General features: G+C 64.3%; 49 protein-coding genes, 1 tRNA gene and 5 pseudogenes (1 of these 55 running past the window's edge). 10 read left to right on the plus strand and 45 right to left on the minus strand.

Going from position 1 to position 57,671, the window contains the following annotated elements; translation table 11 throughout:
* Window positions 1-48: 48 nt before the first annotated feature.
* Window positions 49-125: transfer RNA gene (locus tag CRO07_RS13360), tRNA-Met, on the plus strand.
* Window positions 126-258: 133 nt separating this feature from the next.
* Here CRO07_RS13360 and CRO07_RS13365 read toward each other — a convergent pair.
* Window positions 259-1,359, minus strand: a complete 1,101-nt coding sequence (locus CRO07_RS13365; protein ID WP_176504572.1) for a Fic family protein — start codon at window positions 1,357-1,359, stop codon at window positions 259-261.
* A gap of 426 nt (window positions 1,360-1,785) precedes the next feature.
* Between CRO07_RS13365 and CRO07_RS13370 the strand changes: the two genes are divergently transcribed.
* Window positions 1,786-4,665, plus strand: a complete 2,880-nt coding sequence (locus CRO07_RS13370; RefSeq protein WP_204840018.1) for a UvrD-helicase domain-containing protein — start codon at window positions 1,786-1,788, stop codon at window positions 4,663-4,665.
* Window positions 4,666-4,872: 207 nt separating this feature from the next.
* Here the strand turns inward: CRO07_RS13370 and CRO07_RS13375 are convergent, their stop codons facing one another.
* From CRO07_RS13375 to CRO07_RS13475, 24 genes are all read right to left on the minus strand, one after another.
* Entirely contained in the window at window positions 4,873-6,795 is a 1,923-nt protein-coding gene (locus CRO07_RS13375; protein ID WP_097031192.1) for a DUF2793 domain-containing protein, read from the minus strand.
* 11 nt (window positions 6,796-6,806) lie between these two features.
* Window positions 6,807-10,805, minus strand: a complete 3,999-nt coding sequence (locus CRO07_RS13380; RefSeq protein ID WP_097031193.1) for a baseplate multidomain protein megatron — start codon at window positions 10,803-10,805, stop codon at window positions 6,807-6,809.
* A gap of 24 nt (window positions 10,806-10,829) precedes the next feature.
* Entirely contained in the window at window positions 10,830-11,276 is a 447-nt protein-coding gene (locus CRO07_RS13385; protein WP_176504573.1) for a C40 family peptidase, read from the minus strand.
* The gene (locus CRO07_RS13390; protein ID WP_097031194.1) at window positions 11,273-12,157 is read right to left on the minus strand and encodes a DUF2163 domain-containing protein; all 885 of its coding nucleotides are present in this window, start codon (window positions 12,155-12,157) and stop codon (window positions 11,273-11,275) included. Before CRO07_RS13390 ends, CRO07_RS13385 begins: the two co-directional genes overlap by 4 nt.
* Window positions 12,154-12,363: a hypothetical protein gene (locus CRO07_RS13395; RefSeq protein ID WP_068766065.1), complete on the minus strand. Its 210-nt coding sequence runs from the start codon at window positions 12,361-12,363 to the stop codon at window positions 12,154-12,156. Before CRO07_RS13395 ends, CRO07_RS13390 begins: the two co-directional genes overlap by 4 nt.
* 2 nt (window positions 12,364-12,365) lie before the next feature.
* Complete coding sequence (locus CRO07_RS13400; protein ID WP_235841005.1) at window positions 12,366-13,028, minus strand: lysozyme; 663 nt, start codon at window positions 13,026-13,028, stop codon at window positions 12,366-12,368.
* A gap of 28 nt (window positions 13,029-13,056) precedes the next feature.
* Window positions 13,057-13,188, minus strand: a complete 132-nt coding sequence (locus CRO07_RS19345) for a hypothetical protein (protein WP_268876256.1) — start codon at window positions 13,186-13,188, stop codon at window positions 13,057-13,059.
* Window positions 13,181-13,528 (minus strand): hypothetical protein, encoded by a 348-nt coding sequence (locus CRO07_RS13405; RefSeq protein ID WP_097031196.1) that lies wholly within the window; start codon window positions 13,526-13,528, stop codon window positions 13,181-13,183. Before CRO07_RS13405 ends, CRO07_RS19345 begins: the two co-directional genes overlap by 8 nt.
* Complete coding sequence (locus tag CRO07_RS13410; RefSeq protein ID WP_097031197.1) at window positions 13,525-14,151, minus strand: DUF2460 domain-containing protein; 627 nt, start codon at window positions 14,149-14,151, stop codon at window positions 13,525-13,527. Before CRO07_RS13410 ends, CRO07_RS13405 begins: the two co-directional genes overlap by 4 nt.
* A 9-nt stretch (window positions 14,152-14,160) precedes the next feature.
* Window positions 14,161-16,623, minus strand: a complete 2,463-nt coding sequence (locus tag CRO07_RS13415) for a phage tail tape measure C-terminal domain-containing protein (protein WP_097031198.1) — start codon at window positions 16,621-16,623, stop codon at window positions 14,161-14,163.
* The gene (locus CRO07_RS19575) at window positions 16,616-16,849 is read right to left on the minus strand and encodes a DUF7697 family protein (protein WP_456236509.1); all 234 of its coding nucleotides are present in this window, start codon (window positions 16,847-16,849) and stop codon (window positions 16,616-16,618) included. The genes CRO07_RS13415 and CRO07_RS19575 overlap by 8 nt, the downstream gene beginning before the upstream one ends.
* Window positions 16,846-17,283 (minus strand): hypothetical protein, encoded by a 438-nt coding sequence (locus CRO07_RS13420; protein WP_097031199.1) that lies wholly within the window; start codon window positions 17,281-17,283, stop codon window positions 16,846-16,848. Before CRO07_RS13420 ends, CRO07_RS19575 begins: the two co-directional genes overlap by 4 nt.
* Window positions 17,284-17,285: 2 nt before the next feature.
* A complete protein-coding gene (locus tag CRO07_RS13425; protein WP_097031200.1) occupies window positions 17,286-18,224 on the minus strand; it encodes a phage tail tube protein in 939 nt (312 codons plus the stop codon).
* Between the two features lie 27 nt (window positions 18,225-18,251).
* Complete coding sequence (locus CRO07_RS13430; protein ID WP_097031201.1) at window positions 18,252-18,674, minus strand: acyl-CoA transferase; 423 nt, start codon at window positions 18,672-18,674, stop codon at window positions 18,252-18,254.
* A 47-nt stretch (window positions 18,675-18,721) separates the two neighbouring features.
* A complete protein-coding gene (locus CRO07_RS18440; RefSeq protein ID WP_204840016.1) occupies window positions 18,722-19,426 on the minus strand; it encodes a hypothetical protein in 705 nt (234 codons plus the stop codon).
* Between the two features lie 219 nt (window positions 19,427-19,645).
* On the minus strand, window positions 19,646-20,284 hold the full coding sequence (locus CRO07_RS13435; RefSeq protein ID WP_097031202.1) for a DUF6441 family protein: 639 nt from the start codon (window positions 20,282-20,284) through the stop codon (window positions 19,646-19,648).
* On the minus strand, window positions 20,281-20,595 hold the full coding sequence (locus CRO07_RS13440; protein WP_097031203.1) for a head-tail joining protein: 315 nt from the start codon (window positions 20,593-20,595) through the stop codon (window positions 20,281-20,283). Before CRO07_RS13440 ends, CRO07_RS13435 begins: the two co-directional genes overlap by 4 nt.
* Before the next feature lie 11 nt (window positions 20,596-20,606).
* Entirely contained in the window at window positions 20,607-21,632 is a 1,026-nt protein-coding gene (locus CRO07_RS13445) for a major capsid protein (protein WP_097031204.1), read from the minus strand.
* 47 nt (window positions 21,633-21,679) lie between these two features.
* Window positions 21,680-22,060: a head decoration protein gene (locus tag CRO07_RS13450; protein ID WP_036731554.1), complete on the minus strand. Its 381-nt coding sequence runs from the start codon at window positions 22,058-22,060 to the stop codon at window positions 21,680-21,682.
* A gap of 73 nt (window positions 22,061-22,133) precedes the next feature.
* Window positions 22,134-23,444, minus strand: coding sequence for a S49 family peptidase (locus CRO07_RS13455; RefSeq protein WP_097031205.1), 1,311 nt, complete (start codon window positions 23,442-23,444; stop codon window positions 22,134-22,136).
* On the minus strand, window positions 23,444-24,952 hold the full coding sequence (locus CRO07_RS13460) for a phage portal protein (protein ID WP_097031206.1): 1,509 nt from the start codon (window positions 24,950-24,952) through the stop codon (window positions 23,444-23,446). The genes CRO07_RS13455 and CRO07_RS13460 overlap by 1 nt, the downstream gene beginning before the upstream one ends.
* A 2-nt stretch (window positions 24,953-24,954) precedes the next feature.
* On the minus strand, window positions 24,955-25,167 hold the full coding sequence (locus CRO07_RS13465) for a phage head-tail joining protein (protein WP_097031207.1): 213 nt from the start codon (window positions 25,165-25,167) through the stop codon (window positions 24,955-24,957).
* Window positions 25,167-27,218 (minus strand): phage terminase large subunit family protein, encoded by a 2,052-nt coding sequence (locus tag CRO07_RS13470; protein WP_097031208.1) that lies wholly within the window; start codon window positions 27,216-27,218, stop codon window positions 25,167-25,169. Before CRO07_RS13470 ends, CRO07_RS13465 begins: the two co-directional genes overlap by 1 nt.
* The gene (locus CRO07_RS13475) at window positions 27,166-27,702 is read right to left on the minus strand and encodes a hypothetical protein (protein WP_097031209.1); all 537 of its coding nucleotides are present in this window, start codon (window positions 27,700-27,702) and stop codon (window positions 27,166-27,168) included. The genes CRO07_RS13470 and CRO07_RS13475 overlap by 53 nt, the downstream gene beginning before the upstream one ends.
* A gap of 116 nt (window positions 27,703-27,818) precedes the next feature.
* Between CRO07_RS13475 and CRO07_RS13480 the strand changes: the two genes are divergently transcribed.
* Both CRO07_RS13480 and CRO07_RS13485 read left to right on the plus strand, forming a co-directional pair.
* Complete coding sequence (locus CRO07_RS13480; RefSeq protein ID WP_097031210.1) at window positions 27,819-28,046, plus strand: hypothetical protein; 228 nt, start codon at window positions 27,819-27,821, stop codon at window positions 28,044-28,046.
* Window positions 28,047-28,183: 137 nt separating this feature from the next.
* On the plus strand, window positions 28,184-28,747 hold the full coding sequence (locus CRO07_RS13485; protein WP_097031211.1) for a DUF3489 domain-containing protein: 564 nt from the start codon (window positions 28,184-28,186) through the stop codon (window positions 28,745-28,747).
* 44 nt (window positions 28,748-28,791) lie between these two features.
* Here CRO07_RS13485 and CRO07_RS13490 read toward each other — a convergent pair whose 3' ends face one another.
* From CRO07_RS13490 to CRO07_RS13570, 18 genes and pseudogenes are all read right to left on the minus strand, one after another.
* On the minus strand, window positions 28,792-29,412 hold the full coding sequence (locus tag CRO07_RS13490) for a hypothetical protein (protein ID WP_141400069.1): 621 nt from the start codon (window positions 29,410-29,412) through the stop codon (window positions 28,792-28,794).
* Window positions 29,413-29,502: 90 nt separating this feature from the next.
* Entirely contained in the window at window positions 29,503-30,831 is a 1,329-nt protein-coding gene (locus tag CRO07_RS13495; RefSeq protein WP_097031213.1) for a site-specific DNA-methyltransferase, read from the minus strand.
* Window positions 30,828-31,334, minus strand: a pseudogene (locus CRO07_RS13500) (DNA-methyltransferase); the annotation flags it as partial. The pseudogene CRO07_RS13500 and the gene CRO07_RS13495, both read right to left, overlap by 4 nt.
* 138 nt (window positions 31,335-31,472) lie before the next feature.
* A pseudogene (locus tag CRO07_RS13505) lies at window positions 31,473-32,956 on the minus strand (IS3 family transposase); the annotation flags it as partial.
* Between the two features lie 117 nt (window positions 32,957-33,073).
* Window positions 33,074-33,832 (minus strand): annotated as a pseudogene (locus CRO07_RS13510) (ParB/Srx family N-terminal domain-containing protein); the annotation flags it as partial.
* 425 nt (window positions 33,833-34,257) lie between these two features.
* A complete protein-coding gene (locus CRO07_RS13515) occupies window positions 34,258-35,280 on the minus strand; it encodes a sensor histidine kinase (protein WP_097031214.1) in 1,023 nt (340 codons plus the stop codon).
* A complete protein-coding gene (locus tag CRO07_RS18445; protein WP_141400070.1) occupies window positions 35,280-35,972 on the minus strand; it encodes a hypothetical protein in 693 nt (230 codons plus the stop codon). The genes CRO07_RS13515 and CRO07_RS18445 overlap by 1 nt, the downstream gene beginning before the upstream one ends.
* Before the next feature lie 123 nt (window positions 35,973-36,095).
* The gene (locus tag CRO07_RS13525) at window positions 36,096-38,606 is read right to left on the minus strand and encodes a DEAD/DEAH box helicase (RefSeq protein ID WP_097031216.1); all 2,511 of its coding nucleotides are present in this window, start codon (window positions 38,604-38,606) and stop codon (window positions 36,096-36,098) included.
* Window positions 38,603-41,134: a site-specific DNA-methyltransferase gene (locus CRO07_RS13530; RefSeq protein WP_204840017.1), complete on the minus strand. Its 2,532-nt coding sequence runs from the start codon at window positions 41,132-41,134 to the stop codon at window positions 38,603-38,605. Before CRO07_RS13530 ends, CRO07_RS13525 begins: the two co-directional genes overlap by 4 nt.
* Before the next feature lie 285 nt (window positions 41,135-41,419).
* Window positions 41,420-42,109, minus strand: a complete 690-nt coding sequence (locus tag CRO07_RS13535; RefSeq protein ID WP_407919633.1) for an RES family NAD+ phosphorylase — start codon at window positions 42,107-42,109, stop codon at window positions 41,420-41,422.
* Window positions 42,106-42,519, minus strand: a complete 414-nt coding sequence (locus CRO07_RS13540) for an MbcA/ParS/Xre antitoxin family protein (RefSeq protein ID WP_097031218.1) — start codon at window positions 42,517-42,519, stop codon at window positions 42,106-42,108. The genes CRO07_RS13535 and CRO07_RS13540 overlap by 4 nt, the downstream gene beginning before the upstream one ends.
* A 58-nt stretch (window positions 42,520-42,577) precedes the next feature.
* Complete coding sequence (locus CRO07_RS13545; protein WP_097031219.1) at window positions 42,578-43,255, minus strand: hypothetical protein; 678 nt, start codon at window positions 43,253-43,255, stop codon at window positions 42,578-42,580.
* Window positions 43,252-43,824, minus strand: a complete 573-nt coding sequence (locus CRO07_RS19115) for a DNA methyltransferase (protein ID WP_235841006.1) — start codon at window positions 43,822-43,824, stop codon at window positions 43,252-43,254. The genes CRO07_RS13545 and CRO07_RS19115 overlap by 4 nt, the downstream gene beginning before the upstream one ends.
* A 49-nt stretch (window positions 43,825-43,873) precedes the next feature.
* Window positions 43,874-44,335, minus strand: a pseudogene (locus CRO07_RS19120) (DNA cytosine methyltransferase); the annotation flags it as partial.
* A 5-nt stretch (window positions 44,336-44,340) separates the two neighbouring features.
* The gene (locus tag CRO07_RS13555; protein ID WP_097031221.1) at window positions 44,341-45,348 is read right to left on the minus strand and encodes a helix-turn-helix domain-containing protein; all 1,008 of its coding nucleotides are present in this window, start codon (window positions 45,346-45,348) and stop codon (window positions 44,341-44,343) included.
* On the minus strand, window positions 45,345-45,740 hold the full coding sequence (locus CRO07_RS13560; protein ID WP_097031222.1) for a VRR-NUC domain-containing protein: 396 nt from the start codon (window positions 45,738-45,740) through the stop codon (window positions 45,345-45,347). The genes CRO07_RS13555 and CRO07_RS13560 overlap by 4 nt, the downstream gene beginning before the upstream one ends.
* Entirely contained in the window at window positions 45,737-45,976 is a 240-nt protein-coding gene (locus tag CRO07_RS13565; protein WP_097031223.1) for a hypothetical protein, read from the minus strand. The genes CRO07_RS13560 and CRO07_RS13565 overlap by 4 nt, the downstream gene beginning before the upstream one ends.
* The gene (locus tag CRO07_RS13570) at window positions 45,973-46,221 is read right to left on the minus strand and encodes a helix-turn-helix transcriptional regulator (protein WP_097031224.1); all 249 of its coding nucleotides are present in this window, start codon (window positions 46,219-46,221) and stop codon (window positions 45,973-45,975) included. Before CRO07_RS13570 ends, CRO07_RS13565 begins: the two co-directional genes overlap by 4 nt.
* A 622-nt stretch (window positions 46,222-46,843) precedes the next feature.
* On the opposite strand from CRO07_RS13570, the gene CRO07_RS13575 reads away from it, so the two are divergent.
* Complete coding sequence (locus tag CRO07_RS13575; protein ID WP_097031225.1) at window positions 46,844-47,446, plus strand: hypothetical protein; 603 nt, start codon at window positions 46,844-46,846, stop codon at window positions 47,444-47,446.
* Window positions 47,447-47,449: 3 nt separating this feature from the next.
* On the opposite strand, the gene CRO07_RS13580 is transcribed toward CRO07_RS13575, so the two are convergent.
* Window positions 47,450-48,721: a tyrosine-type recombinase/integrase gene (locus CRO07_RS13580; RefSeq protein ID WP_097031226.1), complete on the minus strand. Its 1,272-nt coding sequence runs from the start codon at window positions 48,719-48,721 to the stop codon at window positions 47,450-47,452.
* Window positions 48,722-48,984: 263 nt separating this feature from the next.
* On the opposite strand from CRO07_RS13580, the gene CRO07_RS13585 reads away from it, so the two are divergent.
* The 3 genes from CRO07_RS13585 to CRO07_RS19125 all read left to right on the plus strand — a co-directional run bounded on the left by CRO07_RS13585 (window position 48,985) and on the right by CRO07_RS19125 (window position 53,705).
* Window positions 48,985-49,434 carry a hypothetical protein gene (locus CRO07_RS13585; RefSeq protein ID WP_097031227.1) on the plus strand — a complete coding sequence of 150 codons (450 nt, stop codon included), beginning with the start codon at window positions 48,985-48,987 and terminating at the stop codon, window positions 49,432-49,434.
* Between the two features lie 258 nt (window positions 49,435-49,692).
* Window positions 49,693-50,745, plus strand: coding sequence for a hypothetical protein (locus CRO07_RS13590; RefSeq protein WP_176504574.1), 1,053 nt, complete (start codon window positions 49,693-49,695; stop codon window positions 50,743-50,745).
* Complete coding sequence (locus CRO07_RS19125; protein WP_097031228.1) at window positions 50,742-53,705, plus strand: TrlF family AAA-like ATPase; 2,964 nt, start codon at window positions 50,742-50,744, stop codon at window positions 53,703-53,705. Before CRO07_RS13590 ends, CRO07_RS19125 begins: the two co-directional genes overlap by 4 nt.
* 634 nt (window positions 53,706-54,339) lie before the next feature.
* Here CRO07_RS19125 and CRO07_RS13600 read toward each other — a convergent pair.
* The gene (locus CRO07_RS13600) at window positions 54,340-56,175 is read right to left on the minus strand and encodes a phospholipase D family protein (RefSeq protein WP_097031229.1); all 1,836 of its coding nucleotides are present in this window, start codon (window positions 56,173-56,175) and stop codon (window positions 54,340-54,342) included.
* A 92-nt stretch (window positions 56,176-56,267) separates the two neighbouring features.
* Here CRO07_RS13600 and CRO07_RS13605 point away from each other — a divergent pair, with 92 nt between their 5' ends.
* Together CRO07_RS13605 and CRO07_RS13610 are read left to right on the plus strand one after the other, a co-directional pair.
* Complete coding sequence (locus CRO07_RS13605; RefSeq protein ID WP_235841007.1) at window positions 56,268-56,441, plus strand: hypothetical protein; 174 nt, start codon at window positions 56,268-56,270, stop codon at window positions 56,439-56,441.
* Window positions 56,389-57,671, plus strand: a pseudogene (locus tag CRO07_RS13610) (phage terminase large subunit family protein) (its annotated part continues 85 nt past the right edge of the window); the annotation flags it as partial. The gene CRO07_RS13605 and the pseudogene CRO07_RS13610, both read left to right, overlap by 53 nt.

The following is a 57,671-nucleotide window of genomic DNA, read 5'->3' on the forward strand; positions in this document are numbered from 1 at the left end:
CGATACCTCTCAAAAACGTACAAAACAAAACAACCAAACATAAATCAACGCGGGGTGGAGCAGCCCGGTAGCTCGTCAGGCTCATAACCTGAAGGTCATAGGTTCAAATCCTATCCCCGCAACCAAAAAATAAAAAGATATCAGATGCTTAGAACCCGACGTAAACCGTCGGGTTTTTGCTTTTGGATTTCTTGTCAACACCTGGTCAACGTTTTGCGAGCCCCCCATCGACGGTGCGGATAATCGTCGAAAGTACACTCACAGCACCAACTCATAGTGCGTGCTGCGGCCGCCGCCTTCGCCCTTCCGGAGCAGGCCGAGCTCGAGCAGCGCCGCGATGTCGCGGTTCGCGGTGTCCTGTGAGCACTTGGCGATGATGGCCCACTTCGAAGAGGTCATCTTTCCCTCGAACCCATCAAGCAAGCGGTTCAGTACCTTGATCTGGCGTTCGTTCAGCGCCAGTGCTGCAGTGCGTTCCCAGAACTGCCCCTTGGCAACGACCGCCGCCAAGACGCCATCTGCGCCGTGGATGGCTCGGCCGAGGCAGTCGAGGAACCACAAAATCCACGCCGTGACGTCCGTGCCGCCCTTCTGGGTGCGCTCAAGCTGGTCGTAGTACGCGTTCCGCTCGGTCCTGATCTGCGCGGACATACTGTAGAACCGCTGCGAGCTCCCCTCCGACCGGGCAAGCGCCAGGTCAGCGATGGCGCGGGCGATGCGGCCGTTGCCGTCCTCGAATGGGTGGATCGTCACAAACCACAGATGCGCCAGCGCCGCCTTGATCACAGGGTCGGTGGCCAAGGGCGCGTTGAACCATGCGAGGAAGGCTTCCATTTCCTCCGCGACGCGCGGTGCTGGCGGGGCCGAGTAGTGAACCTTCTCCCGGCCGTAGGGCCCCGACACAACCTGCATCGGGCCGGTACTGTCATCGCGCCAGTCCCCGACGATGATCTTCGTCATGCCGCTGCGGCCGGTGGGGAACAAAGCCGCATGCCATCCGAAAAGGCGCTCGGCGGTGAGCGCGGCCTGATAGTTCCGCGTCGCGTCCAGCATCACCTCGACGATGCCCTCCACATTGCGATCGGTCGGAGGCAGGGCGCCAATGTCGATGCCAAGCCGTCGCGCGAGGGATGACCGCACCTGAGTGGCATCCAGCTGCTCGCCCTCGATCTCGCTTGTCTTGACAACATCCTGCGTGAGGGTCTGCAGGACCGCCTCCTCGCGCAGCTTGAAGCCCAGCGCCTCCATCCGGCCGATCAGTCGGCCCTGGTTGTGACGCACTGCAGCCAGGGGCGCGGCGATGCTGCCATCCTGCCAGTTCAGCTTCGGCCAGTCTGGTTGCTCCCAGATGTACACCATATTCTCCGCGCTAGATGCGGCGATTGTGCGCAGCATTCTCCGCAAGCGCAAGAAAAACACCGCAAGACATGCGGAGAATGTGGGAGCTAATTCCGCACGACATCGATAGGTCTCGGATCTGACGCCACGCTGCGCATCTCAAAATCCTTTGGCGTCAGAATACAGGTTCAAACTGTCATCAACGGCTGTTGCTGCTAGCGGGCTGAAATCAAAGCACGCACGACACGAACGCGTGGTTTCGTCGATTGTCGGCCAATGAAGCTGTAGAACTCCCAACCACGGCCTGTGCACTCGCCAGTTGCAGTTCAAGCCGGTCGCAGCACAAGCTGACAGGGCGCGACGACGAGGCCCAGTTCATTGATTCGACTGCAACAACGCCCTTTGCTTGGTTTCCTGATTGATCCCTTTGGGATGTCTGCTCGTGCCATGGCGCTAGACGGGGATCACATCAGGATTACGCGAGGCGGTCAGGTTGCGACCGTGTCACTGCAGGCGCTGACCCATGCACCAGCTCTCCGGAAAGGGATGCTCGGAACTGCGCTGACCATAAACTCGCAGGAGCATAACATTGTCACGCTGAAGGGGGCGGGGCACGTCGCAGCGAGGGAGTTCGCGGAAGAGGTCAAGGAGGCCTGGACGCGCGTCAATCTCGTAGCCCTTGAGAAGGAAGCGGCGCGGCTGAACAGGGTTCTTGCCGGGGTGCTTGGACTAGCGGCACCGCCGCAATATCCCTCGGCGTGCAAGATCGCGCCGCTCATGGATGACGCCAAGGCTCTGGATGCATCGCTTCTGTCGAAGCTGAATGCCGATGCCATCGGCCCCGAGGTCGTCGCGCGCATCGCACCTGTCCGGAAATTCGTCGCCGACCCGCGAACGGCGCGGGCGAATGCCATCACCGCCTTCGTCACGGCCGAACTGGACCGCTGGAAGGATTTCTTCGACACCATCGAGAGCAAGCCGCTGACGCCGGAACAGCGCCTTTCGGTTGTCGTCGATGAGGATGCGACGCTGGTTCTCGCCGGTGCGGGATCGGGGAAGACCAGCGTCATCACCGCAAAGGCGGCCTATCTGGTCAAGGCGGGCATCCGCCAGCCGGACGAAATCCTGCTTCTGGCCTTCGCGAAGAATGCGGCTGAGGAAATGTCGGAACGGGTCGAGGCCCGATCTGGCGTACCCATCGTCGCGCGGACCTTCCACGCGATTGCCTACGACATCATCGGGATCGTCGAAGGGTCCAAGCCCGCCTTGGCGGATCATGCCACCGACGACACCGCCTTCTCCAACCTGATCAAGCAGATCCTGAAGGACCTGGTCTACCGTCTGTCAGAGGTGTCGAAGGCGATCATCCAGTTCTTCGCGCATTTCCTTGTAGAGCCCAAGACGGAATGGGACTTCAAGACCAAGCATGACTTCTACACCCACATGGAAAGCCAAGACCTGCGGACGCTGCAGGGCGAAAAGGTCAAGAGCTACGAAGAACTGCGGATCGCCAACTGGCTTTACGAAAACGGCGTCGAGTACGAGTACGAGCCCCTCTACGAACACAAGGTTTCCGAGATCGGCAGGCGCGATTACCAGCCCGATTTCCGCCTGACCGAAAGCGGCATCTACATCGAGCATTTCGGAGTGCGGCGTGAGAAGGCGCGGGACGGTAGCGAACGGCTGGTCACGGCGCCCTTCGTGGACCGCGACGAATACCTGGCGGGCATGGACTGGAAGCGGAAGGTCCACGCTGAGCATCAGACCACCCTGATCGAGACCTTCAGCTATGAGCGGCAGGAGGGCCGCCTGCTGACCGGCCTCGCCGAAAAGCTGGCGCCGCATGTCACCCAGACCCCCCGGCCCGTCGACACAATCTATGACCGGATCGTCGAGCTGAAGCAGGTCGATGACTTTTCCAAGCTGCTCGGAACCTTCCTGCGCAAATTCAAGAGCGGCGGCTACAGCCTGCAGGACTGCCAGACCAAGTCAGATCGGATGAAGCTGGGGAAACGCGCCCGGGCGTTCCTCGATGTCTTCGCGCCGGTCTTCGAGGAATATCAAAAGCGTCTGGAGGGCCGGATCGACTTCGAGGACATGATCCTGCGCGCCGCGCTCTATGCAGAGGACGGCCGCTATGTCAGCCCGTTCCGTCACATCCTGGTCGACGAGTTCCAGGACATCTCGCAAAGCCGCGCAAGGCTGGTGAAGGCGCTGAAGGCGCAGCATCCCGATGTGCGCGTCTTTGCCGTGGGTGACGACTGGCAGTCGATCTTCCGCTTCGCCGGATCCGACATCCACCTAATGCGCCATTTCGGGCGGGAGTTCGGCGGCAGCTTCGACGGCGAGGCTGGCGTGCACAGGACCGTCGACCTCGGCCGCACCTTCCGGTCGGTCGACCACATCGCCTTTGCCGCCCGAACATTCGTTTTGCGGAACCCCGCCCAGATCGACAAGAAGATCGTCCCGGCCGGGACTGCGACCGAACCGGCAATCAGGGTCGTCTCCGTGTCCAAGGGCGAGGATGAGGGGAAGCTGAACGAGCTGCTCGGCGCCCTGTCAGCCGCGATGGCGCCGGAGGCAAAGCCCGCGACGGTCCTGCTTCTTGGTCGCTATCGCTTCACCGAGCCGGACATGCCGGGTCTCCGCCGCCGGTTCCCGCGGCTGAAGATCAGCTTCAAGACCATCCATGCCTCGAAGGGTCTTGAGGCTGACCATGTCATCCTGCTGAACGCCGACAGCGGGCGCATGGGGTTCCCGTCAGAGATCGTCGACGACCCCCTCCTGTCTCTGGTCTCGCCCGAGGAGGAGGCGTTCCAGAACGCTGAAGAGCGGCGCGTCATGTATGTGGCGATGACGCGGGCTCGCCATACCCTGACGATCCTTGCCTCGAATGCCCGTCCTTCGTCCTTCGTGACCGAGCTTCGCAAAGATCCCGCCTACGGGATATCGACAGCCCCCGGAGCTGAAACAGAGGCCCACGTCTGTGGCGAATGCGGTGGGCGATTGCTGGGCGTGACCGGGCAGGATGGCCGCATCTGGTATCGATGCGAGCACGTCCAGCACTGCGGAAACCTGCTGCCCGCCTGCCCGTCGTGCAGCGCAGCACTGCCACGCCTTGCCGAGGGGACGAGCGAGGTTCGCTGCGGGTGTGGTGCCAGTTATCCGACTTGCCCGGAGTGCGAGGATGGCTGGCTGGTCGAACGAAGCGGCACTTTTGGCAAGTTCCTTGGCTGCGTCCGCTACCCGACATGTACCGGGAAAGCGAAAATTTCAGGTGGTGACCGGCCGACGATCACCAAATCACGACGCCGAACCAGGGCTTGATCCAAGTTGCACAATTGTGCCCATCGCCGCAGGGGACAGATGCCGCTTAGCTGTGCCACCATTCCGCCGCAGCGAATCCCTGCCGCTCTTTGAAACCGTGAACCTGTGATCCGGGCCGGGCGATGCGCCATGGTCGAGGCGTTCGGCGCTTCCCGTTGATGTCGCTCGGCCCGGGCTTCACACGCGTTGGTTTCCTATGAAGCCTGATCAGAAATCCGTCTCCAGATAAACCCCGGCGCAGTCATAAGCGACCGCCGCCGCCGTTGCGCCGGTGTTCAGGAACAACCGCGGCGACAGGAATTGCGTGGTGGCAGGCAGGTCAGCGGTGATCTCCTGTTCGAAAATCGCGCCGGAGACCTCGTCCACCACCCGCACCCAGACGGAACTGCCGTTTGGCGGTGCGGCGATGAACAGGGTCAGCACGCCGCCCGTGGCGATGGCGAAGGACGCGCCCATGTCGGTCAGCGTCGGCGCCCCGGTGCCATCGTTCGCGACCAGCTGCCAACGGGTGTGCGTCCCGCGCTGGAAGCCGACCCCGATGCAGTTGATGGCCGCGGCCAGCGTCAGCGTGGTGGCGAGCGCGGCCGTCGATCCGTAAAGCCCGAAGAAGCCCATGCCGGTCGCCTGCAGCGTGGTCAACGAAATCCGCGTCACAAAGGTCCAGCCGCCGAGGCCTGCGGCATTGCCGCGCCAGCAGGCCCAGCCTGCCGATCGCTGGTCTGCTGCAGAATCCACAACTGCCGCGGAGGTCAGACGCCAGCGCCGCATGCTGGCGGCCAGGTTCGTGGCGGCGAGGGTCGGGTGTGAGACGGTGCCGACCGAGGTGATCGGCATGCCTTCCGTTGTGATCGTGGTGCTGACCGACGGCGACCAGGTCGCGATCCGGTTCACCCCGAAATGCGGCTGCAGGGGGAAGTCCCGGCCGGAGGGGCGCATCACGTCGATCCACGGGGCCCCCGCCCGGTTGCGGGCGTAGACGGCCGCCTTCCCCGCGGGCGGCGGGGGCGGCGCGGCGCTGAGGCCGGGCAACACCGTCGGCTGCGGCAGTTCCACCTGGCCGTTGGTCCGGTCGATGCGGAGCGCGTCATAGAAGGCCGACCCGTCCGGGCTGACCTTGAAGCTGAAGTCGTCGTTGCCGAGCAACCCGATGAGGGCGCGGGCGGAGAAACCGGTCTTGAAGGCGAAGGCCGCATCGTTCGCCGGGGCCGCCTTGTTCACTGTCGCCTCGATCCCCGCGCCTGCATTGTTCAGGAGGACCGCAGGCGTGTTGACCGACAGCCGGTTGTAGCTGTCGGCCGTCGCCCCGCCGAGGCCCAAGAGTTGCGCGGTAAGGTTCGCCTGCGGCATGCCGACCTGCGTGACGGCATTGGCGAAGGTGACCGTGGGCGTGTTCACCACCGTCGTGCCGCCCGCGCCAGCCGTCGCAGAGCCGATGTTCACGACCGTGGTCGATCCGGAGGCGCCGCCGGTGCCGATGTTCACGGTCTTGGTGACGCCGGTCGTCGTGGCGCCGGTGCCCATACCGTAGGTGGCGGTCGTCGTCGCCGTCCCAATACTGGCCGACGCCGCCGAGACCGTAACCGTGCCCGAAGCGGTCAGCGTTCCCGAGAAGGTCTTGCTACCGGTGAAGGTCTGGGTGCCTGCAAGGATCGCCAGTTCCGACGAGGTATTCGGCAGGGTGAAGCTGCGCGTTGTGCCTGCGCTGATTCCTGCGAGGGAGAAGGTGGCCTTCTTTGTCGGGTCCGCATCGTTCACCAGGCTGAAGACCGCGTCCGAGACGTCGCGCGGCTCGCCCACGACCTCCCAGACGCTGCCGCTCCAGACGAGGAACAGGCCCTCGGCTGCGACCCACACCAGCCAGCCGGTGCGCGGGACGAGGCGGATCCAAGCGCCATCGACCCAGAAGGCGATGTTCAGATCCCATCCCGCCCAGAGGCCGGTGGCGCCCGGGGCCACAAGATAGCGATTGCCGTCCGCCGGGCTGGCCGGGGGCGCGGTGCGCGTGCGGTCGAGGACCGAGAGCTGCACCATGGCATCGAGCAGCCGCAGGGCCTCGTTGTGGGTGACATGCTTCTGCGCCTGCGCCGCCAGAAGGTAGGGCAGGCCCAGATGGGTCGTGGTGTCGGACATGGGAAATTCCGTCAGAACTGGAGGGTCACGGCCGCGGGCGTGCCGCGGCCGAGGCGGTTCGAGAGCTGGTAGATGCGGATCGCCAGCGTCTGGCCGGGCCCGAGCGGAGCACCCCAATCAGTGGTCTGCTGGGCGGCGGTGTAGAGGACGGAGGTCGTGGAGCTGGTCAGGGTGCGCTTGATGGTCGTCCCGTCGAGGATCTGCACATCGTACCTTTCGAAGTCTTCGGCCAATGGCACCTCGACCTGTTCCCAGGCATCGGCGACCAGCGCGCGGGAGCGGCGCGTCCAGCGGATGGTCAGATCGCCAGGGCTGCGGGCCGTTCGCCACGGCTGTTCGATCTGGACCGGGGCGAAGGGGACAAGCCCCCGGCCAGTGGGGGTGAAGCCCAGCGCGGCGTAGCTCGCGTCGCTGACCGCTCGCGCAGCCGGGCCGACCCGCCAGTTCCATGGCAGACCGAGATCGGCCTCGGCGATGGGTAGCGAGGCCAATGTCGTGTCCAGCACAACGACCCGCGCCCCTGCCGGGGCCGGGTTGCCCATCGCATGTTCCGTCCCACGCTGGCCTCGCAGGAGGCGGGTCAGGCGGTAGCGGCCCGGGGCGATGAGTTCAGCCGCGCCCGCCTGGACGATTTCCCAAAGGCCCGCCGCTGTCTCGACCGCCAGCGCATTCGCCCCGCCGAACAGCGCGACGTCGGTCACGCTTTCCAGCGTACCGGACAGGAGATCGACGATCAGCGCGTTGCCCAGATCGAAGCGGGAGGATGGCCCGGGAAAGAAGTCGAGGGCCAGAGTGCCGATCCGGGCCCAACTGCCGAAAGTGGTCAGGAGGTTGAAGCCATCGGTCGAGGCGCTGCGGAAGACGGCGATCTCGCCCGGCCAGGGGCTGGCATGGGCAGCGATCAGGGGGCGATGGGCGGGCTGGTCCTCGCTGATCTGGGGCAGGTCCAGCATCACCACCTCGGGCGTGCCGAACACGACGGGGCTGGCGAGCGAGGCCGGGCGGGGATCGCCGGGCGGCAGATCGTAGGCGGCCCTGTCCTGGCGGACAGCCTCGATCCCTCGTGCCTCGGCATCGGCCACCGACACCAGCCGGAACTCGACCTCGCGGCCGTCATGGGCCAGCCGGATCACGTCGGCAGGGTCGAGGGCCAGGCGAGACGGCGGCAGGCGGAAGGTCGCGCTCTCGCGGCCGATCCAGGCTTCCATCAGCGCGCGACGGCAGCGGCGTTCCGCCTCCTCGGGCGGGATTGCGATGGGGAAGGACTCGGAGGCGATGCGGGTGGTGTCGACTGTGATGCGGCGGGCCTCGACAAGCGCTGCGTCATAATCCTCATCCGCCCGAGCGACCTGCCACTTCAGGGCCTGGGGCAGTTCCGTCTCCTGGCCACGGGTCAGCTCGAAGGCCTCGCCCTCGCGAGAGGCGACAAGATCGTCGATGGTGAGCGTCGCAACCGAGGCCCGCCCGCGCATGACGAAGCGGATCACGCCCTCCGTCTCGATGGCATCGAAGCCGAAATGCCGTGCCAAGGTGGAAATCGATGCGCGCGGGCTTTCCAGCGCGCCGATCACATAACCCTCGACCGCGCCCCAGAGACCGGAACCATCGATGAGGTCTTCCGCCAGTCCAGCGCGCAGGCAGAGGTGGCGCACGAGCGCGGCCAGCGACACCGCGCCCAGCCTGCCGGTCAGCCAGTGGCCAAGGCGCCAATTCGGGCCGTCCGTCCAGACCCCGGTAAGTTCCGGAAAGAACGGATAGGGCCGCGCATCCCAGGTCCAGGCGGCACATTCCGGCACATGCACCATCCGGCCGCCGTAGACGGGTGAGGGCGGGTTGTTCGCGTCCTGACCCCACCAGAGATAGCTGGCCTCGAGGTAGGCACGCTGGATCGCGTCATCCCGCCAGCCGCGCGAGAAGTAGGGCGTGAAGCTCTCCGACGACTTCGGGTCGAAGAAGACGTTCGGCTGGTTTGTGCCCCGGTCGATTGCGGGGCAGCCCAGTTCCGTGAACCAGACGGGCTTTGATTGCGGCACCCATGCGGTCGGCGTGCCGATCTCGACCCCACCCGGCCGGTTGAAATGCGGGTTCGACCACCAGGCGCGCAGATCCTTGTAGCGGAAGACCCAAGGCTTGCCCGCGCTGCCATCTGTGATCGGGGTGCGGATCTGTGCCGATCGATCCGCCGCGCTGGCATAGAACCAGTCGAAGCCCTCGCCGCCTGCAATGTTGGCCTGCAGGTAGCCCCGGTCATGGATCGCGGGCCAGCCTTGCAGCGCATCGGCATGGTCGAACCCGTCGCGCCAGTCGGAGAGCGGCATGTAATTGTCGATGCCAATGAAATCGATGTTGGCATCCGACCAGAGCGGGTCGAGGTGGAAATAGACATCGCCGCTGCCATCGCCCGGTTGATGCCCAAAATACTCCGACCAGTCCGAGGCGTAGCCGACCTTGGTGCCCGGCCCGAGGATCGACTTCACATCCGCCGCCAGCGCCTTGAACGCGGTGACGGCCGGATAGGCGCTGGCGCTGGAGCGGATCGTGGTCAGCCCGCGCATCTCGGTCCCGATCAGGAAGGCATCGACACCGCCCGCCACAGCGCAGAGATGGGCGTAGTGCAGGATCATCCGGCGCAGGCCCCAGTTGCCCGAGGGGCCGATCCAGGTCACGTTGTCGCCCGAAACTGCGAACTGCGCCGGGGTGGCTGCGCCGAAGAAGCTGGAAACCTGCGTCGCTGCAGCGGTGGTCTTGTCGGCCGTCCCGGCAAAGCCTGCCGCCGGGGAACAGGTGATCCGGCCCCGCCAGGGGAAGGAAGGCTGGCCCGGCGTGGCGGCGTTGGTAGAATAGGGGTTCGGCAGGGTGTTGCCGGGCGGAACGTCCATCAACAGGAACGGATAGAACGTCACCCGCAGCCCGCGCGCCTTCATCTCGCGGATCGCCTGCACCACAGCGAAATCCGCAGGTGTGCCGCCATAGACCGGACGATCCTCGGCATCGCGGCTGACGAGATGGGCATTCGCCCGTGCCACGCCGTTGACCGTCCACACCTTCGGGCTGGTGACCTTCGTCGCCACTTCGACGCCCGGCTTGATGCTGCAGTTGCCCGCACGCAGGTCATTGCCGAACCAGGCGACGACCAGGCTGACGCTTTCGACGGCAGGGGCCATGGCCTGCAGCCGATCGAGGGCCACGACGATATCAACCTCGTCGGGCAGCGCGTTCAGGTTCTCGGCCGAGGTGGTGCCGCCGGTCGTCTGGCCGAACACCGTGGTCGTGGCCCCGACTGTCTTGCGGACAGCCTCCGTGGCATAGGTGAACTCCCCCGAGGCCGGGATCATGGTCACCGCCTTGACCAGACCCTCGGCCGTGTCCGGGTCGGCCAGCGGCCGGAACACCTCGAAGGACAGTTGCGGCAGGCGGTTGCCGTAGGTCGAGAGCGGCAGTTCCTCGAAGACTACGTAGGCCGTGCCGCGGTAGGCGGGCGTATTGGCTGCGCCCATCTTCGCCGCGATGAACGGGTCGGCCGTCTGGGCCTCGTCGCCTCGATACCAGCGCCAGGTGATGCCGGTCATGTCGAGCGGCTTGCCGTCGGCCCAGATGCGACCGATGCCTGTAATCGGACCCTCGCAAAGCGCCACCGCGAAGCTGGCGTAGTAGAGGTACTCGGTCGTCTGGACCCGCCCGCCGCCGCCGCCCTTGCCGCCGCCCTGTGTGGTGGTCTTCGTCTCCTCGCGGAAATCCGTGGCCCATATGATGTTGCCGCCGATGCGCATGCGGCCGTAGAGGCGCGGGATGATCGCACCCTCCGTCGCCGAGGTGATGCGCAGGCTGTCGAGGCGCTGCCCCTCGATCTTCTGGGCAGGCGCCAGCGAGGACACGATCCAGCTGTCGACCACCGATCCGATGGTGGAGCCGATGAAACCGCCGATGGCGGCGCCAGAAAAGCCGAGGATCGCGCCGCCAAAGGCCCCGCCGATGGCGGAGCCGACAGCGCCGAGGACAAGCGTGGCCATCTGCAAATCTCGAGATTGTAGGGGTCAACGTGCGGGAAACAGGAAGGCGAAGGCGATGCGGCGGCGCCACGCGGGGGTCAGCAGTTCCTCGATGACGCCGAGCCGCTCGTAAGCGTGCAAAAAGGTGTCGGGGCCGGTGAGGATGCCCACATGCTTGGCGATGGCGCGGGGCATCATGCGGAACAGGATCAGCGCGCTGGGTGGCGCATCGGCCGGTGCGATCTCGGGCATCATCGCGCGCGCCCCATCGGCCAGCACCTCGCGCGGCCCGGTCTCGCCCCAATCCCGGCTGTAGGGCGGGATCGGGAACGGCTCCGGGCCGATGACTTCGCGCCAGACGCCACGCGCGAGGCCGAGGCAATCGCAACCGACCCCGCGCAGGCTGGCCTGGTCGTGATAGGGCGTGCCGAGCCAGGATCGGGCAGCGGCGATGACAAGAGCGGGATCGGCCGTCAGGGCTGTCGCGGTCACAGGACCGCCCCCTCGTGGCCGCCGTCCTTCGTCGCATAGCGCAGGACTGCGTCTTGCCCGGGGATGTGCGGGAACCCACGGAAGTTGGCTATGTTGGCGAACTTCCCGCTGCAGGTCGCGATCCGCTTGTCGCAGCCCGCCCGGACCACGAACGCGTCTGTTGTCGCAATCGGCCGCACAGGCGCTTCCAGCAGGGTCAGGATCGCCACCCCGTCGACGAGGTCATGCGACAGCACCTCGACCCGCCGCCCTGCATTCGCGCCGCTGGTCCATTCGACAAGCCCGAAGGCGAACCAGCCCGCCGCGAAGCTGCCGAGGCCGGAACCGGTTAAGGCCCGATCACGCAGCACGTCAATGACGGTACCGCTGCCCTTGAAGGCCGATGCCTCGAGATTCATGCCGCAACGCACATCGCCCAGCGCGGCATCGCAACTCGCCTGAAACGTCCGTCCCACGGTCTGGCCAAGGACATGGGCCAACGACCGCACCTCCGCCACGAAGGCGAGCCGCCCGCGCCGGATCTGGCCGATGGCACCGCGGCGCAGCAGCACGCGCTGCGCCGGTGCCGACCAATTCACCCGCCAGACCTCGACCGACGCATTGTCCCATCGGCCATCGAGGATGTCGGTCTCGGTGATCCGGTCCGACGACAGTACCCCTTGGGCATCCTGCGCATCGACGGAGAGGTCCGATCCCGACCGGACCTCTGAGGCGGTCAGCCCGCTTTCCGGTTCGAACTCGGTCCCGTCGAACGACAGCGTCCGGTCGTGGTCGGTGAAGCCGAAGGTCACACCATCGGACCGGGTGATGCGCCAGCACCAGGCAAGCGTGGTCGTGCCCTCGTCAAGATGGGCTTGCACCGCGGGCGGAAGGGATTTCACTTCCGCCCCCAGCCGCGCAGCAGGGCCACGGAGGCCAGGAGCGAAGACACGACACCTCCGGTCGCGCCGGTCAGGGCATAGAGATTGAAGGGGCGAATATCGAGCGTGCCGGTTGCGAGGTCGAAATCTGCCAGCCCTGCCACAGCGAGGCCGGAGGCGGCAAGGCAGGCCAGATAGACGAGGCCACGTGCGAGGGTCCAGTTCATGGTCATGCTCCGATCAGGGTCTTGAGGAAGGTGAAAATGCGGCTGGTCAGGCTCGGCGCCGCCTGCACGGGCGCGGTGCTGGTGGCGGCCGTGGAAGGGGCAGGTGACATAGGGGTTGAGGGTGGATTGAGCAGCGGGCGCAGCAGTGCCAGCGCCTCGGTCTCGCTGAGCCGCCGGATCGGCCGCGAGAAATCGACCCGGCCGTTGCGGTCGACCGACCAGACCGGGATGGTACCGGCCGGATAGCGGCCCTTGGCGAAGAGATCGCGCTCGGCCTCGCGTCGGGACCGGATGGCCGCAGGGCGCAGCCAGCCCATGAATGCCGCCGCCGCTGCTGCCCGGTTGCCCGCGTTCAGGTGCCGTGTCAGCGCCGCCTTGGCGATGCCGCCGGTATTGTAGTGGAAGGACACCAGCGCATCGAACTCGTGGGGCGCGAGCGGCACCTTTACGGCGCGCAACACCTCGGCCTCGTAGGCGGCGAGGTCGGTGCGGAAGATGCGGAACGCCTCGCGGATCCCGGCATCGAGATTGGCGGGCATCCCATGCGGCAACCGTGCCGGATCGGGCGGACCGGCGGCGACGGTGTGACCGATGCCGAAGGTCCAGACGTCCTTCACGTCGAGATAGGGTCCGGGCACGACGCCTTCGTGCCGGATCAGGGCCAAGAGCCCACGATCAGAGGTTTGCATGGGATTACCCGAGGGTTGAGAGGATAAGGATCAGGATGGCGACCGCGAGGCCGATGCGCAGCCGGTGCGCAAAGGCCTGACCGGGGTCGGCAGGATCGCAGCGCAGCGAGCGGGCAAGGCGAAGGATCTCATGCATCGGCGTCATCCTTCCCGGCGCGGCGGAGCCTCGCGAGGATCAGTTCGATGAAGGCGGCGCCGAAGACGCCGACCAGGTAGGCGGCCGAGCCGACCGCCCCGCCCGCGGCGACGGCGCCATCGGGCAGACCGAGCCAGCCCGCCACGATCACGATGGAAAAACTGCCCATCCCTGCGGCGATCAACCCGCCGAGCAGGACATGGCGCAGGGCTTCGCGCAGCGCCATCCGGGTGGTCAGGGCATTGGTGGCACCGCCCAGCGCGCCCCAGAAGGCCAGCATCAGCGCCGTCGAGGCGGCGATCTCGCGCCAAAGGTGGGACCAGAAGGATTCGTCGTTCATGTGCGGATTTCCACGAGAGGGATCGAGGTGATCGAGCCGAGGCGTTCGAGGTCGAGGGTGACGTCGAGAGCATCCGTGTCGAAGCGGACGGGGACGTCGAACTCGAAGCCCGCGGTGATGTCGACGCCTGCGACGGGGGCCGTGGTGAAGGTAACGAGGCCGGTGGTCGTGGAGACCGACCAGCCGGAGGCTTGCGGCGTGCCGTTCAGGGCGATGGTCACCGTCCCGGCGACGGGCTTGGTGATCGCCCGCGTCCAGGACTGCGCGCCGGAGGTGTAGCGTTTGGTCAGCTGGAAAAGGGTGGCCGCCCCGTTCCCGGTCCCGATGGGCTGGTCGGTCGGGTCGGGCATCTGCGATGGCAGGCAGGACTTGAAGTCGGCCCAATCCTTGAAACGGAAGCCGTGTAGGCGGCCGTTGCGGGCCTCGAAGAAGGCGACGACCGCCGCCAGATCATCGGCGCGGCGGATGCCGTAGGCGACATCATAGCGGCGGCGGCTGTTGGCCCAGCTGGCATTGCGTTCCTCTGCCCCGCTCGCCAGTTCGACGATCTGGGTGCGCCGCTCGGGGCCGCCCCGCGCGCCCCGGCTGATGTTGTCCGGAAACCGGACCTCGTGGAAAGCCATAGCTGATCCTCACATGCCGCGCCGACCCAGCGACACGGCGCGGGCGATGTCGCTGGCGACCTGCGTTCGGGACTGGCGGAAGCTCTGGGCGTCGCGGGCGTTGATCGTGACGTTGATGGTGGGCGCACCCGCCCGGCCGTACCCTGCCGCCTCCTGGCGCGAGAGAACCCGCTCGCCGCGCTGCAGGATTGCGGGGACCTCGTCGGGCCGCAGCCCGGCCCAGCCGCCGTTGTGCATGCGCGGGGCACCCGCAAAGGCCAGCGCCGGGACCATCCGGCCGGGACCAGAGGCACCGACCGTCCCGCCCGCATGCAGGATGTTCGCGAAAATCCCACTCGCGCCGCCCAGCGCGCCGGAAAGGGCATTGGCGATGGGGCCGAGGATGAAGCGACGAGCCGCGAGCTTGGCCAGATCGGCGATCATCGACGTGACCAGATCGCGGAAATCGAGCTTGCCGGTCTTCACGAAGTCGCCGATGGCGTTCTCGGCCGAGGTGAACGCGCCCACGAGCGCGCTGCCGATATCCCCGCCGATGTCGCGCGCCTTCGCGGCGTAGTCGGCGAGCGCGGCAGTGACGGCTTGCCAGCCGGTAAGGGCCGTGTCCGCGCCGTCGACCGCCGCAGCGCCCGCATCGCGTGCCGCGCCGCCTGCTCCTTCGGCGGCGGTGGCGGTGTCGTTCAGCCCGGAAGTCAGGGCATCGGCAGAAGCGGCCGCATCCGCCAGCGCGGTTTCTGCTTCGGTCCCCGTGCCGGTCACCGCATCCTTCAGCGCCTGCCAGCTGGCGAGCGGCCGACCGGCGGCATCGGCCAGCATCCCGGCCGCTTCGCGATAGCCGTCGGCCCGGGTGCGGGCATCGGCAGCCATGGCCCCGAGGCCGAGGTCAGGCGGTTCGAGATAGCTGCGAGCCAGCGCGGCGGAAAAGGCGTCCGCCGCCGCAGCGCCCGCAGCCGTCGCGGCACCCTCGAAGGGATTGCCGATGCGCCCCAGCTCTACTGGGTCGAGAACGCCGATCCTCACGCCGCCTTCGCCGGTGGCCCATTCGGGCAACAGCGCGAGGGCCGCGTTCAGGGTCTCGATGAAGCTGTTGATGCGGGTGACAACGCCGTTCAGCATCGCCTCGACACCCGAGATCAGCCCGTTTGCCGCCTGGAAGGCGAAGTCGCCGATGGCGCCCGGCAGACTGCCCCAGATCGCCACGGCCGCATCATACGCCCCCTGGAAGATCGCGGCTGTCCGGTCGCCGAAGCTGACGACGCCCGCGATGGTGCCTTCGAGCGCAGAGAGACCAGCCGCCTTCAGGCCCTCCCATCCGGCCGCCATGCGGGCGAGTGCGGCGTCCAGCGACAGGCCGATGCGGGACCAGACCTCGCGCGCCAGATCCCCGAGCAGCCGGAAGGCTTCGCCCACACCGCCGACCCGGGCCACCAGCTGCGAGAACTGATAGACCAGCTCGCCCGCGCCGACGATCAAGGCGCCAATGCCGGTGCGGATCAGGGCACCGCGGAAGAAGACCAGGGTTGTCGCGAGGCCGCGCGCGGAGAGGGCTGCAGCGGCGAGCCCTGCGACCCAGCGCCCGGCCATGACAGCGGCGAAGGTCGCGGCATAGGAGGCAAGTCGGCCGAGGTTGCCGATCAGCCCGTCGATGGCCGACCGCAGGATGCCACCGTCTGACGCGAGGGCGACGAAGGCATTGGCCAGCGCTTCGATGGTCGGGGCTACGGCGACGGCGATGCGGTTGCGCAGACCATCAAAGACCAGCGACACAGTGCCGAGTGCGAGTTGCGTGCGGCGTAGGGCTTCGAGGGCGTCGCTGTCCAGCACAGCACCGAGTTCGTAAGCCTGGTCGCCAAGCCGCGCCATCTCGGCTCCGCCGTTCCGCAGAAGCGGCAGCAGGCGGGTCGCGTCCGAGGCCATGGCCTCGAGATAGAAGGTCATTTCCTGCTGGCTGAGACCGGCGCGTTCCAACGTGTCGACGTAAAGTTGCAGTGCCTCAGGGCCGGAAAGGCGGGCGAACTGGTCGGCGGTGACGCCCACGCGCGGGGCGACGTTCTCGAAGAAATCCGCCATCGGCCCGCCGCCGGTCTGCAGGAAATCCCCCACCCGGTCGTTCACGTCCTTCAGGATGTCGGCCAGCTTCTCCTGCTCGATGCCCACCGTCCTCGCGCCAGCCGACCAGCGCTGCAACGCCTCGGGCGTCGCATTGGCGACCTGTGCGAACTGCCGGATCTGCGCGGCACTCTCGGTGGTGGAGCGGACGATCAGGCCGAGCGAGGCCGTGGCAGCGGCAGCAGCGGCCCCGAGGGCAAGCCCCGCCCGGCGTGCGAAAGCGGCCAGCCGGGTGTTGGCCAGTTCCATCTCGCGCGAAAGGCGGCCAAAGCCGCGGGCCCCGGCTTCGCCGACGCCTTCCAGCTCGGCGCGCACGCGCCGTCCGCCCTCCGCCACGAGGCGGACGGAGACCTTCTTCTCAGCCATTCCGGCGTCCTTCCATCTGCTCGTTGAGTTTGCGCACCATCACCGCCTCGACCTCAGGCAGCAGTTCCGCGGCGATCAGGGCGTTGACGCCCAGCGCCTCTGCCAGTGAAAGCGCGGCGCCCATGTCCCATCCGATGACGGCCCCCGGTGCGATGCGCAGCTGGCCGCCAAGACGCTGGGTCAGGTCCCAGACCTGCCAGCCCTCGACCGTCTGCGGCCGGTTCAGTCTTGCGGGGCAGTCCGGGCAGGGGTCCGCGCAGGCCGCGCAGTAGCCGCCGCCCCCGCCGAAGGACCAGTCGGCGAGGGCGCGGAGGCGTTTTTTTCCTGATCCAGCATCAGGCCACGGGCGACGTACTGCGCCTGGAAGGCCTCGAAGACCGGCCAGATTTCGAGGAGGGCGTCGATCCCGGCCGGGCTGACCGGCAGGAGGTTGCCGTCATCATCGCCGACGCCTTCCCATTCCAGCACTGCGCGGCGGGCGACGGACTTGGCCATGGCCAGCGCCATGTCCTCCTGGCTGGAGGTTTCCGAGAGGCCGTCGATCATGGGGTCGGCGCGGGCGGAGACCATCAGCGCGGTGGTCAGAGGGGCCACCAGGACGCGCAAGCCGGGCAAGAGGTCCAGCCATTCGGGGCGGTTCGACAAGTTCAGGCGGATCATGATCAGTATCCTGTGACGGTGTTGACGAGGACGGCGGTGCACATGCGGGCGGGGCTGGTGGCGCGGGCCGCCTGCCAGTCGAAGGTGGCCTGGATGCCCTGCGGCCCGGGGATCTCGATCCGCGGGACGGGCAGGTAGACGGCATGGGCGGTGAAGGTGAAACTTGCATTCGCCCCAAGGCTGTAGGCGAACTCGAGCTCGCAGGGCGTGCCATCGATGGCCTGGGTGACGAGGGCGCTATCGGCGAAACGCACCTCGATGCGGCCGGTCAGGGCCGCCATGCCGGGATCCGCCCCCTCGATCTTGCCGTCGTTGCGGATGGTCTCGATCCGGTCGAGGCCGTTGGCATAGGTGATCTCGGCCGAGACGACGTTGCCCAAGGCGGTGCCGTTGCGCTTTACCACCCCGTTGAAATGGCCGAAGCGCTGCAGGCCGAGCGCGGTCGGGGTGCCTGCAGCCGTGGTGGCAGCGATGGCCTCGCCTTGGGCGATCAGCCGGGCGGTGGCGGTCAGCAGGCCGGAGCGGTTCATCTGCCACGACAACTGGTCCATCACGCAGCCCGCATACATCGCAAACCGCGGCACCTCGGGCATGGCCACTTCGATGGCCATCGAGGGCAGGGTCCAGTTCCCCGATTGGAAGGTATGGGTCTTGGGCGTGGTCCCCGTCGTGGTCGGGGCACCGAAGGCCGCCTTCAGCCAGAAGCCGAAGGCCTCCACATCGATCGGCACCACGACCTCGCCATCGGCGGTGACCGCGTCCTTGATGGGGGCCAGGGGATCGCGGCCATAACCGAGAAGCTCCGAGTTCAGCAGGGGCTGTTCCGCGCCCAGCGTGGTGCGGGCAAACGGCATCAGCCGATAGCCGCTGGCGGGCGGGGTGCCGTAGACGGTTTCGAACGCAAGCGCCATCTGCGCCCGCGCGCCGTGTGCGCGTGCCATGGAGGTCTCCTGTGGATGTGGGGAAATTCAGGCCAGAGGGCCGGTCGTGGTGTAGTGAAGGACGATGGTGATCACCGCCGCCTTCAGCGCCGCGGCGCCCTCGACGGGCAGGTCGACCGAGGCCGGGGCCTCGGCTTCGACCCAGTCGCAAAGGCCGCCCAGCGTCCGATCACCTTCCAGCGCCGCGCCGATGGCGGCGATCAGATCGTCGAAGGCGCTGGCGCGGCCGCTGCCCGCCTGGACCACGACCTCCAGCTCGGCCCGGTGCTGGTAGTGATACCGCAGGGGCGACAGTGTCACTTCCGGCTCGCCCGGTTGGCCGTCGCGCAGGATGATCAGCCCGGCCGCGGGGATCCGCTCCGGCAGCACCTCGTCACGCAGGGTGAGGGCGGCAAGCGGCTGCAGCCGCGCATGCAGCGCGGCGAGGACGGTTTCGCGGGTGGTGGGCATTTGTGTGTAGTGAGCCAAAAAATAAATTAGCTGACGCAGATTTGGGCCTATTTGCCCTTTTTCCCGACAGATTGGGAGGCGAGAATCAACCGCCAAACCATTCCATTTTCGCCAGCGACAAGATCACGACAAGCCTCATAGTCAGACTTATCAAGTTCATCTATGTGGGCCGCTCGATTCCTGAATTTTGACGTCAAGGTCACTAAAGACTTGTGTAGACCACTTGGCTCAAGAAGCCAATTGGAACCCGGCCAATCAGCAAGAAGACTGAGAAAAGCGCGTATTAGCGGACTGTTTTCGCGTCGTGATTGACTGTGAATTGTGGTCTGCAAGAAGTGCGAAAAAACTCCAATCTCTGGAGGTTTCCCGTCTGGCCTTGAACAGAACTTCGCCACCCTGCCAATGTCTTTGTCATTAACGTCCTCCCCAAGCGACGCTCCAGCAGCCTGCTTTGCAAGGGGAATGATAATTCGCCTTACGATCTCGACTTCAACAGCCTTGCAAAGACCAATTACTGCAGGAGACCACTCAAGATCTGGATCATCTCCTAGTCTTTCAGAGAGTTTCTCGCTTGTGGCGAGAAAACGAATGGCCTCTGGTGTGAGCTTCGCCAATCGAGTGTCTTTTGCGAGAAGAAGCTCTTCCTGCCTCTTTATCGCACTCTCATCGACCAATGCGCGCAGGGTCTCGGCGAGTTGGTCAATTCGATCTTCGTCCGCCCCTGTGCCAGACTTTATGTCGTAGATCGACAATAGCCTTCCATAACAGCCGTTACACAAACGTTTGTCCCAATCTCCTAGATAAATGGTGATTAGCTTTGATTTCTTGGAGCTGCTGCAGCGAAAGCAGTCAAATGCGGTGGCTTCTTGAAACCGAAACTGCTGAAGTGGGCCTCTGGCTTCGTATGTCTTTATGATCGACGAAGGTACGGGCTGCATGCGTCACCATTCTTTGCTAGAGCTTTCTCGAAACTACATCCCGCTCGAGCCCCGATCCACCCAGTTTGCAGCAATTCGCCCCGGCACGCCGTCCATGGCCCGTTCGGCATCCCGCGCCAGATCGAGCCGCTTGCGCAGCTTGACCTGCGGCACCAGCAGGAAGATCGGCACGGTGGTCAGCCCACGGCCGGTCTTCGCGCGCGACGCCACAGCCCGGCCTTTCGAATTCAGCCGCCCCTCGGCGACCAACAGGCTCGGGCCCCGGCGGCGATAGATGAAGCGCAGTCGCAGCCCCGTGCGGCGTTCCCACTCGCCGGGGGTGATCCGGCCGCCGCGGGTGGATTTTCCCGCGGCCGGGGTGGGGATCGCCAGCCAGAAGCCTTGGCGCGACCGGATCAGCGGCCCCGCATCATGCGCGCCGACAATCACCGGGGCATTCGACCAGACCAGCGCCGCTGCGTTCAGGCTCTCGCCGCCCTTGGGATAGGTGGCAAGCCGGATCGAATTGCCGAGCCTAGTGCCCAGCCCCGCGCCGGTGATTTGGCCGCGCCAGGCGGATTTGAGGCCCGCGCCTGCCACGCGCATGGCGGCGGTGACAGCCTTTTCACCGGCAGCGATTTCCGCCTGCATCAGGGCTGCAAGGTCGGGGCTGATTTCCAGCTTCAGTCTCATGCTGGCCTCAGTTCGAGTGTCCAGATCAGCCGTTCGCGATCCCGTAGTGGTTCTCCCTGGATGACATGGCTGTCCGCGCCGATGACGATCACGTCTCCCGGAAGCGGGGCGGGCAGGTCTGCCACACGCACATCCACCACCGTCGTGTCGCTGACGAACCGGCCAGCGCCGAAGTCGGTCACGCGATCCGGGGCGCGGCGGATGATGCGGATCGGGCGTTCCTCGGAGGTGGTGGCCGAGATCCAGAGGGCCGGGGCCGCCATGGAGGCATGGGTGAAGATGCGGTCCATGGCGGCGGCAAAGACGGACATTCGTGGACCCGTCAGTTCGACGTGTGCAGCCGGATCGCCAGCCGCGGCCGCTTGTTGACCGGCAGGATCGAGGCCTCGGTCATGACGTCGATCCAGCGGCCCTTCTCGTCGAGATGCTGACGCGCATAGAGCGGCAGGCCGATGGTGTTGGCGGTCTCGAGCAGGTTCGCCGGGCCGCCATAGGTGGTGAAGGTGTCCATCGTGCCCAAGGGGAAGGCGATGCCCTCGTTCGCCGGGACCAGCCGTTCGGGGACCTTGGTCGAGAGGGTGACGGTGCCGGAATATTCCTCGAAGAGGATCCCGCCGAAGGGGAAGTTGCGCCGCACATCCTCGCGCAGGGGCTGGGCCCCGGTCGCGGCGTAGAACTTGTAGGCCTCTTCGGTCTTCGGATGCGCGATCAGCTTGTCGAAGAACTCCCGGCTGACCAGCGCATGGACGCTGGTCATCGCCTCGCCCAGCAGATTGTCTTCGATGGCTCGCAGCACCTCGCGGACCTTGCCCTGCACGTTCGTTCCAGCCGTGCCCAGCACGAAGTCGACGGAGATCTGCGCGAGGCCGAATTCGGTGAAGTAGTTGTAGAGGGTGGTGCCCGCACCGTCCTTCACGATCCCGCGCAGGGCATTCATCTCCATGTATTCGCGGGTCTGCGCGTGCTTGCGGCGCATGAGGAGCAGCTTGCGGTTCATCACCTCGACCAGCGGATCGGCCGCGTCGAAGGCGCCGCCCAGCGCGGGTTGGCCCTGGATGTCGGCGGGGAGGACCACGTCATCATGTGGGATCCACGGCAGGGCAAACGACCGCATGGAGCGGCCCTCGCGGGTGCCGACGGTGGCGGGGCCGCCGAGGGGAACGGAGGGCAGGAGGCTGAGGACGCCTTCGTATTGTTCGATGATGACCGAGCGCTGGCTGACGCCTTCAAAGCGGAAGAGGCCGATCTGGGCGAGGCGGGTGTAGAGGTTGGGCAGGATGTTGATGGCCTGCGTCATCTCGGCCAGCGAATAGCCGCCAGCGTCGAAGGGATTGCGGACGAGGGTCATGGGATGCTCCGGGGGATGAGGGGATGGGCGCGGCCGGGTAGGCAGCGTCAGACGCCGTCGCGGGCGACGATGCCGACGGCGGCCAGCTGGGTGAGCTTCGCGGCGATCTTGGTGCCGTCATCGACCGTTGCGCCGTAGGCGAGGGCTGCGCGCGACACGATCGAGGGACCGCGGACCAGCACAATGCCCGTGGCATCGGCCAGCGTGGCGTCGACGGCGTAAAGCAGGACAGCCGTGGCGACCTGCGACCCGTCGGCCCCGGTCGCGGGCGACAGGGTATACTTGCCGCTGGCCGTGATTTTCCCGAGCACCGAGCCGACGGGGTAGGGCAGGCCCGCGAGGAGCGTCACCACCTCGCGGGTGTAGTTCGGGTTGACCTCGTATTTGAGGACGTCGCCCATGCTGGGCGGTTCCGTCAGGACGGGCATGGTTCAGTCTCCACGATGTTGGGGGATGGGGTGCGCCGCGCGATGACGCAGCGCGGGGTGGTCCGCGCCGGTATCAGCGCGAGGCGGCGGCGGATTTCTTGGCGGCCGCGACGATGGGGCTTTCCTTCGCGCCAGCCGCCGGGGCCGTGGCGATGATGCCCGCGGCATCGCTGCGGGCAGCGAGATCGGCCAGGACCTTGGCGCGCAGGGCCTCGGGCTTCACGCCCTTGGCCACGGCTTCGGCGGCGTCGATCTGGATGCCGAGGCGTGCGGCCTGTGCGCAGACCTGCGCGACCTCCGCCGCCTCGGCGCGGATCGCTTCGGGTGACATCGCGGCCGCCGTGGTTTGCACCGGCGCGACTGCCGCGGGCGGGGTTGGTTCCTGCGGCGTGCTGGCAGCAGGCGCGACCGCAGGCTGCGCATGGTCTTCGGGGGCGGTGGTCATCATCGAGCCCTTTCCTCTGGGGGTGATTGTGCCGCGATGTGCGGCGGTGAACGCGCGGAAGGCGGTGACGGGATCGGCCACCTCGTCGGCAAGACCGGCAAAAACCGCCGCCTCGCCGCGGAAGACGGCGGCTTCGGTGCCCAGCGCGCGTTGGGTGTCGAGGCGCTGGCCGCGGCCCTCGGCGACGGTCTCGGCAAAGAGTTGGCGGAGGTCTTCCAACTCGCCCGCGATCCTGGCTCGGACGGCCTCGGGCAGGGGCTGGTAAGGGTTCGCATCGACCTTGCGAGCGCCAGCGTGGATCAGCGTGACGGCGATGCCCTTCTGGTCGAGCGCGCCGCTCATGTCGCTGTGCATGGCCACGACGCCGATGCTGCCGACGGCACCAGTGCGAGGCAGGATGATGCGGTCTGCTTGTGAGGCCAGCGCATAGGCGGCGGACAGGGCATGGTCAGCGACGAAGGCCTGCACGGGTTTGACCTGCCGCGCCGCCCGGATGCGGTCGGCCAGGTCAAAGGCGCCTGCCACCTCGCCGCCAAAGCTGTCGATGTCGAGCGCAATGCCGCGGATGGCAGGGTCAACCACCGCCGCCTGCAGCTGGGCCGCGATCCCCTCGTAGGAGGTCAGACCGGAGGATTGCCCGATCCAGGCCCCGCGATGCACCAGCGTCCCTGCGATTTCGATGACCGCGATCCCGTCGACGACGGCGAAGGGCTGGCCGCCGTTCCGGGCCTGGCGGCTGGTCAGGTCGTCGCCAAAGAGCGACGCCCGGGTTGGCATGGTGGCAGCGGCCTGATCCGCGGGATCCACAGCCATACCCTCGATGCTCACCACCCGCCCCACGATCCGAGGGCCAAGCCCGGTCAGGAAGGCCAGTGCCTTGGCAGGATCGACCATCAGGGGCGTGTTGAAGACGCGCTGGGCGATTTGGGTGTGATGCATCATCCCTCCTCCCTGGTCCGGGGCTCCCGGTCCTCGCTGTCGTCGCTCTCGCGCTGGTCCTGCTCGTCAGGGCCTGTTTCGCTGCCCTGTTCCTCGCCGCCGGTAGTTCCCGCCGCCTGCGCGGGGGATCCCGGCCGCCGGAAGTCGAGGCCGAGTTCCGCCTCGCGCTTGCGTTCGGCCGCGATTTCCCGGTCGACCTGCTCGGCGTCGTAGCCGCGTTCGGCGATGGCCTGCGTGCGGGATTTCAGGCCTGCCTCGATCTGCAGGATCTCGGCCGCGGCATCCTTGGCAGGGTCGATCCAGTCCCACTTGGTGGGGAGCCAGTCGCAGGCAAGGTATGCGCGCCGGTCAGTGGCATAGCCCGGCAGGTCGATGGCGCCCGCCAGCACGGCCATCTCCATCCAGCGCGTCCAGACGGCGCGGCAGAGCTGATAGACCATCACCGAATGCTGGAAGGCCGAGATGCGGCGGCGGAAGTCGACCAGCGCGATGCGCGTGTTCGAGAAGTTCCCCTTCGCGGTGTCACCTGTGAGGTAGCCGTAGGGCACGCCCAGCGCCGCGCCGACCTGCAGGAGCGTGCGGTACTGGAAGGGCTCATAGGTGCTGCCCGAGTCCGGGGTGGATGGCGTGGTGACATCTTCGCCCGGATCCAGCCGCACCACCTGTCCGGGTTCGACCTCCAGATCGTCCTCGACCGGGTCGAGGGCGGTTTCCGGGGCGGGCGAGGTGATGAACATCGCGAACATCGCCGCGGTCTTCTTCCGCTCCAATTCCGCATCGTCGTAGAGATCGAGGGTGAAGAGCTTCACCACTGCCGCGGCGAAGCGCGACACCCCGCGCAGCTGGCCCGCCTCGACCGGGTCCAGAATGTGGATCACCTCGGACGCGGGCACGCGCACCGTTTCCCCGGCCAGCCCCGGATCGGTCATGTCGCCCGGGTGGCGGCGCAGGAAGTGGTACGCCACACGCCGACCGATGCCGTCGAACTCGATCCCCTGCCGGATCGACCCGGCACCGGGCAGAACGCGGATCATGTCCTGGGGCAGCATTTCCGAGGGCAGCATCTGAAGCTGCATCGGCACCGTCAGACCAACTTCGGGACGCCGGGCGCGGATGCGCAGGAAGACCTCGCCAGCAAGGAACACTTCGCGTGCGGCGCGGCGCTGAAGGCCAAAGAAATCGGTCAGACCCTCGGAATCCGCCTCGTCGGTCCAGGCGAGCCAGAGCTTCTGCAATTCCTCCTTCTTCGTTGCATCCGCGATCTTCGACGAGGGCTTGATGCCGTCGCCGACGACATGGTTCGCGAAGGCGTCGACCGCGTTGGCCGCGTAGCCGTTGTTCCTGACCAGCCAGCGCGCCCGGGCGGTGATGGTCTCGCCCGAGGCCGCGATCAGCGTGTTCACATGCGCGCGGGTGGCCCGGAACCCACGCATGCGCCGATGGGACTGCGCCGCGTCGAACCCGCCGATGATGGACCCGAGCCGCGCGCGGAAGGCATCCAGCACCATGGTCACAGACCCTTCGTGGCGACCGTGCCCCAGCGGCGGCGGCGTGGCGTGGCCGAAGCCGCTGCAACCCGTGCCTCGAGATCGCGAACGGCCGCCGCCAGTTCGGCATCCGAGCCATAGGTCACCGTCTTGCCGTCGTAGCTGACGCTGCGCAGCCCGGCGAAGCGGGCTTCCTGCAGCGCGGTCAGCAGGGCCTGCATGCGGTCGAGATCCATCAGTCCCTCATGAAGTTCGGGGTGTAGGTCCGCCGTTTCCGGCGTGGCGTGGTCAGGGTTCCGGCCTTGGGCTGGGCCGGGTCTTGTGTAGCGATGTCGGTCGCGGTGGCCGAGGGCATGCGCGTATCGACGCCCGCCTGCGCCTCGAGTCGCCGCCAGGTCGCCTCGTCCCATCGGTCGGCGCCGAGGATCCACACCGCAGCACGGGCGTAGACCCGGCAGTCCAGCGCCTCGTTCCGCTCGCGCATCTTCTGCCATTCCTGATGGGCATAGCCGCGCTTGTTGCGGATCGTGACCAGCTGTTCGGCCACCAGCTGCTTCAGCCATTCGGTGTCGGCCCAGCCGGGCAGGTGGATTGTGCCGGGGGCGTCGAGCACACCAGTGGCGCGATTCTCATCCGAGGGCCGTTCGATCCGCAGGAACCGATAGGTCTCCGCCTTGAACGTCGCCGTGGCCACAGACCAGAGCCGCGCACCGCGGCGCAAGCGCTTCCCGCCGATGGTCGCATCGACATATGTCGGCCCCGAAACCGGCGCGGCCCGGTTGAAGCCCTCGAGGCCCTTCAGCGGTGCCACCTGTTCGAAGCCGACCTTGCGCGACCAGGCATAGACGGCCGCGGCCTCGTAGCCGGTGTCGATCCCGAGCCGCGCCACGGTCATGAAGGCACCGTTGGAATGCTGCCAGCTCTTCCCCAACAGCGTGGTCAGCTTGTCCCATGCCGCGGGATCGTCAGGCCCGCCCGGGATGACGATGTGATCGACGAGCCAGCTTTCCATTCTCCGGCCCCAGGCCCAGATGTCGACCTCGATCCGGTCCCTTTGGACGTCGGCCCCGGCGGTCAGGAACAGCCCCGCCATGGGCACGGTGCCCGGCTTCCAGGCTTCGCGCCGATCCGCCAGCCGCTGCCATTCCGGAGCGTCGCCGCTCTCGACCCATGTCTCGCCAAGAAGCGTGTTGCGCGCGGCGCGCAGCGTCTCGTCCGACCCTTGGGCCGCCAGCCATTCCCGCGCGACGTCGGACCAGCTTTTCCACCCGAGCGGCGAATAGAGCGCCGAGAGGTGGAAGCCGATGGCCTTCGGATCCTTGGAAACCGCCGTCGCCCGCCATTCGCCGCGGGCCAACATCTCGGTCTTGTGGTGCTCGGCGATGGGACGCTCGCAGCCCTCGCAGTGATAGGCGGCGGTTTCCGGTCGGCCCTTCGCCCAACGCAGGCGGTCGAATTGCAGCCACTGCATCGCGCCGCAATGCGGGCAGGGGACAAAATAGCGCCGCTGGTCCGATGCCTCGAACTCCCGCTCGATGCGTGACAGCCCCCGGATCGTGGGCGTCGAGACCATGAACACCTTGCGCCGGTGCGAGAAGGTCGTCGTCCGCGCCTCGGCCAGCGTGACCGGATCGCCCTCCTCGTCGGCCGAGGCCGGGTAGGCGTCCACCTCGTCGAGAAAGACGTAGCGCGCGGGCATCGACCGCAGGCCGGTCGCGCTGTTCGCCCCGGTCAGCACCAGGATGCCGCCGGGGAATTCCTTCGACAGCATCGAGTTGCCCGCATCGCGAGACCGCGCCGGGTTTACCCGTTCACGGAGTGCCGGGCTGTCCGCGATCAGGGGGTCAAGACGACCGCGAGACGTCCGCTTCGCCAGTTCCAAGGATGGCAGCACCGCCAGCATCGGGCCTGGCGCGTGATGGATGACGAAGCCGATCCAGTTGTTGCCCGCTTCCGTTGCCCCGACCTGCGCCGCCTTCATGAAGGTGATGCGCTGCGCCGGATGGCCGGGCGACAGCACATCCATGATCTCGCGCAGATAGGGCGCGCGGGCGGTGCGATACCGCCCCGGCTCGGCCGCGCCCCGCGACGACAGCCAGCGATGCTGATCCGCCCATTCCGATACCGTCAGGTTCGGGTCGGGGCGCATCCCCTGTCGCCAGACCCGAAGCAGGTCTTCAGCGCCGTCGAAGCCGAGGTCGAGGCCTTCGGTCAGATCGTTGTCATCGTCCTCATCATGCAAGCGAGACCCGGAGGTCGGCGAGGGCGTCGAGCTGTTCGCGGACATGGGCTTCCAGCACCCTCTGCATGATCGCGGTCTCGATCGTCACCGATGCCCCGGATTGCCGTTCCACCTCCGCCATGATCTGCGCCGCCATCAGCGCGGCCACCCGTCCGGGCCAGGTCACCCAGACATCCCGTTCCTGCCGCGCCAGGCGAAAGACGAGGGTTTCCGCCCGCGCGCGGTCGACCATCGTGCCCTTCTTCTTCTGCACGGCCAGCTGGCGTTCTTGCGCGGCGTAAACCGTCAGCGCCGTGCGCGCCTTGATGTAGGATGTCGTGTCCCCGGGGCCGCTGGCCAGCCCATCGCCACCAAGCGACCGGCGTTGCTGGTCGGGGTCCGTCATTTCCGCCCGCCGCACATCCGAGGCCGCGGCATTGATCGACCCGTCGTCATGGACCACCAGCCGCCCGTTCTTCCGAGCCTTCTGGACCCCGCCGCGCGACAGACCGGAATGGGCCGCGTACTCGCGTTCGCTCATGCCTTTCATGGCGCAGATAACCCGATCAACCCAATGATATCGCTTGGTATTCAGTTGATTAGACAGCGCGATAGAGCGAGTCTGATCTCGAGGAAACGATCCAACTCAGCGAAGGACGCCCCGCCATGACCACCCGCCGCGCCAGCGACAATTCCAAAGCCCTCGACGCCTTCATCGCCGCCAAGGCCGAGATCGACATCATGCTGGAACGCCTGAAGGCCCTCAGCGACGACCACTTCGAGACCCACCCCGACGAGATCCATTGGGGGCATGTCGGGACGCTGAAGAACTACGCGAGCCTGCTGCGCCAGATCACCGACAGCGCCTTCAAGGAAGGCGAACACGCCGCCTGACGCGCCCACGCGGCGCGACGGCCGCCCCGTCCGAGGACGGGGGTGAGCCCGGACCGTGGCCCCAGTGGGGCCGCGTAAGCCGGGCGAACGTCCGTAGAAGGCACGCACACCGCGCGCCCACAGCCACGGAGGCCCCGATGACCACCCCGTCCGACACCCAGTCCCTGATCCTGTCCCGCGCAGCGACCCGGCCCGGCAACCTTGCCCTGCCGCTGCCCGAGGGGCTGGTCGGCGCCGCCGCCAAGATGGTCGTCGGCAAGATGATCGCCCGCGGCTGGCTCGAGGAGGTCGAGGCGAACCTTCGCCGCGGCGAGCCGATGTGGCGCGAGACCGGCGACGGCCACGGCACCACGCTGATCGCGACCGAAGCCGGGCTGGAGGCCATCGGGATCGAGCCGTTGGCGGCCAGTGCTGTCGCCAGCGCGCGGAAGGCGAAGCCGAAACCGGAACCGGTGCAGATGCCCGACGACACCGGCACCGCGAAATTCGTCACCATCCGCGCTGGCACCAAGCAGGCGCAGATCATCGCCATGCTTCAGCGCCCCGAGGGAGCGACGGTCGCCGAAATGGTCGACGCCACCGGATGGCTGGCACATACCGTCCGCGGCTGTATCTCGGGGGCGCTGAAGAAAAAGCTGGGTCTGCCCATCGCCGCGGAGAAGGTCGAGGGCAGGGGAACCGTATATCGCCTCGTCAAATAGGCGAATTCTCAGGGCGGAGCCAAATGGGTTTCAGTAGGGCCCGCCTATGTGCATAGGCCAGCCCAAGGACGAACATGCCGCCACCACTCCAAAGGAGTGAGAACCCTGATCGGCAATAGCCTCAACTGGTCGCGCTTCTTGATAATTGTCCGCCGATCTCTTGTGCAGAAGACGTCACATTCGAGGCCGACTGCATTTCCGATCAGTTCCCGATCCGCCTTGTCGGGCAGTCGGCGGGTGAAAGGCGCATCGATCATGCGCCGCCCGACCACGGAAGCGTAAGCGATCGCTTCGTCTTCAGGCGAAATCAACTCTACAGCGAAGTCTCGCAGCCGCTGGCGGTGTTCGGGATCGGGCGTATTGTCAACCTCATCAAGCGTCTTTCGGGATGCCATGATCGCCCAGTTTGCCCGCCTGCCAACGTAGAAGATGTGCATTAGCGCTTCGAGATCCTCGGCAAGTAACGCGTCCTCGATACTCGGTAGCGGCTGTTGCTCGAAAATCTGGTCTGGGTAATTCACGAGCAGGTTCACAACATTCGTGTCGAGAAAAATCCGCCCGGGTACGGCGTCATAGGGATAGGCCCTGCAATCCGCACTATGTTCGGCCTCACTGCGATAAAGGATCCAGCGCCGTCTGGTTTCATCCCAATGTTCGATTCCCAAGGATCCACCATCTCATCCGGAAGCTGATGGCATGGAGAATAGACTTGGTTTGAGGTTGATCCAAGCCTCCAACGGCCCGACAAAATGGCGCTACTCCACCGTCAATCCAGCCTTCCTTCCCGTCGCCATCTCCCACCGCCGCACCGCGACGTCGCAGTAGACCGGGTCCAGTTCCACCGCGCAGCAGCGTCGTCCGGTGCGTTCGGCGGCGATCAGCTGGGTTCCGGAGCCGCAGAAGGGTTCGAACAACAGATCGCCAGGATCGGTGAAGGCCTCCAGCACCGCCTCTACCAGCGCCACGGGGAACACGGCCGGGTGCGATCCGGCTGCGCCAAGTCCGCCCTTGTGCCGCATGATCCGGAACACGGAGTCCGGGATCCGGTGGCTCTGGATCGCGTTGCCGAAGCCGGTCTTGCGGTGGACCGTGCCGTCGGCCCCGCGCAGGCCGCCGCCGCCGAGGGTTTCGCCCGCGTGCTTGCTCTCGACCGTCTTGTTCGGTTTGCGGGGCTGGCGGTTGAAGTGGAAGATGAACTCGTGCGAGGGCGCGAGGCGGCCGTTCCAGTCGCCGGGCAGGCCCGGCCCTTGGTCCCACACATACCAGCCAAACCGCCGCCAGCCCTGCGCACGCATCCAATCGAGCCAGCCCTCCCAATACGGAACCCACTCGCCATCGCGATGGACGAGGCCGAGGTTCACCAGCAGCTGGGAATCGGTATTGACCGGCGCTGTGGCGAAGACACCCTGCATCAGCGCATCCCAATCACCGACCTTCTCCTTCGCCGCGCCATAGTCGCGCTGCTGGGCGTAGGGCGGGGAGGTGAACATCAGCGCTGCCTGCGCCCCATCCATCAGCCGCGCCACCACGGCCGGGTCGGTCGCATCGCCGCAGATCAGCCGGTGGTCGCCCAGCGCCCAGATATCGCCGGGGCGGGTGATCGGGTCAGCCGGGGCCTCCGGGATGGTGTCGGCCGCGTCATCGTCGATGGGCGCTCGGCCGTCGGCATCCTGCAGCAGCGCGTCCAGCTCGTCCTCAGGGATGCCCATCAGCCCGAGGTCGAAGTCCTCGGCCATCAGGCCCCGCAGTTCCTCGAGCAGGAGTGCCTCGTCCCACCCGCCCAGTTCGGTCAGCTTGTTGTCGGCGATGCGATAGGCCCGCCGCTGCGCCTCGGTCAGATGGCCCAGCACGATGACCGGCGCCTCCGCCAGCCGGAGTTGTAACGCGGCCAAGACGCGACCATGGCCCGCGATCAACTCGCCATCTGCGGCGACGAGGCAGGGGACGGTCCAGCCGAACTCGGCCATGCTCGCGGCGATCTTTGCCACCTGGTCGGCGTCATGGGTCTTGGCATTTCGGGCGTAGGGGCGGAGACGGGCCAGCGGCCAGTGCTCGATCCGGCCGGGCAGGAGGGGCGCGTTCATGCCGCGAGCCGCTTTGCCTTGAGGGCGGCGAAGCTCTCGCCAGTTTCCACCAGCACCGCTTCCTGGCCGGTGAAAGATTGCCAGCGTTCGATGGCGACATCGACATAGGCCGGGTTCAACTCGACCCCGAAGCAGACCCGGCCGGTGGTTTCCGCCGCGATCAGCGTGGTGCCGGATCCCATGAAGGGCTCATAGACTGCCTGGCCGGGGCTGGAATTGTTCAGGATCGGGCGGCGCATGCATTCAACCGGCTTCTGCGTGCCATGCACGGTGTCGGCGTCCTGATCCCGGTTGGCGATCTGCCACAGCGTGGTCTGCTTGCGGTCTCCGGCCCAATGGCCCTTGCCCGTCGCGCGCACCGCATACCAGCAGGGTTCATGCTGCCAGTGGTAATCGCCGCGGCTGAGCACCAGCCTGTCCTTGGCCCAGATGATCTGCGACCGGATGACGAAACCCGCGGCCACCAGGCTGTCGGCCACGGTCGCGGCATGCAGCGCGCCATGCCCGGTGTTTGTCAAAGGAGTTGTCGCCTGCTCTTGTTTTCAGGCTGCTCGTTCGACCGGCCCGGCCATGGGTCCGCCGCCGCCAGCTTGATGGGGGAGCGCGTCGGCGGACCCATGGCCTCCGCGCCCGGCATCTGGCCGTTCCGGGTTCAGCCAGACCGAGCCGATGGGTTGCCAGTTGCGGGTCTTGCCTGACCAGCGCTCCGGGTGCGCAGCGCGGGCGAATTCATAGACCCGGTGGCGCTCGGCCAGCAGCGCCTTGTCCTCGCCGCGGTGGCGCTGGTCGGGGGTGACGAAGCGGATCGCGCTGTGACGGTGCTCGGTGTTGTACCAGCGCACGAAGCTCTGGACCCAGGCCCGTGCCTCGTCGATCGTCGCGAAGCCCCGGGTCGGCCAGCGGGGCGTGTACTTGCAGGTCCGGAACAGCGCCTCGGAGAACGGATTGTCGTTCGATACCCGCGGCCGGCTGAAGGACGCGATGACGCCCAGCCGCTCCATCGTCACCTTCATGGTGGCGCCCTTCATCGGACTGCCGTTGTCCGCATGGAGTACGAGCGGGCTGGTCAGGCACCGCTCCGACCAGACGGCGCGCTTGAGCACCTCGGCCGCGAAGTCCGAGGCCTCGCGCTCGTGGACTTCCCAGCCAACGATCTTCCGGCTGAAGATGTCGACGATGAGATAGAGATAGAAGAAGGCACCGGCGATCGGTCCGGGCAGCCACGTTATGTCCCAGCTCCAGACCTGGCAGGGCGCCTTCGCCTCGAAGCCGGTCGGCGGTTTCTGGCGTGCCGCCGGTCGGGCGCGGCCCCGGCGGTGGTTTTGGCCGCGCTCGCGCAACACCCTGTAGATGCTGGATTCCGATCCGATGTAGATGTCTCGGTCGGCCAGCCGGGGCACGATCTGGCTTGGTGGAAGACTTGCGAACTCGGGACTGGCACAGGTCGCCACGATCCGGTCGCGCTCCTCTTCCGAGAGTTTGTTGGCTGGCGCCGGGCGGTGCGCGGACGGACGGCGATCCTCGCGGATCCCGCCCTCGGGATCCTTCCAGCGCTGCAAGGTGCGGCGGCTCATCCCGAGTGTGGCGCAGGCGGCCCCCAAACGAGCTCCTGCCGTCGTCGCTTCGCCGATGAGGGCGACGATGTGCCGGCGATCCGAGGCAGACGTCATTCCTCCGCGCCTCCCTCTGGGCCCCAGATCGCCTCGGCCTTTTTTCTGAGGATCATCAGCGCCGCCGCCTCGGCCAGCGCCTTCTCCTTGCGCGCGAGTTCGCGCTCCAGCTGCTGGATGCGTTTCTTGTCGTCCCGCGTCTCGCGCGCGATCCGGCTGGTCGCCGCCCGTTCCCAGTCGTTGGCGCGCGCGCACGCTTCGCGCCACACGACGAGTTGCTCGAGGTAGATGCCACGGCGCCGGCAGTATTCGCCCAGCTCGGCCTCGTTCAGCGAGGCTGTCTCGATCACCGCCGCCAGCTTGTCCTCGGAGGTCCAGCCCTCAGGCCCGGCGTTGGCGTCGGGCAGGAACTGCCCCTTCGCTCGCGCCTCCGCCCGCCACTTGGCAAGCGTGGCCACGCTGATCCCCTCCTCCTTGGCCAGCTGGCCCAACGGTATCTTGTTCGGCGGAAGCATCTTTCCGAGAACCGCCGCCTTTCGTTCTGGTGAATACGCCAACTCGTTGTCCTGTCCCGCCCGCCTCAGAATACACTTGCGGTATCAGAGCGGGCGACAACTTCCCTGACAGAGGGGGTGCCAGACATAGGCGACGTCACCGGGGAACAGCGCCCACGCTTCGCGCCAGTCGGCGCGGTCGTCGTTCAGCACCTTGCCGGTGCGTTTCGTCTTCGCGGCCCCGGCCTGGTTGCGCCAGGAGGGATCGTATTCGACGCCGTAGGGCGGGTCGGTGACCATCAGTAGGGGGCGCACATCACCGAGCAGATGCCCCACGACATCGGCCGCGGTGCTGTCGCCGCAGATCAGCCGGTGTGCGCCCAGCTGCCACAGGTCGCCCGGCACCGACACCGGTGAGACCGGCAGCTCCGGAACGTCGTCCGCACCCTCGACCGGACCATCCCCGCCCAGCGCCTCCGGATCCCGCAACAGCGCGTCAAGCTCATCGTCGCTGATGCCGAGCAGGGTCAGGTCGAAAACCTCGGCCAAGAGCCCCGCGATCTCGTCGCGCAGCAGGGCCTCGTCCCATTCGCCCAGTTCCGTCAGCTTGTTGTCCGCGATCCGGTAGGCCCGGCGTTCGGCCTCGTCGAGATGGCTGAGCCGGATCACCGGCACCTCGGTCAGCCCGAGCATGGTGGCCGCCAGCACCCGGCCATGGCCCGCAATCAGCTCGCCGTCGTCGGCAACCATGCAGGGCACGGTCCAGCCGAACTTGGCCATACTGGCGGCGATCTTCGACACCTGGTCGTCGCCATGCATCTTGGCATTGCGGGCATAGGGGCGCAGCCGGGCAATCGGCCAGGATTCAACCTGGCTCGGCGCGAAGACGAGGTCCATGGGATGGGGCTCGGGATGTGGGGGACGGAAAATGAAAAGCGCCCGCGAGAGGTATCCTCCGGGCGCAATTCTTCGATGATCAAGGGGTAGGTCAATAGGGGCAGGTCTGTCAACCTGAAAAGTGAAGTGGATTCAACGGCTTCTCAGGAACTGACTTTCCGGGGTGGCTTCCGGCCACCTGGCTTCCCCGAAGGTGGCTTCCCTGGCTTCCCGCCGGGAATCCACCATGGCCAGATCGTGATTCCGCAAGCCGCTGATCTGACTCAAGATTTCCGGCTCCGGGTCGCAAGGTTGCTTCCGCCTGGCTTCCCCGGTGAAAATGCCTCTCGCTAGCAAACCGCCGCGCTGCGCCCCCCCGCATACGTTCAGCGCCTGGGAGGAACCAGAGGAGGGGTTAGTGGGTGGGTGAATTCACCCAATCTAAATCACGCCTTCGGGAGGCGAACTGAGAAAACAATCTCACGACAGCTTCCTTTCCCAGTCATTATCTCCCGTTCACCAACAGTAACATCTATAGAGCCATTAAAGCTGGTTACGATCTGACTGCACAAAAACAGTCCCAACCCTGAGCCAGAGTCACCTCGATCACGTGTTGCCTCACCACGATAACCACGTTCAAAAATCCGCTGCTTCTCGTACTCCTTAATTTCAGGTCCAATCGAACTGACAGAGAACGAGATATTTCCGTCCTCTTCTGAAACACTTACGTCAATGCTTCCGTTGTGAGGAGAGTATTTAATTGCATTGTCGATCAGAATGTATGGTACAATCTCAAGTATATCAGGGCCGCGAGATGTTGAATATGAGCTGCCATTCAAGGATATTTGAACGCCTGACCGCTCTGCCATTGGGCGAAATGATCTAACAACCTTGTCAACCTTTCGGAAGACCTGAACATTCGTTTTCGCACGCTCTTGTAAAGGATCCCCAGAGAAGTCTATCATGTCCACCCGGATCCGAAGCATGCTCTGGGCTGCAACAATATTGTCGATCAGACGAATAGCGCCATTGTCTCTAGGTAGCGCCTGTATTGAAAGTTTCGCTTCCTCCGCTGCATGATAAATTACGCCAGATAGCCTGCGCATGTCGTGAACAACTAGATTAAGGTCATTATGGTAGCTTGCTGCAAAAGCTGCTTCCAGACTTTCTAGGGAAGCAACGTACTCTTCTATCCGCTTCACTGTCATTTGGGCTGGTACTGCAAGTCGGTTCTTGAATACTGCAAGGCTAGGGATCGCGCCTGGAAAGCAGAAACGTGTCCCGTCGTTGCCTATACGTACGAGTGCCATGTAACCAAAATCAATCTTGTGCCAGCCAGCTGTGCGAAGGGCGGCATAGGACGATATTTTGGATGCTCCTGCCAGGTCGGCTGGTAGATTGAAGATGGCGCCAGGGTAATACCGAAAGGAATCGTCCGGCTTTGAAACAACGCAGTCGAGTGCGAACATTAGCTTCCTGTAAATGCCCTAAAGATTGCGCTAGAGACGAGGCCGTTAATAACGTCGACCGCAAACTTACTCAGCCCTCGCTTGGCGGCGACCTCCGTTAAATCATCAAAGTTAGATTTTCCGGAGATAACAGATCTCACATATGCATCCTCCAGTATCAACAGGGCCTTGGTATCTATGCCATCGTCGACGAGAGATCTGCGAATGCGTAGCCATATCTTCCGTTGATCGGATGCATCTCTGATCAAGCTGTCGAGCGCTTGGGTCCACTCGTCATTGTCAGCATCTTTCTTGATGAACCTGTCAGCCAAAGCTATGGCAGCTTTTGCCTGCTCAGAGCTTGCAGATGCCCCTGAGTAGGCGGCAACCATTATTGATGGGTAATTGTGGCGTATCTCACGAATAAGCGTTGCGCCCTGCTTCCGATCGTCAAAATTCAGACCAACTCCCATCAGATCACAGAGTACAATGGGGTAGGCCGAAACTTCATCGATCTTCTTGATGTCACCGATTTCAGCAAATCGATAGCCAAAGTTCTTTAATGTGCGGCCTGCATCAAACGATTGATCATCAACAACACAGATTTCAAACCGAGCTCGGCGATCCTTGGGGAGCGCCTGAGCAGTTGTATTCGCTACAGGCAGGTCTGCCAGCGTGCGATATCTACTAATTAAGCCTAAAGTCAATTTCATCTTGTCGTGCCTCTGGCCTTGTTTTCGGTCTTGTGTGTCTGTCTATGGGCGATGATGGCATTCCAAGTGTTTCGATGGGTCGCGACTATTGCGTCACTATGACAGCATTGGTATCAAGCTTTCCTAAACGTCACCAAGCTCGTCAAAAATGGCGTTCAATGTTGGGTTAGATGCTGCCTGTCGAACGCGGGACCTTACCGCTGTTTTGTTCAGCTCCAACCTAACGAAAGCATCGCCTTTCTTTCGGATAAGCTGAATTCGAGTAAAGCGGTCGCCATGCTTTTCCGCAAACTCAGCAAGTCCCTGCGCCTTGTACAGGTTATCAGCGCGACTGTCGTCATGCGGTTCCAGAATGTCGAAGACGAAATCCGTGCCTTTGCTCCTCACGATCAGCATGTCGGGGAACATCGGTTTCCAAGCTCCGCTCACCTGGTAGGGGATCTCAAGAGACCAGGGCTTCCTGTCGAGATTTCGTAGCCATCCAACGAAGTCATCTCGGCCCATTTCAAGCTTCAGGACGTCAGCTTCCCAAGGGTTCAGGGTTGTGCGGAACGATCCATCATATTCGACATAGAGGTGATGGCTCCATGTGGGTTCCGTGGTGTCGCGGCGAAAATCGATGGTGTCCTGCAGCCGCCAAGGTGTGCTTGAGGGGGTGGAAGACGCTGATTTCAGCTTGTCGTACCCGGCGCGCACCTGTTCTGTAAGTTTGGAAATCGCATGTCGGTGTGCGTCATAGAGCGCTTCAAACTGAGCCTTCGACTTGTTCTCCAAAGCAGAGCGCGCTGCCGCAGATGCAGCCACGATGATTGCTTCCAGTTTCACCTCCTGACCGTCACGTTCCGCGTTTGCCTTTCGGTAAAGCTGGTGGAGGCCATACCCTTGTCCTAAGGTGCGACCTGCGTCTTCAAACTGTCGGTCGACATCGAGATCTGAGACCTCAACGGTGTAGTCCTCTTGGCCTTCCGCCATTCCGGTCACGCCCGTGACCATGACTGTGCGCAAACCAACCTTTGTAAGGGACTTGCGCGCCTTCTCGAAGTCGCCAGATGCTTTCAACACGGCAACCTGCTCGCCGATCCATGACACGGCGTCAGCTTTGGCACCATCCCAGGCATTTGGGTCGATTCCATCCATCGTTAGTCGGCTTGCTATCGCCTGGTAACGCCGGATGTCGCTCTGTGCCCGAACCGCGTTCACGCGATAGGTGACGAGCTCTACTGCCTCGATAGCCTCGAAAACACTCTCGGTGCCGGGTCGACGGTGCAGGGTGACAAGCTTCGTCCCCTCTCCTGTCTCGGCCGGAACGATATCGTCGCTGGTTTGAAGTGCTGTGATGACCTGCTCGACGGCCGCTGCATTGAAATGAGGCAGATAAAGGTGGACGTCGTTCAGCTCGGCCGTGCTTTCGATCCTGCGCGCCAAAGGCGTCCGAACCATGCGCCCGAGAAGCTGAGCGATGTAGGTGTGGTCCTGCGCGCTACGGAAAGACATCATGACTTCTGCCCGTGGGCAATCCCATCCGGTAGAAAGCGCCAGCTTGAAGAATACCACCGAGACGTCTGCGTCGTCGTCGATGCGAGAAGGATCGATGTAGCGGATTGCGCGGTCGCCGACCTTCAGGCCCCCTTTATCCATCAATGCATGCGCGAGCTCGGAGTCCCGAAGGGGACGGCCAATGCCATCTTCAACCGCCTTGATCGCGTCCGCCAGGTTGGTTCGGGTGGGTGCGCCATCTTCAATCTGGATGACGAGAATGGGTCGCACAGGCCTTTCGCCCTCGTCCTTGCAGTAGGATGCCCATTGGTCGGTCATGACCTGCCATCGCCGTGCCGCCTCTTCAAGGATGCCCATTTCGGCATTCGTCGGGTTGGCGGGGTGGTGGATTAGGACACGCTCCTTGATCAGTCCGGACTTTTTCACATCCTCGACTGGCACTGGTACCTTGTGCTGGGTGTGGTCGGTGTCAGCCAGCAGCTCGTTGAAACGCTTGGGGGTTGCAGAGACGCCAATGATCAGCGGCATCTTCACCAGGCCGGTTTCCTTGTTGCCTTTGATGAACTGCTGAACGATCGTTTGTGCCGTTGCGCTGCCCTTGCCAGTGGTCATCCCACGATGGGCTTCATCGATCACCACATAGAACCTGTCCGGGATCGCGCGCGCGGTGTTCGTCAGCGTTGTCCAGATAGAATAGCTGCGCCCATCGCCGACGGTCGTGAGCAGCCGGTCGCTGGCCAGCTTTTGGGTGTTGATGAAATAGATCTTGCCACCGGCCAGGCGCTCTTCGTCGAAGCTGGCTGTGATCACCTCCAGCTGCCCGACCCGGTAGACCTTGTCGGACTGACGTTCGATCTTGAGCTTCGTCTGCTCATTCAGCTCGGGCATGTCCGACACCCAGAGGATGACCGCATCCGGCTGGGGTACCCAATCCAGCGGCCAGTCCAGCTGTTCGTCGGGCTGGTCGAGGATCGCCTCGAACAAGGCCGTCATGATGATCGTCTTGCCGCTTCCTGTGGGCGCGGACAGTGTGATGGCCTGCGGGGCTTCAGGCGACGCCGCGGGACGGGCCAGCATCAGCCGCTTTCGAAGGTTGTGCAGGGCATCCTTCTGGAAATCGAACAGTTCAATCTTCATGCGACGCCCCCGATGCCAGCAGCGGCATCTTCCGCCCGCGTATTGATTGTAAAGTTCACGAGGTAGTCCCGGTAGAGCTGAACGAACTCGACGTCCGGGTTACGGGCGATCAAGGCGATGCGCAGTTCCCCTGAAATCGCTCGGAAGGCCTCCTCTGCATCCGTCACGACGTAGACATGCCGCAGTGCTTCCCTGGCCAGCAGGGCTTCGCGAAAAGCCGTCACGCGTGTCTCATTCAGCAAGACTGCGAACGGGCTGCTTTCCGGAACGAAGACATCCGGCAAGGGGCCTTCAGGCAAGGTAGGCGACGGGCCGATGGCCCCCGACTTCATCCACAGTAGAGGCAGGATTTCCCTGAAGGCCGCACCAAGCTCCACCCGGTCTTTGTCGAGGAAGTCGAGCTTGAAGTACGCGACGTTCGCAGGAAACCCTGCCGACATCGGGCGCTTTTCCTCATCCTGGACGATCAACGGGCCAAGCAGGTCATCCACTTGGGCCTTGAGAGCTTTGAACTGCTTCTCATCCCCGGCAACTATATAGAAATCAGAAATGTGGTCTTTGTCCTCCAAAGCCTCCAGCCACTCAGCAGCAGCATCAGGTTCGAACAGGACGGACGCCGTGTGATCTTCGGATACAATGAATCGGCAGCCAAGAGTGACACTGCTCTGAGGTAGTGCCTCGATCATTGCGACAAGTGCTAGCTTCTTCTTGTGCGCAGCTCTGTGAGCTTTCTTCGCGGCTGCTCCCTGTAAGCCAGCTTCAACGATCAAGTCACTTGGAGACACAAAAGCCGCGTGGCGGTACGTCCTGCGCTTCTCTTTCTCAACTAAACGACCGGTGAGAAACTCGCCGCTTAATTCGGACCCATCGTCGCGTTTGCCAAGGACCGTGAATTTCGTTCGTGGCCAAGTGACAGATCGGCAAACGCCGTGGCGCTCCCATTTCACATGCCCCGGGTCAAATCCGTCGTTTGAAAGCGCTGCTGCCTCCTTGGCCGAGACTTCATTGTTGGTGACCAGCAAGCAGCGTCGATTGCCTTGATCAATATCATTGATCAATGTGACCGCATTCAATGTGGTACCGCTTCCAGCGAAGAAGTCGACAATTAAGGCATCCTTTCGATCGCCAATGATTGGTAGCAAAGAATCTCTGACAGCGTAGACTGACTTTGGAAATGCAAAGATGCCGCGCTTATTCAGCACTTTGTGCAGCAGAGTCGTTCCGTGGGTTCCGGCGTCGTGTAGCGTATCCCACCATACAGTCTTGACCTTTGTCTTGTTCGGCTTTCTTTCCCATATATTGATCGTCCACGTCTTTTTCTTCTTGTTGAACTTTCCTAGAACGACACGCTCTGAGTCTATCAATTCCTGCATTTTGGGGGATACAAAGCGCCAGCAGCGATGATTTCCATCATGGTCGATCGGCCAAATTGGCTTCAATCCGTCCGGATCAAGGGAAAAGTCAGGCTCTTGGCCGAGTGGAATACTTGGCCCAGTCCGAACTACCTTTCCTGCCGACTCGTCAATATATATTGGATAGAATTGGTTCCATCTTTGATGCCGATAGCTCGATTCGCTACCCCGTCGTCTTGCATGCCTCTTTTCCCAAAGATGTGCAAAAACAGGATTCAAGTGTGACCGGTCTGAGGCGTCGATTGTTACTTCTTCGTCAACATCCTCCTCAGATTCATTGCCTTCCTCATCGGCAGCGTGATCTAGGGAGATGCCTTGTGCAACGCCGCCTTCGACGTTAGGGAAGCAATAGATTGCCTGTTCTTCGACGCGAGCAAAGTTGGCTTTTCCAGTTCCCTTCGGATTGATCACAATCGTTACCATTTGCCGGAGATACTCAGGGAAGCACTCTGAAAGCAAAACGCCTAGGTTGAAAAGCTCGTTTTCATCGATTGTGACAATCAATACGCCGGTCAAGGGCTTTAGTAATCGCTTAGCAAGTTGAAGTCGCTTTTGCATCATTGACAGCCACTTGCTATGTCTCCAGCTGTCCGCCCGATCCACGAAATCGTTATTGTACTTCCAGTCGCGCGCGCCAGAGTTGTATGGCGGATCGATGTAAATGCAGTCTACCTTGCCCGCGTAAAGGTATTCCAGAAGCTGCAGTGCGTGGTAATTGTCGGCCTCAATCAGCGTGTGCCACGGCGCATCGGCTGGGCCGTTCTGCACGGCGTCCATGGGCGTGAGGGTCGGAAAGATCGGGTCTCCGAATTGCTTGACCACCACCAACTCAGCGACTGGCAGGGTCATCCTTTCCCCTGCGCTTTCCTTGTCACCCGCCTGCCGCGGCTTCATCAGATGCGCGGTACCGCCTTCAATCCGTCGAACGCGCCAGGTCTCGTTCAATGATCCGGAGCGCTTCGCGACCAGGTCACCCTTCCGAGGCTTGGCGCTGTAGATGGGAACCACCTCAGGCAGGTGTTGTTCGAAGACCAGTCCGAACTTCTTGTGCCGTGTCGCGGCCTCCCATTCGCGCGTGATGCGTTCCCGCAGCTTGGGGTCAGTGATCTGGTTCAACAGGTCATGTATCGCGGCCATTTGTTTCGCCGTCTTTCCTTGAGGTTAATCGAACGCACTCTGCGGGATTCGTGTCGGGCTTCCAAAGCGTTACCTTCGCCCGTTTCCTTGGGCTGCGCAACGCGTCGGGGCGGTTGATCGACCCCGGTGTGTGGGTTTTCGACAGGGTCGCAGTGAGCGCGACGTGTGCCTTCGGTCGAGCGCCCAAATGTTGGGGCATTGTCGGCAGCGCGGGGCCTTCGGTTCGCGGGTCGCCAATGCACCTCTTTCCTTCTCCTGACTGGATCATCGCACCTCCCACACCTCGCCGTTGTCGAGCTGCTTGACGAAATCCACCGTTGCGCCGTTCCAGTGATAGGCGAAATGCGCGCCTTGGGTGGGGATCGGGATCACGTCGGGCCAGAAGACGGCGATGCACTGGCCCTCGGGATAGCGGATGCTGGGCCAGGTGATGCCGTTTGATCCGGCCGCGCGTCGCTCGGCCCCGAAGACCTGGGACGCGCGGTAGTCGTTGGCGTCCAGCAGGTCGGCGCGGCCGGTGGCGTCGTCCAGATCGGCATCGACGGACCCGATCAGTTCGCGGAACTGCGACGTCCAGCCCGGCGACTCGTTCGTGGCGCGCATGAAGCGCGTATGGTGGTGGATGGTTTCGGCGATGGCCACTTCGGTGCGGTCGCCCGCGTAGTAGAGGCCAAAGCTGCCGTCCGAAAACCGCCCCGGCCGCAGGGGCGAGCAATGGACGAAGGGTGCTATGACCCAGCTGGCGCCGGGCCCGGTCACGCGGCGTGCGACCGGCACCTTCGACAGATCACCGATGCTGTCGCGGATGCGCGGGTTGAACTTGGCTTCGGCCGAGGCCAGCGCCTCCCAATCGGCGGGGTCGGCGATGTCTTCGAACAGGTCGATGGGCGGGTGGATCGAGCGGATGATGCGGACAGTGCGTGGCCATGTCACGCGGCGGACAGGCACATTCACCAGGCACCCCGTTCTGCATCCAGATAGGCGCGCAGGTCGATCAGGTCGGTGATCTCGCCGCGCATCATGATGTCCAGCGCGCTGCGACCGCCGAGGGCTGTGCTGGGTTTGCGGATCCACGCATAGCCGCGGGTGGGTTCGGTGAAGAGGTACCGCAGCGCCTTGTGGATCCCCATCAGGATCGCCATCCGCGCGCGCAGGTCCCGGTCGATGCGCCCGATGTCGCCGGTCTTCCAGCGCGCCCATGTGCGCTGGGCCATGTCGCCCAGTAGCACGCGCGCCTCGCCATCCGTCAGGCCCCAGGCGCGGAACAGGTTGACGGTGGTGCGCGCCAGCGCAGCCGCTTCCTCGTCGGTGATGACAGGAAGGCCAGGGCGCGCGATGATCGGCTGGACCGTGGCGAACTGCATGGTCGTTCTCCTTTGGCATCAAGATAGTCATTATGTGCCAAAAGGCAATGACGATCCGTTACCCGGACGGACGCACCCTCGCCCAAGGGGCGGGACGGGGCATCGCGGCTGTAACATCAACCTCGCGCAGCATCCCGCCCGCGATTAGCCCCTCCCGGACCCAGCCCAGCGCCTGCCACCATTCGTCATATCCCCGCCGGGCGGCCTCGATCTGCTGGGGATGGGGCGAGAACGTGACCGGGCAGGCCAGGATGTCGATGGTCTTCCATGTGGCACGGGCGCCCGCGCCACGCACGCGGATGCGCTCCGTTCCCACGACGATGGCGCCCGCATGTGTGCCATGCTGGTTCTGTTTCACGATGGTCGGCACGCAGCGCGGCACAGCGCCGGGCATCCAGTCCGGGGTCAGCCCGGCGCGGGCCAGTTCGGCAACGCGGATCGCCATGCGCTTGCCGCCGAGGCTGTCTGGGATACCGGCGACGGTGGCGGCGATCACTTCGGCGTCCTCGTGGGTGTAGCCGCCGATCTTGTGCTGGCCGCCGTCGATCTTGCAGCCCAACACGGCGCGCTGGAGGAGGACGTATTCCAGACCGAAGCCGAAGCCTTCCTCGGTGATGTCCGGGGGCAGGGGCAGTTCAAGCTGCGCCTGTTCCACTCGGAACGCCCATTCCAGCGCCGCCTGCACGCCCAGCGCGCGCTTGATCCTGGTGCCGCTGACGCGGCCGTGGAAGCTCATGGCTGCAATCCTTCAAGGAAATCCATCTGCGCCGGGCGCTGGGCCGCCTCGGTCGGCCCCCAGATCCACGGGCCGGAGGCCATGGGCAGCTGCGAGAGAGCGCCACGCATGTGCTGCTGCCAGAGGGTGAACTCCGTTGCCGAGCAGGCGCAGAGCGCGTGCCCGATGGGCCAGCCCATCAGCCATCCGACGAAGAGCGGGTTCAGCCGCCGCCGCGACCGGCCCTTCAGGATCCGCCGCGAGGTGACGCGCCCATGCGAGGCAATCATCGAAGCCCAAAGCGGGCGCGAGATCGGGGCGTGCGGCGAGGACCGCCGCCCATCCGGCAAGGTCACCGGGGCCGGGCGGGTGAAGCCCTGTTCCGCCCGGTAGTGCAGCAGGTCCATCCGGGACTTGCCGTCGCTGCGCGTGATGCTGGCCTCGCTCGATCCCTTCCAGTTCTGCGCGGCCGGGGTTGGCCAGTGGTTCGGCAGGGCTTTCGCGATGCCCAGCGCCAGCGCCTCGGCCTTCCGGGTAAAGTCGCTGTTGCCGGCCGGGTTGTAGCGGCCGGTGCCGGGATGCAGGCTCATCGGTGTGGGCCAGGATGAAGATCCGCAGTCGCTCATGCGGCGCGCCGACCTCTGCCGCCGAGAACAGACCCGCCGCAGGCGTGTAGCCCAATCCCCAAAGCTCTCGCAGGACAGTTTCAAGGCCGAGGGTGACGTGACCGGCGACGTTTTCCAGGAAGACCCATTCCGGGCGGCATTCGCCGATGACGCGGGCGACGTCGGGCCAGAGGTGGCGAGGATCGTCGGCGCCGCCGCGTTTCCCGGCCGCGCTGAAGGGCTGGCAAGGGTATCCGGCCAGGACGGCATCGAAGGCGCCGCGGACGGGCCGGGCATCGAAGCTGCGCAGGTCGGTCCAGATTGGGGCCGGGACGAAATACCCCGCGCGCTGGGCGGCGATGAGGACCGCCCTTGGCCAGTCCTCCCATTCGACGAAGGCGCGGGTGTGATAGCCGGGTTCGGCGAGCATGAGGCCCAGATCAAGGCCTCCGCCGCCTGCACAGAGGGACAATCCGTGCCGGGGACGTGACACCATGCCATTCACCGCACCCCGCGCTCGCGCAGGCGTTCGGCCGTGACCAGCCCGCGGGCCAGCATCGCGTCGCGCATGGTGTTGCTGATCGCGCTGACCGGCAGGTAGCGGTCGGAATTGACCAGATCGGCGTAGAAGGCTGGCAAGTCGGTGATCGGCTTTGCCGTTGGGGCGGGGGCCGCCTTGGGCTTTCTGCGCTTCCGTCCCGCATCCTCGACCTTGCGCCCTGCTGCGCGCTGCATTGCCCGGTCCAATGCCTTCGGCCCATCGGGCGGTTCGGGATGTTTCTCGCGGCTTGCCTCGGCCGCAGCGATGATCTCCGCCTCGGTCAACCCCAGCTCGTCACGCCAGCGCTGGACGTGCAGCCGGGGCGGCCAGCCTTGCCACCAGCCGGGCAGTGCCGCGGGGTCGAGGCCGAGTGCTGCGAGCAGATCCCCGAAAACCTCATCGGAAATCGCCTCGCGCGCTTGCGCGCCCTCCTCCTCCTTTACTGGTTTACTTAGAGGTTCCCTTACAGGGTTAGTGTCCGAAATCCGGACACGGCTTTCGGCGTTTTCCGGACACGGGTCGGCGGGAAAATCGGACACGGCTCCGGCACAACTCCCGTGTCCGAAATCCGGACACGGCAGGGCATCGGACCCGTCGTCGAGGGGCGAAAGGCCTGCATCATCATTGCTTTCTGCACCCTCTGCTTCCCCGTGTCCGATTTCCGGACACGGCACCACAGCCACAGGTGTGAACCCCGGCTCGAACCCCAGGATGTAGCGGGTGGGCAGCTGGCGCTTGGTCACGGGATCGAGCCGCGGCACCCGGCGCAGCAGACCCACGGCCTCGAGCTGGCCAAGGTGATCGTTCAGTGTGGACCGGCTGATCTCGCAGTCATGCGCCAGCCGGTCCTGCGAGGGGAAGCAGCCGTAGTCGGGGTTGAACCGGTCGCAGAGATGCCAGAGGACGATCTTGGTCGTCGGCTTCAGCCCGCGCTGCTTGATGGCCCAGTTGGTGGCCTCGTGGCTCATGGCGCGGACCTCCGCGGGGCAGGGGCGATGCGCGTGGTGAAGCCGTGATCCGCCAGCGCGCCCAGCGCGTCATCGAGGCTGCGGACCAGCGCCCAGCCAAACCCCTGTGCCTTCACAGCATCGCGGAACGCCTCCTGCTCCGGCCGCAGCCGCCCCTTCGGGGCCTTCAGTTCGAGGAACAGGACGCGGCCGTCGCAGATCACCATCAGATCGGCGAACCCGGCATGGACGCCCATGCCGACAAGGATCGCCTGGCGCTTGGCCCCGCGGGGCCCGGCCTCGGTCACCTCATTGGCGCAGTGGTGGATGATCGCCGAGCGGGGAAGGGCGATGCGCAGGGCCTGCACGACGGCACGCTGAAGATCGGCCTCGGGGGTGCCACGGCGCATCATCGCGCGGCTCTCCCCTGGTCTTCGCGCTGGGCACGTTGCACCGGCCGCCGCGCATCGACGACGACCAGCAGGCGCTGGGCATCAGCTCGCTCGCCAGGGGTCTCGCCATGCTGGGCAAGCACGTTGCAGGCGAGCCGGATCAGGAGATCGCTGTGATGTGCGACATCGGCGAGGACGGCGCGGGCCTCGGCCACGCGGTCGGCGGGCCAGGCGGAACTGCGGGGGTGGATCGTCATGACCGCCCCCGCGTCTTGCGCACCGGGTGAGCCTGTTCCTGCGCCCTGATCCACTCCTGGATGGCGGCGCGGCGATAGAAGGTCTTTCGACCTATGCGTGTGCAGGGCGGACCCTGACGGCGGGCCTCCCACCGCGACAAAGTGTCTGTGGTCAAATCCAGTGCGCGGGCCAGCTGCTCGCGGCTGATCCAGTCGGCCAGGAGGTCAGGGACCTCCTCCACCGGGTCGTTTTGTATGTCCTTCATGGGCTGCTCCGTTCGCCTCGCGCCCCTCTGCCGGGGGCGGTTTCAGCGAAGCAGAGCGCGAGGACCGGAAGACAGGCGGAAGGTGGAACTGGCCGCTAGCTCCCAATTCCACCCCTTGTTTTATTGGACTTTCAGCGGATAGCGCGCGACGCGACAGGCGTTGCCGCAGCCCTCGCAGCGCATCTCAAGCGCCGGTTCCTGGCGACGATCCGCACTTCGTCGCCATCGTTTCGTCAGCTTGGGGCTGATTGGGCGGCGCTGAGACGGTTTCGCCGGTTTCGCAGCGACCGGAATTGCCGGAATGGACCGTTCCGGTCGGGTTCCGGGGGTGCTGGACGATATCCACAAGTTCTTTTTTTGTTCCGTCGCGCCAGCGTAGGATTCTGGTTGATCGCTCGCCTTCCGGATGCGTAGATTCGTGGTTGAGCAGAACATAAGAATCGACAAGGCAACCGAAGCCAGGTCCCGCCCCTCTTGGGGTGGAGTGCCCAATTACAGGCAGTTTTCCTCGACGACGTGGGCTGCAGCCAGTCCACCCGCGTGCTTGGCACGGCGGGTTTTTGTAACCCGCAGTCCGACGGCCCTGGCCGAAGGATGCCGTATGTCTGAGAGGAGTTCATTCATGCCTTTGCCGCCCGTCGCCTTCTATTCCATCTACGAAATTGCCGTGCGCTGGGGCTGTCCCCCGGCCGATGTCGCGGGCTGGGCGGCAGAGGGCCAGCTGAAGGTCGTCGCAGGCATTCCGCCCGTCAGATGTGGGGATGAAGTCGTGGGGGGCTTGGTCGAGGTGCCCATCGCGGAACTGATGTGCATGTTCAGGCGGTTCGGGCCGAGCGACGATATCGGCCGATTGAAGCGCGTTCTCAAACCCGGCAGCGCGACCTGGGCGCACGTGACCGAACCTTCGGATGGTCTGCCGATCCGCTCGTCAGACCTGATGGTGGCGTCGGGGTCGTTGCTGCAATTCGAGGAAGAACGCGACCTATTGCGCCGCCCGGCCTCCACCATCGGCGCCAGTCCGCGGTACGATTGGGATTCCATGTACGCGTGGCTGACCGTTTTCCTGTTCGAAAAGGGGGTGCCCGACACCCAGACCGCGCTGGTTGCGCTGGTGCAGGACTGGTTCGTCCAGAATTCGAAGTCGGGGGAAGTGCCGGATGAAAGCACCATCCGCAAGCGGCTGACCTCCCTCTGGCGCAAGCTGCGTGGCGAGGAAACGGTGTGAAGGTCAGGCCGATTTCGGCAAGTCGGTTCCGTCCTGCGCTGCGTCATGCACAAGGCGGGGCCGCGGGCGCAGGAGACTGGCCACCGTATCGACGCCTGCGCGCAAGGGGGAATCCATCAGGTGCGCATAACGCTGGGTGGTCTGCATCTGGCTGTGGCCCAAGAGCTTGCCGATCATTTCCAGCGATGCGCCGCCGCTGACAAGCAGGGAGGCGAAGGTGTGGCGCAGGTCGTGGATGCGGACGTCGGCCAGCCCGGCGTCCTTCTGTGCCTTGGCCCAGAAACGGCGGATTTCACGCACCGGCTGGCCAACCGTCTCGCCGGGGAAGAGCCACGGATTGCCGCTCGGCACCGCCCGCAGACGCAGGCGCACGATGGCTGCGACGTCCTGCGAAATCGGCACACGGTGGATCTTGCGCTGCTTGGTGGTCGAGGCGGGTTTCGACCAGATGGCATAGTCGAGGTTCAACTGTTCGAACCGCGCGGTGCGAACCTCGCCCACCCGCGCGCCGGTCAACATGCACATGCGGATGATCGCCGCGGCGCGCTGATCCTCGGCGCCATCCAGCACGGCCGCCAGTCGAGTCAGCTCTTCGGGCGACAGGAAGCGCTCGCGGGCATGTTCGATGCGACGATGGAACCCCTGCGCGGGGTTGTCCGTCCGCCATTCCCATTCCATGGCCAGCGTGAACATCTTGCGCAGCACCTCACCCATGCGGTTGGCGCGGATCGGGGTGGGCTTGTGGCCCTGCAGTTTGCGGGCCCTGTTATTGGGTTTCGCCTTGCAGGGGCGGGGGCGGCCCTCGGCCACAAAATCGAGGAACTTTGCCACATCGGACTTGGTGATCTCTGTCACCAGCCGGTTGCCCCAGGCCGGTTCCACCATCTTCTTCAGCATCGAGACCTGGTCGCCCGCATTGGTCTTGGCGAGTTTCGGCAGATGCTCGGCGATGTAGCGGTCGATCATGTCCGTGACGCGCGGGGCCCCTCGCCATTCGTCGCGCGCCGCCAGAGGGTCCTGCCCTTCGTCGATGGCGCGCCGCAGTTCCTTGGCGCGTTCGCGCGCGGCCGTGACGCTCCACTCCGGCCAGCGCCCGATGGTCATCCGGCGCTGCCGCCCTGAGTGCCGGTAGTCGATGGTGAAGGTCCGCGCGCCCGAGGCCTGCACGCGGGCGGCGAAGCCGATCACCTCCGTGTCGAAGATCTGATAGCTGACGCCGGGCTTGGGGTCCGCCTCGCGCAGGGTTTTCTCATTCAGTTTCAGTCTCTTGACCATGCTTCGCACCTCCGTCGCCAACGACACAGGCGTAGACCTGCGCCACTATCAAGTCGGACCACAGGGCCGGGACCGGAATACAGGCGGAAGGTGGAATTGAAGGCCGGGGGACAATTCCGGGAAGGAAAAACAAGGTGTTACGCGACTTGGCCCAGTGCGAGGGGTTGGGAAAAGACGGACGCACTCCACCATCTTCGCCGATGGTTTGATCGGGATCTGCGCATGAGGTAATCCTGTCGGAACGCTCCTATCCCGAAACTGCAATGCCCAGCGCCAAGCCTCCGAGAAACCTGACGCCCGTTCTTTGCCAGCGGCTGCAGACCGAGATGCTGAAGGCCTGCGAAGCCGTCGCCGCCCGTCATGGCCTGGTGGTCGAGCCGCGCGACATCACCGGCGTTGACCTGCGCTGGGGGTTTGATGCGACGTTTCGGGTGTCGATCCCGATGGCTGATGGAACTGCCCTTAACCCTGAAAGACTGCGCTTCGAGGCGCTGGCAGAAGCGTTCGGCTTGTCGCCGAACGATTTCGGACGCCAGTTCAGCGCAGGGCGCGAGTCCTTCCGGATCACTGGCATCGACCCCCGCCGCCCCAAATACCCGGTTTCCGCCGAACGCATCCCTGACGGGCAAGGATTCAAGTTCACCATCGAACAAGTAGCGACACAGCTGCAGAAGGGTATGAAGGATGTGACACCGAGGGGCAAAGGTTGGTAGCTCTCAGACGTAAAGCGGCCGATCGATCTCTTCTCGAGCAACGATCCCATCGCTCAGCCAGATCGGTTTTCCTGTTACCCGAAACTTCGTGCCGGAAACTCTCATTCCATGATGCGCCGATCAGTCGTCTGTCGACTCCAGCTCATACACTATGCATTCTAGAGAGATGAAAATGGAAGTCTGTCTGCATGTTTTGGCCTGCGAGTGCGGGTACTATGCCTGCAACATGTAGCGCAATTCAAACAAGGGTTCTTGATAGTGATCGTGAGCGCCACTAGCACAAAGTCCAAGGTCACCTTCTTGGAAACGGTTTATCCACCGATTTCCAATCAGGAGACTATCTGGCTTCAGAATGACCCGGAGGTGGAGGCGCTGCTGAGGCAGAGTGACTTCTATATGATAGGGGGGCGCGCCGAGGCAAAATACTTGAATCTCGTCATCGACCCTGAGGCCAATGCTATCACCTTTGACTTCGCGATTGGCGACGATTTTCGTGACCCCGTCGAGATCCGCATCCGCGATCTACCAGCCGTCAAGCAATCGAACGCTGATTCCTTTTGGATCGAGACCGGCGACAAGAATATCCGAATATGGGACGGACCGATCGGCGAGGCCAGCTCGAACGTTCTGGAGTGGTTCACGACCGAGAAACTGATTTGGGATCGGTCGCGTGGCCGTATGGGTATCGAGCGCTTCGATCGTTACCGCGAGGCCGCGATCTACGATCTCCTTTATGTCGGCATCGCCAAGGTCGGTGACAGCTTCGACCGTCTCATCAGCAATGGGCACAAAGCTCGCATGGAGATCCTCGGCAACGAGCCCCAGCGCTATCCCGGAGCGCGGGTGACCGACGAAATCTATTTGTTCTTGTTCAACGTGCAGCCGCTCATCATGACGACATTCGAGCTGGGCCATGACTTCGAGAACGAAGATTTCAGAAGCGCCTACGACCATAAGCGTATCGTCGCCGACGCCGAGAAGGCGTTCGTAAGCACCCTGAAGCCCGAATACAACGTGGTGAAGTTCGCGAGCTACCCGAAGGGTGCGGACGGCCTCTACGGCTCTGACTTCGTTCGATACGGCTACGCGATCTGCGAGGCCATCTCCTTCAACACGGCGCATGGCCGGATCAGGGGAAGCCGGGACGCGGACACCGGCTTCATCACTAATGATGCCGACAGCATCTTCGTCGAAGGAAACACTGTGAAGCTGTTCGTCTCGGGCGTCGACTTCTCGGCCGAGTCGCCGCCAGCCGCGCTGAATGCGGCTCCGCAAGTCGACAAGAAGGAAGAAAACCAGGGGGGTGTATGATCAATCGCGGTTCCGAATGGCATCGATGGGAGCCGCATATCCATGCGCCCGGCACCCTGTTCAACAACCAATTCAAAGGCCCGAGCGCCTGGAACGACTATCTCACCAGCCTCGAACAGGCGACGCCGGTGATACGCGCGATTGCGGTGACCGACTATTATTGTACCGACACCTATCAGGACGTTGTCCGAGAGATGAAGGAAAATGGCCGCCTGCCACAGGTTGCGCTTGTTTTCCCCAATGTCGAGCTACGGCTCGACGTGGCGACTGTGAAAGAACGCTGGACCAACATCCACTTGCTCGTCTGCCCCGACGATCCGAAGCATGTGGCTGAGGTGGAACGATTTCTCAGCCGGCTGAGATTTGAAGCCTTCGGCGACAACTTCGCCTGCACGAGAGAAGACTTCGTCAAGCTGGGCCGGAAATCCAAGCCAGAGCTCAGCGACGAGCGGGCCGCGTTCCGCCACGGGGCTTCGCAGTTCAAGGTCAACTTCGGAAAGTTGCGCGAAGAATACGGCAAGAGCGATTGGGCGAAAGAGAACATCCTGATCGCCGTCGCAGGGGCCGAGACCGATGGCACGTCCGGCATCCGCGATGCGAATGACGCAACCTTGCGACAGGAAATCGAGAAGTTCGCGCACTTCATTTTTGCCAGCAGCCCGGCCCAGAGGGATTTCTGGCTAGGCCGGAAAAGCGGCGTCGGAGAAGACCTGCTGCGCGAACGATATGACGGGTGCAAACCGTGCCTGCACGGCAGCGATGCGCATGAGCAGGCGACCGTCGCCAAGCCAGACGGCAACCGCTACTCTTGGATCAAAGGTGCGCTCGAATTCGATGCGCTACGCCAAGCCTACATCGATCCTGCGGGCCGGGCTTATGTCGGACCTAATCCCCCGTTTCGAGCGACGCCCGCACGCGTTGTCGCGGAGGTCGAATTGACGGGCGCCGACTGGGCGCAGACGCCCAAGCTCGCGCTCAACCCCGGTTTAGTCGCTATCATTGGGGCCCGGGGATCGGGCAAGACCGCGCTTGCGGATGCGATCGCGGCGGGATGCGACGCGACGGATGGACGATTGAGCAATGCGTCATTTATCGTGCGAGCGCGAGAGCATCTCGACGGCGTAGGCGTCCGGCTGAGCTGGGAGACCGGAGATCCGTCGGTGCGCCCCTTGCTCGACGATTCATTTGATCCGTCGCTCTACCCGCGAGCGCGGTATCTTTCCCAGAAATTCGTCGAGGAGCTTTGTTCGGCTGATGGCCTCAAGGACGAATTGCTGAGCGAGATCGAACGGGTCATTTTTGAAGCGCATAGCACGCTGGAACGCGACGGAGCGACGGATTTTCGTGAGCTGTTGGAGTTGCGGACGATCGTGTTGCGCGACAACCGCGGCCGTGACGAAGAGGCCATTGAGACACTCTCTGATCAAATCGGGCTCGAACGCGAGAAGCAGAGCCAGATCGTGGGCCTCAAATCGCAAATCACTCAGAAGGACGCGCTGATAGCGGGCTATATCAAGAGCCGAGACAAGTTGGTAACCGCGGGCAGCGCGGAGCGCGTCGCGCGGCTGAACGCGCTGACTGAAGCCGCCGATTATGTCCGGACGCAGATTCGGCTTTGGTCACAGGAGACTCAGGCTCTGCGCTCATTGCAGAACGACGTATCCGATTTCCGAACAAATCGCGCGCCGATGGCCCTGCGAACGACCAAGCAGAACTTCGTTGGTGCGCATCTCGATGATACGTCGTGGGAGGCATTCCGGCAGACCTACGCCGGCAACGTCGACGGGACATTGACTGAGCGACTGGCCAAGGCCGAGAAGGCAACTGCAGGGTGGCGAGGTAAGGAGCTGCCGCGTAAGACGAGCGACCAGGAGCCCTTTGTCGCTGACGACGCCGAGCTTAAGCAATTGTCGCTTGGCGAACTTGAGGCCGAGATCGGCCGCATTCAGCGCCTCATTAACATTGATACCGACACTGCCAATCGCTTGCGCACGATCACCACTAAGATCGGGGACGAGAACGCCACCCTGAAGCGGCTGAAGGATTCCCTGACCGACTGCGAAGGCGCGGCGGCGCGGACCACGCAGCTCCAGTCCGATCGAGAGAAGGCCTATTTGCGGGTCTTCGAATCCATTGTTGCCGAAGAACAAGTGCTGCACGCGCTGTATCGACCGCTCATGGACCGGCTTGCGCAAGCGTCCGGGACACTGCGCAAATTGTCGTTCTCAGTGTCGCGCCATGCGGATGTGCATCGCTGGGCGACAGAGGGCGAAGGCCTGTTCGACAAACGACGCACCGGCCCGTTCAAGGGCGTTGGCACTCTGGAGGCTTGGGCCAACGCGCTGCTGAAGCCGGCGTGGGAATCGGGCGATCCAAAAGCCGTTGCCGAGGCCATGGCGGGGTTCCGCCAGGCTCATCAGGCCGAACTGCTCGATCTCTCCGAGGTGCCGCGATCACAGCAAGCGGATTATCGCTCCTGGCTGAGACGCTTCGCCAAGTGGCTTTACGGCACGAGCCATATCGAGATCACCTATAGTATCGACTACGAAGCCGTCGACATCCGCAAGCTCTCTCCAGGCACGCGCGGCATCGTCCTGCTGTTGCTCTATCTCGCCTTGGACGATAGTGATGACCGCCCGCTGATCATCGACCAGCCGGAGGAAAACCTCGATCCGAAGTCGATCTTCGACGAGCTGGTAGAGCTATTCATCGCCGCGAAAAACGTACGCCAGGTCATTATGGTAACGCACAACGCGAACCTCGTCGTCAACACGGATGCCGATCAGGTCATCGTTGCGTTTTCCGGCACACATACGCCAGGCAAGCTGCCGCCCATTCGCTACCTGTCGGGTGGCCTTGAAGACGCGACGATGCGAAAGCATGTCTGCGATATCCTCGAGGGTGGCGACCGTGCATTTAAGGAGCGCGCGCGGCGCCTCCGTGTCCGCCTCGATCGATGAGGACGGAAGATGAGATGGAAAGCATGTTGGTCCGGATCGTGTCGGCCGATCTGGCGCTACATCTCTATCAATGGCCCGCAAACGCCGAGCGGGTTCATTTGAAGTCAACAACATTCGACAGTGCTGGCAATCTTTAGTGAGGTCCCGAAATAGCCATTCGCCCCCGTCATGTTGAACGGCAGCTTCCTGCGCTTTGGGTTCAATGTACTGTGGCTGCCGTGCCCTTCTGTGGCGCGTGCGATCATCGTCGTAGGTTGGGCGTCCGTGCTCTTGTCAACGTCTGGTCAACCCGCGAATGCCGCCTCGGCACTTCGGAAGCTGTCGAATCACGATGATACTTGGTAGATTCCAACGAGAGATTTTGCGATTTCAAAGGCTTGCTCGCTAACGCATTGATTTGAAGGGAATCTGAAAAATTACAGGGCTCGGCTCATAACCTGAAGGCCGTAGGTTCAAATCCTACCCCCGCAACCAGAAAATAACGCGTTATCAAACGCTTATGCGCCGCCCTCCGGGGCGGCGTTTGCGTTTCCAGCACCCGTGGAAGCACTGTGGAAGCAAGAGGGCGCGAAGTCCTTCATGTCGCTGCGTAAATCTGCACGCGCCGAAATTAGTGCAGCATGAGCGGCGCCCCTCAAGGGAACATCCTCTCGCAAGCTGACCGATGTGCCAGCGACAGCGCCTCTGGATCGATGCCAAGCCGATCAGCGTACTGGATGCTCATTCCGTCCATCACATCGGTGATCGACACTGCGAGCAGTTCGTCCTTCGAGAGGTGCGTCCTGCGATAGACCTGCTCCATCAAGGGAAGGATGTGGCGCTGTATCTTGGTGCGTTCGCTTGGTGAGAGCCGTGCACACAGGCAAGCATGCATGCACCAGAAGCAGGTGGCCCAGCACTCGAGCAAGTCGGCAGGAAGTTGGTCGTGGACGCTGTCAAGCTTCAAGAACCGTATGGCGGGCTTTGACCCGCCGAAAACTTTGAAAATCAGCCGTCCGAGGACGTAAGGCCAACTGTTGGGATCGCCCTCCACGGGTAGAACCTGCAAGCTTGTCCGATCTTTCAGCTTTTCGCCTGCCTTGTCCGTGCCTCTCCACGAGGCGGCACAGATGATCATCAGTAGTGCGCGAAGCCGCAGAAAATCGCGGGACGAAAGGCTGCCACTCTCCTGCTTGAGTTCGATGCGCTTAGCGAAGTCCGCGGCCGCCTTCACAAGCTGATCCTTCGTCGCCTGCGCCCGACGAGCGTTGCGACGCTGCTCTTCCTCGCCTCCGTCCTGAACTGGCCTCGAAGTCGGTTTGGCCGCGAACTCCTCCCCTGCCGCCATCGCGGCTTCGGCATTCTGGGTCTCGTCCCCGAGATCGAAGGCATCCTTCAGGGCGTCCTCGTCGTTTTCATCGACCGGCGTTACGAGCGAGTTCAACCCGACGATCCGGTTCAGAAAGCCGCGGACGATAGATACGTCGCTGCCGCCGAGGCTGTTGTGCTGAACATGCCCCGATTGGTGTGGCCGACGACCAGCGATGAAGTCGTCGTAGCTCAGTTGGCGATGCTTCTGGCCGCCTTCATCCGTTTCCTTTCGAGCCTTCGGGATGGAGACGCCTTCGCCGTGCCCGTCGGCATCGCGATCTTCGATCTTCTCGAGCAAGTCCTGCACTTCGAGCAAAGCGAGGGTGGCTTCTGTTTCGCCGTCCAGCTGAGCGAGCGCATTCTCCGTTTGTCGTGAGTGTGTTTCGCGAATTGCGATCTGCAGGGCATCTATGTGCGTGATGATCCCTGGCGTGAACTCGTGCGGCCCGATCAGTCGTGCGAAGGCCGGAAGGTCATCGGTTGCCTCAATCTGGAAGCGGATTCTCCGATGATCAGTACCTTCGAGTCGTGTCGGATTGCTGACCAGCGGCGCGCCGGAGGCAGCCAGCAATTCGACTTCATATGCCTCGGGTGCGCCGATTTGCGCAGCTGGTCGCCAGCTCAGCGTGTCGCCGTGAACTGCGAAAATGCCCGGGTGACTCTGAGAGAGGGCGTCGAACGGGATGTCTTCTTCGACGTGCAGCGGCGGCAGCTTCTCAGCCTCAATTCTCCTCTCGGGCGTGAGCACCTTCTCCAGCCCCAACTCCGAGACAGCCCGACCTGGCGGCAGCTGACGGTATAGGCTTGCCTCGCTGTTGGAGCCTGATGTGTTCCCAGTGCCAAGAGCTGCAACCGTGCAGTTCGCGCTGCCAATCAAGAGGTGGTCCGCCGTATCGGTTTGCGCGATCAGAGCTTTGGCATGGATGAAGCGACTGCCCCCAAAGCCATCCCGGCGATAGAGCGTGATGCCGGAAATGCTCCCTGTCGCATCCCGCGGGAACAACCCGGTGTCTGTGTCGATGAGCGCAGCGATTGCCCGTGGGCGAAGCCGCTCAGCAAGAGCCGACAGGGCTCCGAGCCGCTCATCCCAATAGGGACTGATGACGATCAGGCGTTTCACTTCGCCGTCGATCTCGCGGGCGACGCGTGCGCCTATGGGCTACAAGATGGACAAGGCTGTTCCGGCTGGCGCGGGAGGAACGGGACGCGTGGGTGACCTGGCCTGCGCGCGCGGCGGCGCTGATGGCGGCCGAGCTCTCGGCCTCGTGCCGCGACGCGACGGGCCAGCAAATCACCGTGGAGCCAGCCGCGATGCAGAAGGTCCTGGAAAAACATGTACGCGCCCACCTCGACGAACTCGCCGAGGTCCGGCCCGACTTCCGGTGAGAGCGGCGATGGCCTGACGCACTTCGACGGCGCGGGCGAGATCCTGCGCGCCTGGGGCAACGGGCTGCGGCCCGACCCGGACCTGACCGTCTCGGAATGGGCGGACCGGCACCGGATGCTCTCGGGCCGCGCCTCGGCCGAGCCCGGGCGGTATCGCACGGTGCGCACGCCCTACATGCGCGAGATCATGGATCGGCTGTCGCCGGGCGATCCCACGCAGCGGATCGTGTTCATGAAGGCTGCGCAGGTCGGGGCGACCGAGGCCGGCAACAACTGGATCGGCTTCGCGATCCATCAGGCGCCGGGCCCGATGCTCGCGGTCCAGCCGACGGTGGAACTGGCCAAGCGCAACTCGCGACAGCGGATCGACCCGCTGATCGACGAGAGCCCCGAGCTGCGGGAGCGGGTCAAGCCCGCGCGATCCCGCGATGCGGGCAACACGATGCTGTCGAAGGAATTCGCGGGCGGCATCCTGATCATGACGGGCGCGAACTCGGCGGTCGGGCTGCGCTCGACCCCGGCACGGTACATCTTCCTCGACGAGGTCGACGCCTATCCGGCCTCGGCCGACGAGGAAGGCGATCCGGTGACGCTGGCCGAGGCCCGGTCGCTGACCTTCGCCCATCGCCGCAAGGTGCTGCTCGTCTCGACCCCGACGATCCGGGGGCTGAGCCGGATCGAGCGCGAATACGAGGCGTCCGACCAGCGCCGGTTCTTCGTGCCGTGCCCGCATTGCGGTGCGATGCAGTGGCTGAAGTTCGACCGGCTGCGCTGGCAGAAGGGCCGCCCGGAGACGGCGGAGTATCACTGCGAGGGCTGCGAAACGCCCATCGCGGAGCACCACAAGACGGCGATGCTGGAGGGCGGCGAATGGCGGGCGACCGCGACCGCCGCCGATCCGACGACGGTCGGGTATCACCTCTCGGCGCTCTATTCGCCGATCGGCTGGCTGAGCTGGGAGCGGATCGTGCGGGCATGGGACGCGGCTCAGGGGTCGGACGAGGCGATCAAGGCGTTCCGCAACACGATCCTCGGCGAGACCTGGGTCGAGACCGGGGAAGCCCCGGACTGGCAGCGGCTCTACGACCGCCGCGAGCGCTGGACATCCGACACGGTGCCAGCTGGCGGGCTGTTCCTGACCGCCGGGGCAGACGTGCAGAAGGACCGGATCGAGGTCGACGTCTGGGCATGGGGGCGCGGTCTGGAAAGCTGGCTCGTCGATCATGTCGT

Source organism: Cereibacter ovatus (assembly GCF_900207575.1).
In the GTDB taxonomy this organism is placed as follows: Bacteria; Pseudomonadota; Alphaproteobacteria; order Rhodobacterales; family Rhodobacteraceae; genus Cereibacter_A; species Cereibacter_A ovatus.

Bases quoted from the DNA above. Each gene is read 5' to 3' on its own strand.
- CRO07_RS13365 (WP_176504572.1), bottom strand. From the start codon at position 1,359: ATGGTGTACATCTGGGAGCAACCAGACTGGCCGAAGCTGAACTGGCAG.
- CRO07_RS13370 (WP_204840018.1), top strand. From the start codon at position 1,786: ATGGCGCTAGACGGGGATCACATCAGGATTACGCGAGGCGGTCAGGTT.
- CRO07_RS13375 (WP_097031192.1), bottom strand. From the start codon at position 6,795: ATGTCCGACACCACGACCCATCTGGGCCTGCCCTACCTTCTGGCGGCG.
- CRO07_RS13380 (WP_097031193.1), bottom strand. From the start codon at position 10,805: ATGGCCACGCTTGTCCTCGGCGCTGTCGGCTCCGCCATCGGCGGGGCC.
- CRO07_RS13395 (WP_068766065.1), bottom strand. From the start codon at position 12,363: ATGAACTGGACCCTCGCACGTGGCCTCGTCTATCTGGCCTGCCTTGCC.
- CRO07_RS19345 (WP_268876256.1), bottom strand. From the start codon at position 13,188: ATGCATGAGATCCTTCGCCTTGCCCGCTCGCTGCGCTGCGATCCTGCC.
- CRO07_RS13405 (WP_097031196.1), bottom strand. From the start codon at position 13,528: ATGAACGACGAATCCTTCTGGTCCCACCTTTGGCGCGAGATCGCCGCC.
- CRO07_RS13410 (WP_097031197.1), bottom strand. From the start codon at position 14,151: ATGGCTTTCCACGAGGTCCGGTTTCCGGACAACATCAGCCGGGGCGCG.
- CRO07_RS13415 (WP_097031198.1), bottom strand. From the start codon at position 16,623: ATGGCTGAGAAGAAGGTCTCCGTCCGCCTCGTGGCGGAGGGCGGACGG.
- CRO07_RS13420 (WP_097031199.1), bottom strand. From the start codon at position 17,283: ATGATCCGCCTGAACTTGTCGAACCGCCCCGAATGGCTGGACCTCTTG.
- CRO07_RS13425 (WP_097031200.1), bottom strand. From the start codon at position 18,224: ATGGCACGCGCACACGGCGCGCGGGCGCAGATGGCGCTTGCGTTCGAA.
- CRO07_RS13430 (WP_097031201.1), bottom strand. From the start codon at position 18,674: ATGCCCACCACCCGCGAAACCGTCCTCGCCGCGCTGCATGCGCGGCTG.
- CRO07_RS13435 (WP_097031202.1), bottom strand. From the start codon at position 20,284: ATGAGACTGAAGCTGGAAATCAGCCCCGACCTTGCAGCCCTGATGCAG.
- CRO07_RS13440 (WP_097031203.1), bottom strand. From the start codon at position 20,595: ATGTCCGTCTTTGCCGCCGCCATGGACCGCATCTTCACCCATGCCTCC.
- CRO07_RS13445 (WP_097031204.1), bottom strand. From the start codon at position 21,632: ATGACCCTCGTCCGCAATCCCTTCGACGCTGGCGGCTATTCGCTGGCC.
- CRO07_RS13450 (WP_036731554.1), bottom strand. From the start codon at position 22,060: ATGCCCGTCCTGACGGAACCGCCCAGCATGGGCGACGTCCTCAAATAC.
- CRO07_RS13455 (WP_097031205.1), bottom strand. From the start codon at position 23,444: ATGCATCACACCCAAATCGCCCAGCGCGTCTTCAACACGCCCCTGATG.
- CRO07_RS13460 (WP_097031206.1), bottom strand. From the start codon at position 24,952: ATGGTGCTGGATGCCTTCCGCGCGCGGCTCGGGTCCATCATCGGCGGG.
- CRO07_RS13465 (WP_097031207.1), bottom strand. From the start codon at position 25,167: ATGGATCTCGACCGCATGCAGGCCCTGCTGACCGCGCTGCAGGAAGCC.
- CRO07_RS13470 (WP_097031208.1), bottom strand. From the start codon at position 27,218: ATGTCCGCGAACAGCTCGACGCCCTCGCCGACCTCCGGGTCTCGCTTG.
- CRO07_RS13475 (WP_097031209.1), bottom strand. From the start codon at position 27,702: ATGAAAGGCATGAGCGAACGCGAGTACGCGGCCCATTCCGGTCTGTCG.
- CRO07_RS13480 (WP_097031210.1), top strand. From the start codon at position 27,819: ATGACCACCCGCCGCGCCAGCGACAATTCCAAAGCCCTCGACGCCTTC.
- CRO07_RS13485 (WP_097031211.1), top strand. From the start codon at position 28,184: ATGACCACCCCGTCCGACACCCAGTCCCTGATCCTGTCCCGCGCAGCG.
- CRO07_RS13495 (WP_097031213.1), bottom strand. From the start codon at position 30,831: ATGAACGCGCCCCTCCTGCCCGGCCGGATCGAGCACTGGCCGCTGGCC.
- CRO07_RS13515 (WP_097031214.1), bottom strand. From the start codon at position 35,280: ATGTTCGCACTCGACTGCGTTGTTTCAAAGCCGGACGATTCCTTTCGG.
- CRO07_RS18445 (WP_141400070.1), bottom strand. From the start codon at position 35,972: ATGAAATTGACTTTAGGCTTAATTAGTAGATATCGCACGCTGGCAGAC.
- CRO07_RS13525 (WP_097031216.1), bottom strand. From the start codon at position 38,606: ATGAAGATTGAACTGTTCGATTTCCAGAAGGATGCCCTGCACAACCTT.
- CRO07_RS13540 (WP_097031218.1), bottom strand. From the start codon at position 42,519: ATGCAGTTCGCCACGGTCCAGCCGATCATCGCGCGCCCTGGCCTTCCT.
- CRO07_RS13545 (WP_097031219.1), bottom strand. From the start codon at position 43,255: ATGAGCTTCCACGGCCGCGTCAGCGGCACCAGGATCAAGCGCGCGCTG.
- CRO07_RS19115 (WP_235841006.1), bottom strand. From the start codon at position 43,824: ATGAGCCTGCATCCCGGCACCGGCCGCTACAACCCGGCCGGCAACAGC.
- CRO07_RS13555 (WP_097031221.1), bottom strand. From the start codon at position 45,348: ATGAGCCACGAGGCCACCAACTGGGCCATCAAGCAGCGCGGGCTGAAG.
- CRO07_RS13560 (WP_097031222.1), bottom strand. From the start codon at position 45,740: ATGATGCGCCGTGGCACCCCCGAGGCCGATCTTCAGCGTGCCGTCGTG.
- CRO07_RS13565 (WP_097031223.1), bottom strand. From the start codon at position 45,976: ATGACGATCCACCCCCGCAGTTCCGCCTGGCCCGCCGACCGCGTGGCC.
- CRO07_RS13570 (WP_097031224.1), bottom strand. From the start codon at position 46,221: ATGAAGGACATACAAAACGACCCGGTGGAGGAGGTCCCTGACCTCCTG.
- CRO07_RS13575 (WP_097031225.1), top strand. From the start codon at position 46,844: ATGCCTTTGCCGCCCGTCGCCTTCTATTCCATCTACGAAATTGCCGTG.
- CRO07_RS13580 (WP_097031226.1), bottom strand. From the start codon at position 48,721: ATGGTCAAGAGACTGAAACTGAATGAGAAAACCCTGCGCGAGGCGGAC.
- CRO07_RS13585 (WP_097031227.1), top strand. From the start codon at position 48,985: ATGCCCAGCGCCAAGCCTCCGAGAAACCTGACGCCCGTTCTTTGCCAG.
- CRO07_RS19125 (WP_097031228.1), top strand. From the start codon at position 50,742: ATGATCAATCGCGGTTCCGAATGGCATCGATGGGAGCCGCATATCCAT.